Origin of the sequence: Clostridium sp. AM46-21 (assembly GCF_003480025.1) — a bacterium.
Taxonomy (GTDB): Bacteria; Bacillota; Clostridia; order Lachnospirales; family Lachnospiraceae; genus Coprococcus; species Coprococcus ammoniilyticus.
The window spans coordinates 115343-162827 of sequence record NZ_QUIB01000007.1; the positions used below are offsets into that span (position 1 = coordinate 115343).

The 47485-nt window shown below is 40.2% G+C and carries 45 protein-coding genes and 3 tRNA genes (1 of these 48 only partly in view); 2 read left to right on the forward strand and 46 right to left on the reverse strand.

The annotated features are described in order from the left end of the window. On the reverse strand, nucleotides 1-581 hold the 5' portion of the coding sequence (locus tag DW959_RS06595; protein ID WP_118615729.1) for a TetR/AcrR family transcriptional regulator. The gene continues 40 nt to the left of window position 1, outside the view; only the first 581 of its 621 coding nucleotides appear in the window; its start codon is at nucleotides 579-581; its stop codon lies off the left edge, out of view. 317 nt (nucleotides 582-898) lie between these two features. Between DW959_RS06595 and DW959_RS06600 the strand changes: the two genes are divergently transcribed. Then, nucleotides 899-1486 (forward strand): GNAT family N-acetyltransferase, encoded by a 588-nt coding sequence (locus DW959_RS06600; RefSeq protein WP_117822417.1) that lies wholly within the window; start codon nucleotides 899-901, stop codon nucleotides 1484-1486. Here DW959_RS06600 and DW959_RS06605 read toward each other — a convergent pair. The 20 genes from DW959_RS06605 to proS all read right to left on the reverse strand — a co-directional run bounded on the left by DW959_RS06605 (nucleotide 1473) and on the right by proS (nucleotide 18159). Next, on the reverse strand, nucleotides 1473-2027 hold the full coding sequence (locus tag DW959_RS06605) for a thiamine phosphate synthase (RefSeq protein ID WP_242997309.1): 555 nt from the start codon (nucleotides 2025-2027) through the stop codon (nucleotides 1473-1475). The genes DW959_RS06600 and DW959_RS06605 overlap by 14 nt on opposite strands. Before the next feature lie 19 nt (nucleotides 2028-2046). After that, the gene (gene thiH, locus DW959_RS06610) at nucleotides 2047-3306 is read right to left on the reverse strand and encodes a 2-iminoacetate synthase ThiH (RefSeq protein ID WP_117822419.1); all 1260 of its coding nucleotides are present in this window, start codon (nucleotides 3304-3306) and stop codon (nucleotides 2047-2049) included. Between the two features lie 13 nt (nucleotides 3307-3319). Next, complete coding sequence (locus DW959_RS06615; RefSeq protein ID WP_117822420.1) at nucleotides 3320-4084, reverse strand: thiazole synthase; 765 nt, start codon at nucleotides 4082-4084, stop codon at nucleotides 3320-3322. 11 nt (nucleotides 4085-4095) lie between these two features. Continuing rightward, a complete protein-coding gene (gene thiF / locus DW959_RS06620; RefSeq protein WP_117822421.1) occupies nucleotides 4096-4749 on the reverse strand; it encodes a sulfur carrier protein ThiS adenylyltransferase ThiF in 654 nt (217 codons plus the stop codon). A 3-nt stretch (nucleotides 4750-4752) separates the two neighbouring features. Continuing rightward, nucleotides 4753-4947, reverse strand: coding sequence for a sulfur carrier protein ThiS (gene thiS / locus DW959_RS06625; RefSeq protein ID WP_118482982.1), 195 nt, complete (start codon nucleotides 4945-4947; stop codon nucleotides 4753-4755). A 378-nt stretch (nucleotides 4948-5325) separates the two neighbouring features. Next, on the reverse strand, nucleotides 5326-5925 hold the full coding sequence (locus DW959_RS06635; protein ID WP_021944233.1) for a YitT family protein: 600 nt from the start codon (nucleotides 5923-5925) through the stop codon (nucleotides 5326-5328). A 280-nt stretch (nucleotides 5926-6205) separates the two neighbouring features. Beyond that, the gene (locus DW959_RS06645) at nucleotides 6206-7573 is read right to left on the reverse strand and encodes an MATE family efflux transporter (protein ID WP_117822425.1); all 1368 of its coding nucleotides are present in this window, start codon (nucleotides 7571-7573) and stop codon (nucleotides 6206-6208) included. 232 nt (nucleotides 7574-7805) lie between these two features. Further along, a complete protein-coding gene (locus DW959_RS06650; protein ID WP_021944235.1) occupies nucleotides 7806-8447 on the reverse strand; it encodes a helix-turn-helix transcriptional regulator in 642 nt (213 codons plus the stop codon). After that, nucleotides 8422-9102, reverse strand: coding sequence for a DUF3990 domain-containing protein (locus tag DW959_RS06655; protein WP_021944236.1), 681 nt, complete (start codon nucleotides 9100-9102; stop codon nucleotides 8422-8424). The genes DW959_RS06650 and DW959_RS06655 overlap by 26 nt, the downstream gene beginning before the upstream one ends. A 145-nt stretch (nucleotides 9103-9247) precedes the next feature. Next, complete coding sequence (locus tag DW959_RS06660; RefSeq protein ID WP_021944237.1) at nucleotides 9248-9649, reverse strand: HI0074 family nucleotidyltransferase substrate-binding subunit; 402 nt, start codon at nucleotides 9647-9649, stop codon at nucleotides 9248-9250. Beyond that, entirely contained in the window at nucleotides 9633-9902 is a 270-nt protein-coding gene (locus tag DW959_RS06665; protein ID WP_173783762.1) for a nucleotidyltransferase domain-containing protein, read from the reverse strand. Before DW959_RS06665 ends, DW959_RS06660 begins: the two co-directional genes overlap by 17 nt. 72 nt (nucleotides 9903-9974) lie before the next feature. After that, on the reverse strand, nucleotides 9975-10931 hold the full coding sequence (locus tag DW959_RS06670; RefSeq protein WP_021944239.1) for a hypothetical protein: 957 nt from the start codon (nucleotides 10929-10931) through the stop codon (nucleotides 9975-9977). A gap of 111 nt (nucleotides 10932-11042) precedes the next feature. Beyond that, nucleotides 11043-11186 carry a hypothetical protein gene (locus tag DW959_RS14155; protein WP_182430060.1) on the reverse strand — a complete coding sequence of 48 codons (144 nt, stop codon included), beginning with the start codon at nucleotides 11184-11186 and terminating at the stop codon, nucleotides 11043-11045. Continuing rightward, nucleotides 11183-11452 carry a DUF6796 family protein gene (locus tag DW959_RS06675; RefSeq protein ID WP_117822426.1) on the reverse strand — a complete coding sequence of 90 codons (270 nt, stop codon included), beginning with the start codon at nucleotides 11450-11452 and terminating at the stop codon, nucleotides 11183-11185. Before DW959_RS06675 ends, DW959_RS14155 begins: the two co-directional genes overlap by 4 nt. A gap of 112 nt (nucleotides 11453-11564) precedes the next feature. Continuing rightward, nucleotides 11565-12365 (reverse strand): MBL fold metallo-hydrolase, encoded by an 801-nt coding sequence (locus tag DW959_RS06680; RefSeq protein ID WP_021944240.1) that lies wholly within the window; start codon nucleotides 12363-12365, stop codon nucleotides 11565-11567. A gap of 6 nt (nucleotides 12366-12371) precedes the next feature. After that, nucleotides 12372-13019, reverse strand: a complete 648-nt coding sequence (locus DW959_RS06685) for an esterase (protein WP_117822427.1) — start codon at nucleotides 13017-13019, stop codon at nucleotides 12372-12374. A gap of 113 nt (nucleotides 13020-13132) precedes the next feature. Continuing rightward, nucleotides 13133-14278 carry a hypothetical protein gene (locus DW959_RS06690; protein ID WP_117822428.1) on the reverse strand — a complete coding sequence of 382 codons (1146 nt, stop codon included), beginning with the start codon at nucleotides 14276-14278 and terminating at the stop codon, nucleotides 13133-13135. A 130-nt stretch (nucleotides 14279-14408) separates the two neighbouring features. Further along, nucleotides 14409-14771 carry a VOC family protein gene (locus tag DW959_RS06695; RefSeq protein WP_021944243.1) on the reverse strand — a complete coding sequence of 121 codons (363 nt, stop codon included), beginning with the start codon at nucleotides 14769-14771 and terminating at the stop codon, nucleotides 14409-14411. Nucleotides 14772-14953: 182 nt separating this feature from the next. Beyond that, entirely contained in the window at nucleotides 14954-16294 is a 1341-nt protein-coding gene (locus tag DW959_RS06700; RefSeq protein ID WP_117822429.1) for a CCA tRNA nucleotidyltransferase, read from the reverse strand. Between the two features lie 428 nt (nucleotides 16295-16722). Then, nucleotides 16723-18159, reverse strand: a complete 1437-nt coding sequence (gene proS, locus DW959_RS06705) for a proline--tRNA ligase (RefSeq protein ID WP_117784559.1) — start codon at nucleotides 18157-18159, stop codon at nucleotides 16723-16725. Nucleotides 18160-18458: 299 nt separating this feature from the next. Between proS and DW959_RS06710 the strand changes: the two genes are divergently transcribed. Beyond that, nucleotides 18459-19154 (forward strand): hypothetical protein, encoded by a 696-nt coding sequence (locus tag DW959_RS06710; RefSeq protein ID WP_117784560.1) that lies wholly within the window; start codon nucleotides 18459-18461, stop codon nucleotides 19152-19154. A 2-nt stretch (nucleotides 19155-19156) separates the two neighbouring features. Here the strand turns inward: DW959_RS06710 and DW959_RS06715 are convergent, their stop codons facing one another. The 25 genes from DW959_RS06715 to dnaA all read right to left on the reverse strand — a co-directional run bounded on the left by DW959_RS06715 (nucleotide 19157) and on the right by dnaA (nucleotide 47139). Beyond that, nucleotides 19157-19858 carry an RluA family pseudouridine synthase gene (locus tag DW959_RS06715; RefSeq protein WP_021944247.1) on the reverse strand — a complete coding sequence of 234 codons (702 nt, stop codon included), beginning with the start codon at nucleotides 19856-19858 and terminating at the stop codon, nucleotides 19157-19159. A gap of 88 nt (nucleotides 19859-19946) precedes the next feature. After that, nucleotides 19947-20636, reverse strand: a complete 690-nt coding sequence (locus DW959_RS06720) for a response regulator transcription factor (protein ID WP_008399752.1) — start codon at nucleotides 20634-20636, stop codon at nucleotides 19947-19949. Further along, on the reverse strand, nucleotides 20614-22284 hold the full coding sequence (locus tag DW959_RS06725) for a HAMP domain-containing sensor histidine kinase (RefSeq protein WP_243023363.1): 1671 nt from the start codon (nucleotides 22282-22284) through the stop codon (nucleotides 20614-20616). The genes DW959_RS06720 and DW959_RS06725 overlap by 23 nt, the downstream gene beginning before the upstream one ends. 413 nt (nucleotides 22285-22697) lie before the next feature. Next, nucleotides 22698-23273, reverse strand: a complete 576-nt coding sequence (locus DW959_RS06730; RefSeq protein ID WP_243023364.1) for a helix-turn-helix domain-containing protein — start codon at nucleotides 23271-23273, stop codon at nucleotides 22698-22700. 277 nt (nucleotides 23274-23550) lie between these two features. Further along, nucleotides 23551-24405, reverse strand: coding sequence for a hypothetical protein (locus DW959_RS06735; protein ID WP_117807980.1), 855 nt, complete (start codon nucleotides 24403-24405; stop codon nucleotides 23551-23553). 11 nt (nucleotides 24406-24416) lie between these two features. Beyond that, the gene (locus DW959_RS06740) at nucleotides 24417-26351 is read right to left on the reverse strand and encodes a L,D-transpeptidase family protein (RefSeq protein WP_173783760.1); all 1935 of its coding nucleotides are present in this window, start codon (nucleotides 26349-26351) and stop codon (nucleotides 24417-24419) included. Between the two features lie 14 nt (nucleotides 26352-26365). Then, entirely contained in the window at nucleotides 26366-27580 is a 1215-nt protein-coding gene (locus DW959_RS06745; protein WP_118615733.1) for an FtsW/RodA/SpoVE family cell cycle protein, read from the reverse strand. 50 nt (nucleotides 27581-27630) lie between these two features. Then, the gene (locus DW959_RS06750) at nucleotides 27631-28782 is read right to left on the reverse strand and encodes a hypothetical protein (RefSeq protein ID WP_118615735.1); all 1152 of its coding nucleotides are present in this window, start codon (nucleotides 28780-28782) and stop codon (nucleotides 27631-27633) included. After that, a complete protein-coding gene (locus tag DW959_RS06755) occupies nucleotides 28779-29606 on the reverse strand; it encodes a zinc ribbon domain-containing protein (RefSeq protein WP_118615737.1) in 828 nt (275 codons plus the stop codon). Before DW959_RS06755 ends, DW959_RS06750 begins: the two co-directional genes overlap by 4 nt. Before the next feature lie 12 nt (nucleotides 29607-29618). Continuing rightward, nucleotides 29619-31145 (reverse strand): FHA domain-containing protein, encoded by a 1527-nt coding sequence (locus DW959_RS06760; protein WP_021944254.1) that lies wholly within the window; start codon nucleotides 31143-31145, stop codon nucleotides 29619-29621. A 147-nt stretch (nucleotides 31146-31292) separates the two neighbouring features. After that, nucleotides 31293-31363 (reverse strand) — tRNA-Cys (locus tag DW959_RS06765). Nucleotides 31364-31394: 31 nt separating this feature from the next. Further along, nucleotides 31395-31465 (reverse strand) — tRNA-Asn (locus DW959_RS06770). 77 nt (nucleotides 31466-31542) lie between these two features. Beyond that, a tRNA-Ser gene (locus DW959_RS06775) sits at nucleotides 31543-31630 on the reverse strand. A gap of 90 nt (nucleotides 31631-31720) precedes the next feature. Beyond that, nucleotides 31721-32911 carry a fibronectin type III domain-containing protein gene (locus tag DW959_RS06780; RefSeq protein ID WP_118615739.1) on the reverse strand — a complete coding sequence of 397 codons (1191 nt, stop codon included), beginning with the start codon at nucleotides 32909-32911 and terminating at the stop codon, nucleotides 31721-31723. A 294-nt stretch (nucleotides 32912-33205) separates the two neighbouring features. Next, nucleotides 33206-34516 carry a fibronectin type III domain-containing protein gene (locus DW959_RS06785; protein WP_117822432.1) on the reverse strand — a complete coding sequence of 437 codons (1311 nt, stop codon included), beginning with the start codon at nucleotides 34514-34516 and terminating at the stop codon, nucleotides 33206-33208. 243 nt (nucleotides 34517-34759) lie between these two features. Beyond that, nucleotides 34760-36421 (reverse strand): hypothetical protein, encoded by a 1662-nt coding sequence (locus tag DW959_RS06790; RefSeq protein ID WP_117807968.1) that lies wholly within the window; start codon nucleotides 36419-36421, stop codon nucleotides 34760-34762. Nucleotides 36422-36627: 206 nt separating this feature from the next. Beyond that, entirely contained in the window at nucleotides 36628-37197 is a 570-nt protein-coding gene (locus DW959_RS06795; protein WP_117807966.1) for a Fe-S-containing hydro-lyase, read from the reverse strand. Nucleotides 37198-37290: 93 nt separating this feature from the next. Further along, nucleotides 37291-38133, reverse strand: coding sequence for a fumarate hydratase (locus DW959_RS06800; protein WP_118615741.1), 843 nt, complete (start codon nucleotides 38131-38133; stop codon nucleotides 37291-37293). A 17-nt stretch (nucleotides 38134-38150) separates the two neighbouring features. Continuing rightward, the gene (locus tag DW959_RS06805; protein WP_118615750.1) at nucleotides 38151-38456 is read right to left on the reverse strand and encodes a hypothetical protein; all 306 of its coding nucleotides are present in this window, start codon (nucleotides 38454-38456) and stop codon (nucleotides 38151-38153) included. Between the two features lie 78 nt (nucleotides 38457-38534). Continuing rightward, the gene (gyrA, locus tag DW959_RS06810; RefSeq protein ID WP_118482954.1) at nucleotides 38535-41084 is read right to left on the reverse strand and encodes a DNA gyrase subunit A; all 2550 of its coding nucleotides are present in this window, start codon (nucleotides 41082-41084) and stop codon (nucleotides 38535-38537) included. Between the two features lie 17 nt (nucleotides 41085-41101). Continuing rightward, nucleotides 41102-43018: a DNA topoisomerase (ATP-hydrolyzing) subunit B gene (gene gyrB, locus DW959_RS06815; RefSeq protein ID WP_117822436.1), complete on the reverse strand. Its 1917-nt coding sequence runs from the start codon at nucleotides 43016-43018 to the stop codon at nucleotides 41102-41104. A 35-nt stretch (nucleotides 43019-43053) separates the two neighbouring features. Then, nucleotides 43054-44136, reverse strand: a complete 1083-nt coding sequence (gene recF / locus DW959_RS06820) for a DNA replication/repair protein RecF (protein ID WP_118615756.1) — start codon at nucleotides 44134-44136, stop codon at nucleotides 43054-43056. Between the two features lie 26 nt (nucleotides 44137-44162). After that, nucleotides 44163-44372: an RNA-binding S4 domain-containing protein gene (locus DW959_RS06825; protein ID WP_008401671.1), complete on the reverse strand. Its 210-nt coding sequence runs from the start codon at nucleotides 44370-44372 to the stop codon at nucleotides 44163-44165. Between the two features lie 23 nt (nucleotides 44373-44395). After that, nucleotides 44396-45502: a DNA polymerase III subunit beta gene (gene dnaN / locus DW959_RS06830; RefSeq protein WP_118615752.1), complete on the reverse strand. Its 1107-nt coding sequence runs from the start codon at nucleotides 45500-45502 to the stop codon at nucleotides 44396-44398. A 272-nt stretch (nucleotides 45503-45774) separates the two neighbouring features. Continuing rightward, nucleotides 45775-47139: a chromosomal replication initiator protein DnaA gene (gene dnaA, locus DW959_RS06835; protein ID WP_021944265.1), complete on the reverse strand. Its 1365-nt coding sequence runs from the start codon at nucleotides 47137-47139 to the stop codon at nucleotides 45775-45777. Nucleotides 47140-47485: the final 346 nt, after the last annotated feature.

The following is a 47485-nucleotide window of genomic DNA, read 5'->3' on the forward strand; positions in this document are numbered from 1 at the left end:
CAGATCAGATCCGTAAGCTCATCGATGACTTTTTCTTTATCATAGTCATTTTCATAGAAGGTCACCTCATGCACAACGGACTCCAACGCACATTGAAGGATCAGGGATGTGGTCTTTAGATCAGAGATTCTGAGCATTTTTTTATTTGTCTCAAGCAGTGAGAAAAATGTCCGAAATGCACCCGCGCGCGCCCTTGCTTCCAGTTCGTGCAAGTCATCATACTGCAGGGACAAGGCGGATATCTCCTTCTGGAATGCTGTCATGTATTCATGATTATGTAGGATCAGAGCAACGTATTTTCTGACAAATTCTCGCGGAGATGTGAACCCGGACACATCCATGATCGTGATCTCCTGCAAAGATTCATTATAAAGATCCGTGATCAATTCCCCATATAACGACTTCTTATCAACAAAATAACTGTAAAATGTGCCGATCGACACATTTGCTTTCTTTGCAATCTCGTTGCTGCTGGTATTATGAAACCCTTTTGTCGAGAACAGCTCGACCGCCGCTTTCTTCAGTGCTTCCTTTTTCTCAATGCTTCTTTTCTGTTTTGGGATACGAATTTCTTCCGGCATGTGTTACTCCTTTATGTAAAAAACAATTCCGTTCATATAGTTTTACTGTTTCCAGTATAAGCATATAAAAAAATAAAGTCAATAAAACATGAGTATATACTCACATTTATATTGACAATATAATTTCGGCGTGATATTCTACAGCCATACAAATATGAGTTCAAACTCACATTTCAAAAAATGGAATATTCTACGTTGCAGAGATATTATTTTTCAAAATACATTGAATGAACCATATGTGAAACTCATTCAGGTTATGGAAAACCATGCTGACTTTTCAAACATATTGAATAAAAATTGGGGAGGTATAAAAAGATATGATAAAGATTGAAAACCGGTCACCAGAAGACATAGCAAAATACGGAAGACGGATCGGGGAAGCATTTGCCGCATCTCCCGGAATCGCCGAGACGATACCACATGATGACCTCATCAAATCTTTCGAGATCATTACTGAATTCTACTACCGGATGGGTACATTATATGCAACCTCCGAAAAATATGAAGGCTTCCTTGCATACTGGGATAAGAATACCAGACAGCCACTCGGGCCTGCCCTACATATGATCTGGAGAATGCTGTGCGAGATTCCATTTAAATCATTATTAAATATCGCAACCGGATCAAACGAGCAATATAAGAAATTATACCGCAAAGAAAAAGATTATATCGCCGTCTCAATGGTAGTCGTCTTACAGGCTTACCAGGGACAGGGCTTCATGAAGAAGGTTCTGGAGCTGCCATTTGCAGAAGCCGCCAAACGTGGCTGCCCCTGCATTCTTGACACCGACAACATCCAAAAGGTTGTCAAATACGAACATTGCGGCATGACGAAAACTGCCGAGAAGAAGATGGCACATGATATCACGCTGTATACCATGGCATATCTCCCTACATCCGCATAAATCCGGACATCATACAACCGCCTGCCGCACCGGCTTCCATCACCTGCGGCAGGCGTTCTTCATTGATACCACCGATCGCATATACCGGGACCGGACAATTCGCACAGATCTCACGAACAAATTCCAACCCTCTGCCCTTCAGCCCTTTCTTACATTCTGTCTCAAATATCGTTCCAAGCACGATCTGTGTCGCTCCGCTCTTAACTGCAAGCTCGACATCCTCCATGCTGTGACAGGACACACTGATCTCTTTAAAATTCGTTGTCAGTGCATCACGCCAGACATCTGACAAATCCTGCAACACAGGAATCGACAAATGAATATTCTCACAGCCAAGCCGTGCTGCAATCTCCATTCTGGAATGCAGAAAGACAGGTACGCCTGCCGTTCTGTATATTTCTAAAACCTTCGCTGCAAGCTTCTCATATTCTGTATCCGGCAGGTCTTTTTCCCGCAGGATCAATGCATGCGGATGCACCTGAGCGACCTTTTGAAGCTGTTCCAGAAAATCTCCGTTTACCAGCGCGCGATTGGTGATCACAATCGCGTGCTCATAACATTTACACATAGATATAATCGTTTAAGACCGGCTGCAAGCCGCCCTTCTCCATATCCTGATACATGGATGAAAAGGAACGATCATCGTTGATCTCGAACTGCTCATCTCCTACATCCGCATCTTCCTTACCTTCGTATTTCTCCTCATGATCACCGATTCCGGTCGATACTCCGGCAGAAACCTTTGTTGCACAGATCTTTGCGATTCCGTTTCGGAATGTTGCGCTCTCACGGCTCGATACCGTGATTCCGACAAACGGCAGGAACATCCGATATGCACAAAGCACCTGACAAAGCTCCTTCTCTCCTACATCCCTTGGATTGATCTTCTCATTATTCACGATCGGACGCAGGCGCGGACAACTCAATGATAATTCTGCATGTGGATATTTGCGATTGATATAATAGACATGAAGTGCCGTTGCCAGTGCATCCTTTCTGAAATCATCCAGTCCCAGAAGTGCTGAAAATCCGGCTCCACGCATGCCGCCCATCAGCGCACGCTCCTGTGCATCAAAACGATATGGCCAGACGCGCTTGTGTCCCATCAGATGTAAGGTCTCGTATTTGTCCGTGTTGTATGTCTCCTGAAAAACAGTCACATAATCAACACCACATTCATGCAGATATTTGTATTCATCCACATTTACCGGGTAGATCTCGATTCCGATATTCTTAAAATATTTTCTTGCGATCTTCACCGCTTCCCCGATATATGTAACATCCGAATATGCCCGGCTCTCGCCTGTCAGGATCAGAATTTCTTCCATGCCGGTATGCGCAATAACCTGCATCTCATGCTCGATCTCCTCCATCGTCAGCTTCTTCCGGCGAATGTTGTTATAACAGTTGAAACCACAGTAAATGCAGTAGTTCTGGCAATAGTTTGCAATATAAAGCGGTGTGAAGATATAGACCGTATTTCCAAAATGATTCTTCGTGATCTCCTCTGCTTTCCTTGCCATCTGTTCCAGATACGGTGCTGCTGCCGGTGACAGCAATGCCTTAAAGTCCTCGATCGTACAGCTCTCATGTGACAGTGCACGTTCTACATCTGCCGCAGTATAGGAATCATAGTCATATGCATCCATAGCCGCAAGTACTTTGTCCTTGATATCCGAATCGATCACCTGCATGCCTTCCATATATTCCATATGATTTGTCCGGAACGATGCATCCTGTTCCAGACGATGCTTACGCGCTAGCGCTTCCTGTGGAAGCTTGTCACTGTCAACAAAATATACTTGATTTTCTTCGTTCATTTCCGACTGCCTCCTAACGCAAGAAACCTGTCAAAGGATCGGAAGCACTTCCGCCTCTTGCAAGGACACGACCCATTCCGGTCAGGTATGCTTTTCTTCCGGCTTCGATCGCAAGTTTAAATGCTGCTGCCATCTCCGGTATATCACCTGCTGTCGCAATGGCTGTATTTGCCATGATCGCAGCCGCACCCATTTCCATCGCTTCACATGCCTGAGATGGTTTTCCGATGCCGGCATCCACGATGATCGGCAGGTCGATCTCATCGATCAATACCTGGATCATAGCCTTTGTCGCAAGCCCCTTATTACTTCCAATCGGAGCTGCAAGCGGCATAACAGCAGCCGCACCTGCATTCTGAAGATCCCTTGCTACATTTAAATCCGGATTCATATATGGCAGTACCACGAAGCCTTCCTTTGCAAGGATCTCGGTTGCTTTCACAGTCTCATAATTATCCGGAAAAAGGTATTTTGCATCACGCATGATCTCTACCTTTACAAAATTACCACAGCCCATTGCCCGGCTAAGTCTTGCGATGCGGACAGCCTCTTCGGCATTTCTTGCACCGGAAGTATTCGGAAGCAGGGTAACTCCTTCCGGAATATAGTCCAGAATATTCTCACTTTCCTGTGTATTTGCACGTCGTAATGCAAGGGTGATGATCTCTGCCCCTCCCTGTTCGACTGCTGCCTTGATCAGATTCAGGTTGTATTTGCCTGATCCTAAAATGAAACGGCTCTTGAATTCCTTGCCGCCTAAGATGAATTTATCTTCCATGTTGTCTCCTTTTAATTTTCCATAATCAGCTGTAATACTTTGTTTGCTTCATGAGCTGCGCAGGCAGCTACCCGCGGAGCGATGAGTCCTATACCGTCGCCGACATCAGTGCTCTGATCCCCGCACACATACAGGCGGCGCATCATCTGGCGCGTTTTTATCGCATTCGTATCTGCATACCCTGCCATGCCATTTCCTGATACAACAGTTGCATCCGGACACTGCATCAGTAGTTCACGCACCAGCATTGCCTTCTGATCCGGTTTGTCAAATGCTTCGCACACGATCGGATATCCACCGAATAATTCCTTTACATTGTCCGGGGTTACTTTCGTCTGCACTGTCTCATACGTCAGATATGGATTGATCTGATACAGGGTTTCGAGCAGGGCTTCCGTCTTCGGCTTCCTGAGCTGGGATATAAAGTACATCTGACGATTGAGATTCGTCACATCCACCACATCGAAATCCACCAGAAGCAAATGTCCGACGCCGCTTCTTGCAAGCATGACTGCAATATTTGACCCCAGTCCACCGATACCTGCAACAGCCACCTTCGCCGCACGTAACTTCACCTGCATTTCTTTCGGAAATCGTGCATCAAATGCACGATCCAGTTCTTCCTGTGAGATCAGCTCCTGCATTTTTTTCTGCATCTCTGTCATGTCTCAACCTCCGCCAACAAATCGTAATACTTCGATCACATCTTCATCCTGAATGATCGTATTGCCAAGTTCATCTTTTGGAATAATGTCGAGATTCCGTTCTACAACGACACGTTCCGGCTCAAATCCGGCTTCCTTCAAATATTCCAGAAGATTCTTACCGGCAATCTCTTTTTCTTCACCATTGATTTTTACCATGTATCTTCTCCTATCTTTCATAATTACACATTTTCTGCACTACAGGACATATGCCCTGTAACACAAAAAGGCACCGGATCATACAACCATAACGTATGATCCGGCGCCTGTTATCTTCCTTGTGAAAAGTGGTGCCCCCAGTTCACAAATATTCATATGAAATCATTTTACCTTATGCAGGGTGTTTGTGCAAGGACTTATTCATTTCACTATTGCAAACCGGAGTTTATTAAAGACGATTACCACTCATCTACTTCTATAAGTTTTTCCTGCAATGTCTCCTCAAGATCTGTAAAACCTGCAATACTTTCCAGGCAAGTTCAAAAGTCAGATTAACCTGAACGGTAACACCCATTCGATATATAGCATTGCTGTCTGCTAGATCAAAATCTGCTTTGCCTTGCCATTTGTAAATTGTATAACCGGTCCTGAAATTATAACTGTGATGATCGTACATGCTCCAAACTTTCCTCCCAAAAGCACGCCTGTCACGACCATTAAAATATCTAATATCATACGAACGATCTTAACCTGCCAGTTATTTTTCTCTGCCAATGCAAAGGTTACTGCTTCATAAGAACCTCTGCCAAGAGATGCAGATGCATACAAACCTGTTCCAACTGCAAATAAGATCACCCCTGCCAGCATAATGAAGAAATTTATCCACATATATTTGCTGTATATATGGCATTTTGCAAACAAATCCACACACCCACTGTACACAACCTGATACAAAAATGTTCCTATATGAATCTGCGACCTGTCATAAATAGCCGCAAATAAGATCATCACAACAGCTACAACAAACGAAGCCATTCCGATACTTATATGAAATGTTTCTGAAATACCCTGCCACAAAACTGCAAGTGTTGCGCCTCCAAATCCCGCATACAAGGCAAGTGTGATTCCATAAGCTGCAATAACAGAACCTACTATAATTATCACTATTTTTTTCAACCAATTCTTTGATGACATCATGTTCTTCCTCCATCTTCTGTAATTACATAAATAAAAAAGACTATAGAGCATACTGTTGTGTTCAGAAACAGCAAAATCTATAGTCTTCTTTAACGCCGAGACAAGCATTTATATTGTTCTATATATACTGCATTGTATTGTTTTTGTCAATCTTACAAAGCTGAAGGATTAGACTTTTCATTCACCTGTCCTGAGTTCCGCTCATCCATATTGCACAGACACGGAACAAATTCAAAACAGTTTTCCCTCTTACCGAGCTTACAGATACCACATTCATAGTTTAACCTAATTTTTCTACCTTGTTTCTCTGTATTTTCTTCAAAAATACATATCCCGCTAAGCATGAGACAAATTCTGTAATCGGGAACGCCCACCAGATCAACGGAACACCCATCTGGTCATTTCTTACAAAAACAGAAAAAATAGCTTCCAATGGCAATATGATCACAAGCTGTCTGAGAAGTGATATTATCAGCGACTCAAGACCGCCATTCAATGCCTGATAGATGCCCTGATATGCCACATTGATTCCGGCAAATACAAAACTGATCGAGATAATTCTCATTGCACCGATAAAATACGCTCTTGACTGACCTGCATTGAACAGCGAGGCAAAGGCATTTGGAAAAATCTCTGTGATGAGAACGCCCAGGATCATCAATGCTATGGTATAAATAAGACCATAGCGGATTCCATCTTTGATCCTTTTCTTGCTTCCCATGCCATATGCAAAAGCTATGATCGGTGTGATCGCATCTCTCAGTCCAAAGGCAAGGAACAATACAAACTGCTGCACCTTATAGAACAATCCATATGCCGTCTGGGCGGAAGGATTGAATTTTAAAATAAGATTCATCGCATAAACCATAATTGACATAAGTGCCTGTGCAATGATTGCAGGAAGACCAATGGAATAGATTTCTTTCATAGTTCTGGCACTCGGCTTCATATGTTTTATTCCATGTTCAAATTCCTTATTTAACTTCAGATGAAATACCAGAAGCAAACCGGCAGATACGATCTGTCCTATGACGGTAGCATATGCGGCTCCCGCTACTCCCATTTCCGGAACAGGTCCAATACCATAGATCATGATCGGGTCAAGAATAATATTTATAACAGCTCCCGCAACCTGACCGATTGTTGAATAAAGGGAACGTCCTGTTGCCTGTAATAATTTTTCAAATAATGAAAAGAAGATAATGCCAAAGGACAACACACAGCAGATCCGCAAATATGTTGTTCCCATCGAGATAACTTCCGGATCAACGGTCTGAGATGAGATGTAGGCTTTCACTCCAAAGATACCAAATAACAGACATACCACATAAATAATTCCACCAAGAAATAAGCTGTTGCCTGCGACTTTTGCTGCTTTTTTCATATCTCTCTGCCCAAGTGTCATGGCAAGAAGTGCATTTGTTCCTACACCTGTTCCGATTCCTACAGCCACCATAAGCATCTGAACCGGAAATACCAGTGTGAGTGCATTTAATGCCGCTTCACTCCCCACCTCCATATTGCCTACAAATGCACTGTCCACAATATTATAGACCGCCTGCAATGCCATCGATAAGATCATCGGTATTCCCATCTGAACCATCAGCTTATTTACCGGCGTCTCCCTCATCTTATTACTTTCTGCCATCTTAATTTAATCCTCCTTTTTCACACAAAAAAAAGTGTGTACTTATCTTATAAGTTGGACTTACGCTGATAAGCTACACACTTTCTAATGACAATATATAATTAAAAAAACGAGCAGCAAAACTGGATTTACGCATGTTTGCTACTCGTTCAAGACGTTATTATATTTCTCATTTTCGAAAAAGTCAAACGAAAAATTGGTCATACCCCATCACGCTGCGACCTCTCGCGCCTTATATCTGTAATAAATCTTCTACCTTACATCCTAACACACGACTCATTTTTACAACGTCGATCGCCCGTGTATGGTTAATATCTCTCTGCCGCTGTTCAAATAACTGGATCTGTCTCAAAGGAACGCCGGACGCTTCTGCCAGTTCCTTTTGCGATAAACCGGAAATCTTCCGAATCCTCTTGAGATTCGTCTCCTTATAATACTGATCCCATAATTCATTCATAGTATCAACAAAATGTGTAATATCCATCTCATGATATACATCATACATTTGTACAATCCTATGAATAGGCACCGCTTCATTAATCTTCATAAACGGTCGGCAGGTGAACCACTGATAATATGCGAGTGCCCAGCCTGTCCAATACTCCGGCGATTTGTCCAGATACATTTCATCTTCAACAATGACAGGTTGGATTCCCGATTCTTCAACAACTTCTTTTACAATCTCACATCCTGTCTTTCCAGCTATATAGGTTGGATTTCCATTCTGAAACTGCACAGAAATATCCGACACCAGGAACATAGCAAAATACCTGTCTACATCCATATCACAGGTATTCACCGCAAAATCAAGCATATCTCCCATGATCCGCTGTGCCGTTATCAGATAATCATACGAATAAGCGCGCATCTCCATCTTTGATCTCCTCCCTCATGATATCCAATATATACAGATCATTCACATTTGCCTGATCCTGCTTTCTTGCCCTATATTCCTTTCTCGCTTCCTGCTCTCTCGCACGCTTTTTGACATAATACTTTACTGCATCCACATCTTCATAGCCGACAAATGTTATCTGCTCAAATGCGTTTTGACTCTTTAATACAATCTGTTCTCCCAATTTTCCAAAACGCATGGCTTCTGATAATTTCTGTAAAGAAATAACCCCTGCTACAAAATCCTGTGCAAATGAAAAATAAGAATCATCCGCTCTGTAACCAACTATCACATCATATTCTGAAATGTCCGGTAAAAAGTTCTCTTTTATATAATTCTTTGCCTGCTCTGCAATACTGCCATTTTGCCAGTATGTCCTATTATCTGCAAGTATTGCCAGCCAGTTAAGAATATTGTACTCAGGAGCATTTAGGTGCAATACTTTAAGCCCTGTCATATCCAGATCATATATATTGGCATATCCATTTTTCTGTTTTGCACATGCCCACTCTTTTGCAAGTTCTATATCTTCCGTACAATAAAATCCTTTTCCGTAATCATTATGGCGCGCCCCTTTTCCATACTCAGGCTTTTCTATTATATTTTCCGAACCATGATACAATCTAACAGACATCTATTTCATCTCCCTATATTAAATTTCTCCGTTTTCGACTGCATATATTGTATCTCTACAGCGATAGTTTTTCAAGATAATAAAAAATAAAGTGCCAGACAAATATAAATTTTATTTATTTCATCTGGCACTCTTTTTCTATATTTTACCCGATCAACTGCTTTACTACATTTTCAAAATCATAAAACAGATCAATGTATGTCTTTACAATTTTATCACAATGTGTTTTTACAATCTCACAATCATAATCATGCGCAAGCTCGTTTCTCACTTTCAGCATTTCCATCCAGTCATCATCCGAGATCAGATTTGCCTTATAAGCTTCCCTTAGTACCTCCCTTGGTGAACCTGTTACAAATCCTGTGATCGCATAATACTGCACTAATATATCTTTCATGACCTTCCATGCCAGATCAAATGTAATACTAAACTTTGCACTGGTTCCGCTTAACACAAAAGAATCCGAAAGATCTCTCTGCCTTGCCTCCGACAATGCATCCAGTGAATTGCAGAAAGATAAAAACCGTCTGTTAAATTTCTCGTCCATATTGCCTGATATCCTCCAATAATAACTGATTCCTACAGGTATCCATATTCACTAAATCCACACTGAAAAGTGTTGGCAATTCTTCCACTTTTTCAACAAGTGATTCAAAGTTATCCACACCCGAAACAGCAATATCAATATCGCTTCTTTCCATCGCTGTACCTTTTGCCCTTGAACCATATAATATTATTTCTTTTGCATGAAAACTTCTGCACAGCTTTGCAACTTCCTGCATAACTTCTTCTGCTCTCACGAATGTCACCTGCCTTGTCTTACCCATATAGCCTTATATTAACATTACAGGTTCTGATTCGCAATTGCTTCGCTAAAAAAGATCCAGCATATTATCCAGATAGACAGCCTCCCGGACGTGCAGTTGATATTCCGGTTTTGTCATATAATAAAGCAAAAATTCCAGGACCAACGCACTGCCAAGACTCCGCCCCTCAATCTTAAAATGAGAAAATCCCATCGGCAGATATGTTTCTTTTATATCATTGATTCCGATAAATCCCGGATTTGTCATTGCCTTTGAAAAACGATAACCGCCCATGACATCCGAAGCCGTACACTCATGCTCCGGGCAGTCCTCTCCAAGATTCTTGCGACTGACCGTTTCATAACATTTGCGTCTGTCCTTACAGCCAAAGGAACAACATTCATTACACAGGAATTCCACTTTATCCCTCTGCGACTGTGTCAGTGTTTCCCATTTGTCCCATGCCTTATTCAATCGGAAATCCGGCACAACATAACGGAAATCTTCCCGATCTGTCTCCTTTACCAACTCCTCAAAATCTGTCAGAACCTTTGTAGTTGATGATACAAAATAAAAACCCGGATACTGCTTTTTTAGGTAATCTAACAATAGATCCGAATGGACGATCACCCCATTTTCTGCCTTTCCATTTTTCTCAAATAATCTGCAAAGCTCGTTACATCTCTTATCTGCCAGATGCTCCTCGCAAAGCAGCGAGTTACTGAAGGTCAGCCGGGCTGAGATTCCATACTCGTCCATTAATTCCCGAACATCCTCCGGATCACAATCACCATATCCAACACGTCCGCCACCCCACAGGCAGTCCGCCGGAGCACCATAGATCGAACCGATCTCGCACCAGTCATAGAAATATTCTCTGTGCTCACGGAACAATGGCAGAAAGATACGATACAGCTCATAGAATTCGAACAGTCCCGGCAAATGATAATATGCTGTTTTATCTGTATGAATACATGCGTTTTTCGGTGCTTTACTAAATGTAATTGTAAATGGCTTCTGCATATATTACCTCATTTTATACTTTTTTTATATTTTCCTTTATTTTATACTTTTTTACAAGATAATTTCTATAAAGTAAGAACGCCGATAGTTCCCGGCTCTCGAACGTAACCATTATATAAGAAAAAGCAACCCGGCAAACATGATCACCCCGATTACATTTGCTTTTGCCGGAAGTTTTGTTGGCAGGATCACGATTGCAAGCGGCAGCAGATTAAAAATACATGCCCATGCCGGAAGTGAAGTTTTTCCTGTCACAACAGCAATAAAAAATACTGCTGCATCCAGTCACAAAGAGCTATGTATCCGAATATCTCAAGCGTCATTGCACACACGCCCAACAACATCGCAACCGACAGATTCTTCAGTGGCATTCCATGAAAGGCTACCTTGGATTTTTCATAATCCTTAAAATTTGTCAGATCGACTTTTCCATTTGGAGCATATGTCAGAAATCCATCTGAAATCCCACACAATATATGCCCGATCAATGCCATCACCATAAATATTTTCCACTGTAACATAATATCTATTCTCCTTTATAAAAAAATTATGCCAATGCAGTTAGCCTCTGCTAACTATATTAGCATATTCTTCATCAACCATGCAAATGCTTTCGCCGTCCGGAGCACCATATTAAATTATAAACGTTTCCAAATCATCCGGGATCAGAAGATTCCCACTGAAATATTTTCTTCCTTCTTCATAATACAATTCTTTTCGATGTGAAAGATTCCGATCCTCTGTATGATACAGCAGCAGATTTTTCACATGCAATTCTTCTGCAAACTCACAGGCATTTTTCACTGTTGAATGATGCTTCTCGTATGGATGGAATATATCCGCCTGACCATCCAGACAAAATGCTTCGTGCAACAACCATGTACTGTTCTCTGCATACTTCTTTTCACATGGATTGTATGGTTCATCTCCGCAGCAGGTTAATCTCTCTCCATCTCCCAGTTCCATGCAGAAACCGAACTGTTTCGCTTTTGTGGATTGGATATCAAAAAATGTAACCCGTTTATTCAAAATTTCAACAGACTCTCCATTTTTAACTGCTATCAGATGCAGCCGTTTACCGATAAAATCTGTCTCTTTCTTTGGCAGAAGTTTTCTGGCCAGATCAAGCAGCAGATCAATGACTTCATCATGTGCATATATCACAGCTTCGCCTTCATATTCGCCCTGCTTCATATGCTGGCATATCATACGGATCATCCATATGATACCCGTAATGTGATCGATATGTTTATGTGTCACAAAAATAGTTCTAACCTCTTTCCAGTCAATTCCGGCATGCTTTAACTGATGCAGAATGGCACTTCCACCGCCACCATCCACCATAAAATATTCCTCATTTTCCTGCAACACAAAACAGGTGTTATAACATTCCGTAACAAGTGCACTTCCTGTTCCAAGCATCGTAACATTCATAAAGTATCACCTTCCTCTGATCGTTCCTTTTGTTCTTTCCATCACCCATGCAAATGCTTTCGCCGTCCGGATTCCCGGTTCTTTAAAATGATTTCCCTGATTCCATTCCAGTATACTGTCAATCTCCTGCTCCTGTAGCCATCCATACAATTCCCGGATACAATCGCCTACCGCAGCCATAACCTGATTCTTCGTTCTTTCTTCCCGATTGCCAAGACTCAGATAAACAGCAGGGCTTGCAATCCCATATTCTTTCACATACGAAAGAAATCCCGGAAACCAAACCGACGGGGATGCTGCCGCTATCCCGGCAAACCTGTCCGTCCGGCAGGATGCCCAAAGTGCAAACAGCCCCGCAAGGGAATATCCACCAAGATAATAAGTCTTACTTTCATCCTTACACAATTCCAATATCTGTGCCAGTAACGCCGACGCACCCTCGCCAAAGTCTTCATTTCCAAATACAGCAGGTGCTCTCCACGGAGACAGATCCTGATTCCATCTATCCACCTTAACTGCAATCATCCGAAATTCCAGAGAAATCCTCTTCATTATCTCTGAAACCTCATTTTCTATATCATGCACATCATGATCTCCCACTGGCTGGATCAATACAATATTTGCTTCTGGATCACCATATTTATATACAACCATTTTTGCTCTCCAAATTTAAGTATATTATTATAATATCTGAAACATCACCACTCCGCAAACACATAATATACTTCCCTTTCTCCTGAAATACCGGACAAAATAACGCTATCTGATCAAGGCACTTCGATTATATTGCTGACTCTGATATACGTTCCATTTATATATGCCTCAAGCCAGATCGATGTATCCGGATATGTATATTCTGCCGGCAGCTGCAATTCACCTTCTGCTGCTCTGTCCAAAAGAAGCGAACCATCCCGCTCAATATGCCAGCCCAGATTATCATATCCTTCGACCTCATCTCTTGTGATCACGCCATTTTCATAAGTCAGGGTAAATGCTTCAACAACCGGTGTTTCTGCAATTAACTGATATCTGTGTGAAAAATACCGGATACTTCCAAATCTTCCGTTTTCCTTTTTATACACAACCGTCGCATCGCAGTCTCTGAAATTAATACCGGCTTCCCTGCCAACGATCGAGCCGGTTTCAGGTCCGGGTGTTCCAACCATACCTGATACATTTACATTTATCCAGTCTTCAGAACCATAAATTTCTCCGCCTGCAATTCCTACATACGTTCCTCCGGACACATATGCCTTTTCAAAAGTGATATTCTTCATCTGCAAGGAATAAGAATATCCTACAAATCCGCAATGTCCACCGTATTTTGTATCTATATGCATATTTTTTATTATATGATTTTGTCCATCTATAATCCCCACAAATGTAGTGTGCTCAAGATATCTGTCTGGTCTGTACCATCCGCCCATCGGAACCCATTCCAGACCGTCAAGATCTATATCCGCCTCAAGGTAGAGTTCCACGGAATCATTATACCCTTTGACTGCATTGACATAATACACAACTCCAGCCAGTTGTTCCTTTGTTTCTACATGAAACACGGGAGCATTTTCTAATGCCCAGTCCGTGTCCGCAATCTCCATGATCGAGCCGGTATCCCCATAATTTTCCCAGTCTGTTTTTGTCGGATCATAGTCCTTGTTGTTATAGGTTTTCAAGTTACCTCGTCCGGCAGCATATTCCGGATCTGGATACGGATATGGATAATCTTCATAAGAACCGTCTTCCGAATTTACATATGGATATTCTTCATAAGTACTATCTTCTGAATTTACATACGAATCTTCTTCATAAGTACTGTCTTCCAGATCTGCATCTGTATAATTCTCATATATTGATCTTGGCATAAATATGCCGAAAAGCACTCCGAATATAATTATAAATATTTTCCACATAGTAATTTCCCCTTCCCCATTATATAAACCCTATCTTTTTGTTACTGCCGTATCAAGGACATATTTTTCTTTTATCTGCTTTAACATCTCCATATGCGGCATCTGCAAATGCTTCCTTGTCTGTTTCCGGTTACGTCAGCGTCCCAACCTCGATCAGATTTCCATCCAGATCATAGAAACGAACCACCTTCTGTCCCCAACTGTGAACCATAAGTGGATTTACATATTCAATCGATGGATATAACCGCTCCAGCTTTTCAACAAAAGCTTCGATATCCCGCTCCTCAAAATATAGCTCGGCGGAATTATTGTGGGATATCACATCTCTTTTTAGAAAATCTTTCCATATCCTCTCATCCTGCAATACAAGTCCTTCCGTCAGGATCAGATTTCCGTCATTATCTAATATTGGTTCGAGTCCAAACAGATCATGGTAAAATTGCTTTGACCGTTCAATATCTTTCACAACAATTAACACATTCCTCAGTCTCATTCCACACCTCCATATTTTTATCTGTTTTAAATGATTTCCGGTCTTTCACATAAAAAGTCACATTTACCTTCGGACTCAAACAGGCACTTGTATTTACCGGCACTATGCATCTCATTACGAAATCTTTGGTAATGTCAATATATAATTAACCGGATGCAGTTATAACTCCACCTTTATTTTTTCTATTTTCTAATATATGACTCTGCCATAGACAGCAGCGTTTCTCTGTTGTTCAACTCAGGACTGCCAAGCACCTGATTCAGAAGCTCCTGCAGGATATCGCCGATCTCTTTTCCCGGCTTTACGCCAAGTGCGATCAAATCCTTTCCATTGATGGCAAGCTGTTTAATCGTCAGACAATCTTTCGCATCCGTGATCTCCTGATACAATTTCTCCAGATGCTCGATGCTGCCTCTCCGTTCTTCTAACTTATAATCACTCTGTGCCGCCATATCCGCCCGGCGGATCTTGATATAATAAGGGAAGAAATCTGCTCCCATCCTGCTGAGTGCTTTTCGGAAGGTTGTCTTTTTCAACATCTCCCCTAAACCATAATCATGCCACAGCACCATCTTGCATACCAGATCTATCGTTTCATTGTCAAACCGCAGTCTGCGAAGCACCTTACGGGCAATCTCTGCCCCCTTCTCATTATGTCCATAGAAATGGTCGATACCATTTTCATCCACAGTATGACATTCCGGCTTTCCCACATCATGAAGCAGCGCAGCCCATCTGCATACTGTAGTTGGCTCAATAACCTTAACTGCTTCCATCGAATGAACTCCTACGTTATATTTGTGGTATGGATTGTTCTGCGGCTGTTCCATCATTCGGTCAAATTCCGGCAGGATATATGCTGTTATACCTGTCACATATGCTTCCATCAATTTCTCCGGATGCGCTGAAGTCAGCAATTTGTCAATCTCCACGCGGATACGTTCGGCACTGATATCCTGTAAGAACTGTGCCCGCAGGATCATCGCCTTTCTGGTATCCCTCTCGATCGTGAAATCAAGCTGTCCTGCAAACCGGATCGCCCGAAGGATTCTCAGAGCATCTTCATCAAATCGTGCCAGCGGATCACCGACCGCCTTGATGACCTTATTGTCCAGATCATCCATTCCACCAAACAGATCGATCACACCTGCTGAAGGACTGTATGCCATAGCGTTGATCGTAAAATCCCTACGCTTCAAGTCTTCTTCTAAATTCGCAGTAAATTCCACAGAATCCGGTCTTCTGTGATCGGAATATTCTCCATCCACCCGGTAGGTAGTTACTTCATATGCCTCTTTACCAAACATAACCGTAACCGTACCATGCTTAATTCCGGTATCGATCGTCCGTCTGAATAACGCCTTTACCTGTTCCGGTCTTGCTGCTGTCGTAATATCCCAGTCTCCCGGTTCTCTGCCAAGAATACTGTCTCTCACGCATCCACCAACAATATAGGCTTCATACCCGGCAGCTTCCAGTGTCTCTATTACCTTTTTCGCATTCTCCGGCATCCTGATCTCCATATCACAACCTCCTCCTTGGGTATTTCTATGCCTTTCTGTACACAATACCATTACTTTATTTTTTTGATAGGGTATCTCTCATCTTCTCTTCTATTATACCCTATGATCTATCCTTCACTTGGGTATCACTTCTGTTTTCTAGCTGTCATACCCACGCGCCTACCCTTCGGCGGGGTATTAACAAGATTTTTCATCCAATATACCCTTAAGCGCCACCATCTATGCCATATTTCATGATTGCGCCACCATCTATGCCATATATTTCATGATATCAATTGAAAACAGCATATTCCATTCCAAATATATATTACATTAAATAGGTGATAACAATCTATTAATATGTTTGTTATCACCTATTGCAAGTATCATAAATTCCGCAAAATCAAATACACTACTTATCTATCATCTGCTAATAGCCGATGTTCCTCTTAGTATGCCTTGCCAAAGTATACCATAGTCTTTGCTGGCTTACCGCAATGTACACAGACATCGGACAAATGCTCCTGCTCAAACGGCATACATCTGGTTGTTGCACCGGTCTCATCCTTGATCGCTTCCTCACAGGCTCTGTCGCCACACCACATAGCTTTGATGAATCCCTGCTTTCTTGTCAGAATGTCAGTGAATTCTTCCCAGTTATGAGCCTCATGTGTATTGGCATCTCTGTGAGCAGTTGCCTTTGCAAGCATGTCTGCCTGCATCTTCTCAAGGATCTCTCCAACTGCTTCTGTAATATTATCTAATGACACAACTGTCTTTTCTCTGTTATCACGACGTACGATAACTGCCTGACCAGCTTCGATATCCTTTGGTCCGATCTCGATACGAACCGGAATGCCGCGCATCTCCTGCTCAGAGAATTTCCAGCCTGGGTTCTTATTAGAATCATCCAGCTTAACTGTGAACTTCTCAGAAAGAGCTGCCTTGATCTCCTGTGCCTTTTCAAGAACGCCTTCCTTCTTCTGGTTGATCGGAATGATCATAACCTGTGTAGGAGCGATTCTTGGTGGAAGCACCAGGCCGCTGTCATCACCATGAACCATGATGATCGCGCCGATAATTCTGGTTGACATACCCCATGAAGTCTGGTGTACATACTGTAATTTATTATTTGCGTCTGTATACTGAACGCCAAATGCCTTGGCAAATCCATCTCCGAAATTATGGCTTGTACCGGACTGAAGTGCCTTACCATCATGCATCAGAGCTTCGATCGTATAAGTAGCCTCTGCACCCGCAAACTTCTCTTTATCTGTCTTACGTCCCTTGATCATAGGAATAGCCAGAACCTGCTCACAGAAATCAGCATAGACATTTAACATCTGGATGGTTCTTTCCTCTGCTTCTTCTGCTGTAGCATGTGCCGTATGACCTTCCTGCCATAAGAATTCCATCGAACGAAGGAAAGGTCTGGTTGTCTTTTCCCAACGAACAACTGAACACCACTGGTTATAAACCTTTGGAAGATCTCTATATGAATGAATGATATTCGAATACAGATCACAGAACAGAGTCTCTGATGTAGGTCTTACACATAAACGCTCCGGAAGTGGATCCAAACCACCCTGTGTTACCCATGCAACTTCAGGTGCAAATCCTTCTACGTGATCCTTCTCCTTCTGAAGAAGACTTTCAGGAATGAACAATGGCATATATACATTTTCTACGCCTATTTCCTTGAATCTTCTGTCGAGTTCCTTCTGTATATTTTCCCAGATGGCATAACCGGCCGGTCGTAAAATCATGCATCCTCTTACACTTGAATAATCTGTAAGCTCTGCTTTCTTTACAACATCTGTGTACCACTGGGCAAAATCTTCGTCCATGGAAGTAATAGCCTCTACTAATTTCTTTTCATTAGCCATCTCAATTTTCTCCTTTATATACTTATAAAAATAATTCTATCGTGCAGCCTTTTAAATGTGTCTGACATCTATACCTGTCCTTTAAAAAGTTACATACCTTCTGTCATTATATAGATATAACCTGATATTTTCAAGGGATTTTTGCCGGTTCTGCCAGAATGTAAAACATTTTTTCTTGCAATTTGCACTGTTTCTGTATATATTATCCATGATGAAAAGCACTAAACACAGGAATGAAAAATCATTTGTCTGCAACGGATGATCTTTCCATATTCCAAACAAATAATGAGGGTAAAATAATGAATAAACAGGAGTCAAATACATCTTTCCATTTGAAAGGCGAATCAACAAAAACCGGAAAACTTCCGGTCTCTGAACAATATCTGGAAGATAAGGAAATCCAGGATCAGACAGAACAATTAAAAAATCAGACAGATATATCAACAGAAGGTCTGACAGAGACAGCCATTCTTCGTTTAAAAGCGGAGCAAACTTCTGCAAATAAGTCAAATGGTATCTCCGGTGCCACTTACAGCATCAGCACCTCCTACCACGAGGCAGTTGGGGAACAGCAGGCATCTCTGACAAGACAGCGCAAGAACCGCCATACCTTTGCAATCGTCCGGAAAACCATAACACTTGTTGTAATCTTTGCAATCCTGGTTGCAGGTATCTACTTCCTGTCCACACATCTCCGGAATCTGAAGCCACACGATGACAAATCCATGCAGGAGCTTCTCTGTGAATCAAAATGGACAATAGAAGATCTTGGCAGTTTCATATTCACAGAAGACAACAAAGTGATCAAAAAGAAAGGCTCCACCGAAACTGGAACCTATGAAGTAACAGATGACGACATTTTGATCATGCATTTCAAAAAAGAAGATCTGAGTTATCTGTTGGAAACCAGTTCAGATGGAACCGTAAAATGGGTACACAGCTATAATGGCTTTGAAGAAGTCATTATTCCGAATACCATTCCAATTACAAAATAATATTAAAATTCATCCAGCTCGATGATCTCAAAGGCTTTGCCCTCCGGCTCATTCTTAAAGATCATATGCTCACCCGTCACCGGATGTTCGAATTCCAGTCTGGATGCATGCAGACCGATCTGCTTATAAGATTTCTTTGTTTTCTGGAACTTTGGATTATACTTTGTATCGCCCCAGATTCCGGCTTTTTTACCAGCCATCTGTACACGGATCTGATGGGTTCTGCCTGTGATAAGATTGATCAGAACATAACTTAAGATTCCATCATCTGTCTCCATGACATCTAACACTTCATAATCCAGCTCCGCTAATTTGGCTCCCGGCGTATCTTTATCCACAATTCTTGTGACATTTGTCTTGTTATCGTGAATCAGATAATTCGTAATCGTTCCGGCATCATTCGGAAGTTCTCCGGTTAAGATTGCCTGATAATATTTGACCATCTCGCCATCTTCACTCTGCTTTGACAGCTTCGAAGCAGCCTCCTTGTTCTTGGCAAATAACATAATGCCGCCAACCGGACGATCCAGTCTATGGATCGGAGCCAGATATGGTTCCTCTGTCCGATGCTCTTTCTCAAAAATGCGAAGCTTCAACATACTGACCATATTTTCAGAATTCTTCTTGTCCGGCTGGGATGGCAGCCCATACGGCTTCACCGCAACCAATATATCATTATCTTCATATAATACTTCTATCTTCATCTGTTATCTCCTTATCAGAACCTATCAAAATCCAAAGCTCTGATGCACACTCTCCCATCTGTGCAGGCTCTGTCCTCACACTTTTTCACTACATTCTGAATCGGTATCCAACGCCCCATACAGTTTCGATGTACTGTGGCTTAGATGTATCAAATTCGATCTTCTCACGGATCTTCTTGATATGAACCGTAACGGTTGCGATATCTCCGATACTCTCCATATTCCAGATCTTGTTAAACAGTTCATCCTTTGAAAATACCTTATTCGGATTGCTTGCAAGGAAAGTCAGAAGATCGAATTCCTTATTTGTAAATACCTTCTCTTCTCCATCCACATAGACACGACGATCGGTCTTGTCAATCTTTAATCCACGGATCTCAATGACATCATTCTGCAATGCGGTTGAACCAATCAGACGCTCATATCTGGAAATATGTGCCTTTACTCTGGCAACCAGCTCACTTGGACTGAATGGCTTTGTTACATAATCATCAACACCAAGTCCAAGTCCACGGATCTTATCAATATCATTCTTCTTTGCTGTAACCATGATGATCGGAATATCCTTCTTCTCACGAATCTGACGACAGATTTCAAATCCATCCAGATCCGGAAGCATCAGATCAAGCAGGATCAGGCTGTAATCATTCTCTAATGCCTTATCCAGACCCTTTGCTCCATTTGTCTCTATCTCAACCTCAAAATCATTCAACTCCAGATAATCCCGCTCCAGCTCTGCTATGCTAAGTTCATCTTCAATTATCAGTATTCTGCTCATCTTTATTTTCCTCCTTGATGTATTTCTTCAATGTGAAATAGATCGTTGTACCTTCACCTTTCTTACTGGTCGCCCAGATCTTTCCACCATGTTCTTCCACGATCTTCTTGCAGATAGCAAGCCCCAGTCCGCTTCCACCTCTGGAACGTCTTGCACTGTCTGCACGATACGTTCGGTCAAATATATGCGGCAGGCTCTCTTTGTCGATCCCCCGTCCATCATCATTGATCGATACCTTGATCATTTTCTCACTTTCTTCTATAGAAATGTCAATATGACCTTCCTCTTTATCTGTATACTTGATCGCATTTGTCACAATATTGTTGATAACACGCTTCAACTGATCCGGATCAACAACAACCTTTACATCTTCCGCACAATAATTGTTATAGTTCAGTGTCATATTATGTGATAACAGATCTGCCCGAACCTCTTCCATACAGTCATTAAAATAGTCTTTTACCGATACTCTGTGGAATTCATACGGAATCGCATTGTTCGTGATATTGGTATATAGCGACAATTCGTTGATCAGCGCATCCAATTCATTTGCCTTATTATAGATCATCTTCAGATAACGATCCTGCTTCTCCGGTGTGTCTGCCACACCATCCATCAGACCCTCAACGTATCCTTTGATCGTTGTGATCGGAGTTTTCAGATCATGAGAAATGTTACTGATCAGCTCCCTGTTTTCTTCCTCATACTGCATCTTAAGCTCAACCGATTCATTCAGGCGCTCTCTCATGTCGTTAAATGACCGGCATAATTCTCCAATCTCATCTTTTCTTCCATCACTGACCTCTACCGGCTCTCCCAGATTCCCGGTACCAATCTCCTCTGCTGCCTCCTTCAGACGAACCAGCGGACGGATGAACTGTACATATACCAGTGTCGACAAAGCAGTTGTCAGAACCAGCATGATCAAGAACATCATAAGGATAAATCCAACCAGCGCACTCTTAAACTGGCTGACGTAATTACCATAATATGTAACCAGGAAAATACTGATCGATTTGCCATTGATCTGATAATCGATCTCATTACACAGATATGCCTGTGGAGATGTCAGCATATATTCATAAGTTTTTCCATATTTTCCAAATGCATATGAACCCTGATCACCCATTTCCCCGGAACCGGACTCTGATGAACTGTTTTCTACTTCCTCCTGCTTGATTCCCTTCTCACCATTTATATAGATTGCACGTTTGGTAAGTAAAGACGCTTCCAGTTTTTCTACTTCATCTTTTATACCGGAATATGTAAATTCACCATCAATATAGACAAGCACCGATGTCCTGTAATTTCCGGCTTTCTGGTTCAGACTGTCCAGATATTTCTTATCATAGAATTTGCCCGGATCTGTCTGCAGATCCTCCTGCACATCCGACATGATGATCGACAGATTCCGGTATGTTTCCTTAATCGGATCGCTGATCGAATATAATGACTGTATACTGTAACCGTCACCAAACATTTCTGACAAATAACTTCGTCCAATCACAATCGTACCTACCAACATGATCAGCACGATAAAGATCCAGACGGAAACCAACGCCCATTTAACTTTTTTTATGATCTTCATATGTTTTCCTTTATAATTGTTTTTCCTCGCAATGCTCCAGATTTCTCTCGCATCGCTCATCTCGTAATCCTTCGGATTACTCTCGCATCGCTCATCTCGTAATCCTTCGGATTACTCTCGCAATGCTCATCTCGTAATCCTTCGGATTACTCTCGCAATGCTCATCTCGTAATCTTTCGGATTGCTCTCGCAATGCTCATCTCGTAATCCTTCGGATTGCTCTCGCAATGCTCATCTCGTAATCCTTCGGATTACTCTCGCAATGCTCATCTCGTAATCTTTCAGATTACTCGATGTCCGTGCTTCGCACTATCAGATCATAAAAATAAATCAGGTCTTGTGCAAGCACAACCTGGTTTATTTTTATGATCTGGCATTGCTCGGCATACGCTCATTATATCACGGATTCAATTTCTCTTATATGAAGTTTTTATAAAGAAAGACTAGCAGATAGATGAAGCTGGCATATGTTCTTATTTATTCTTCTTACCAAATAATCGTTTTTTCTTTTTCCCTCCGGCTTCTGCTGCCGCGATCTCCCGTCTGGTCTGCTGCATTTCCCGGATCACGGTATCCAGTCTCTGATACCGTTCCTCTGCCCGCTCATCCTGTTCCTTCATAATAACATCCATCTGCTTTGCGATCTGCTCTGTTGCTTCCGCAGTTACTGCCTGACTGATCGGCTTGATATTCTCCTTTATCGAATTTCCGACAATCTTCGTCATCATCGACTGGAACTGTACCAGCTTAAAATCAACAATCCGCTCCTGATCCTCACCCGGCTCCTCCGTGATCTGGGTAACTGTATTGACCAGTTCCGAGGTGAAATCTGTTTCAACCTCCTTCGATGCCGTTTCAACCGGAACTCCATTTTCCAGAATATCATACATTTTCTGCACCAGTTCATGGATCGCCTTTAACTGGATCCCCCGATCCTTCAGCTCCTTTATCTTCTTCAAAATTCTGATATCCTGCTCATCATAGTACCGATGTCCCATATCATTTCGCTTGATCCTCATATCCAGTTCTTCTTCCCAGTAGCGAAGCACATGTGTTCAACATCCACCATTTTTGCCGCCTCTTTTATCAGATATTTATTTCCCATTTGAATAGCACCCTCCTGATATTTTTTGTGAACCTCCCAGAAGGCCTGTCCACTTCACAAAATAATTCTACATTTATCTTCCCCTCTCTACAATTCTTATCGTGAGCATTCTTTTTACAGCTTTCTACATAAAAATACATCCCGGTCAGAACGTTATCCGGATTCCTTTTCAGCTTCCGGGCAACATCTCCAACCGGGATGTAATATCATATATTTGCAGGCTAATTATTGATCTTTACGATCTTATAAACCCCATCCGATGTCATGCGAAAATAAATATTCTTACTTGCTGAACCGATCAGCCATGCATCACCATCCCTGCTCTTCCGCAGGTTATCGATCGCATCGGTTCCTACTGCCTCCAACAGCTTATCTGTGAAGATCTGATCAGCCGGGATTGCCATCAGCTCATCTATATTTGCAATGGACTCTCCGCTTCCAAGTTCCTGCGGATAGTTCAGGATCTCAGACAAGCCATTGACATCCTTATTCTGGAACACCGTTATGATCTGTTGTGCAAATGCTTTACTTTCCGCCTCTGCATGCTCAATTACATCTTCTCTCTCATCATAATGATCCTCAAATGAAAGCAACGGAAGGATACTGTCTACAACTGAATCCTCTGCTGTTACATAGATGTACAGACAATAATGAATATTCGTATCACTCCAGAAAACAACCCTGCCCGGATTCAGCTTATAATACGTTGCATTGTATCCCTGAACCCCTGATACCAGCATATCTCCGGTACCGGTATTCGTTACCCCTGCCAGATCAAAATCACTGTATACCGCAGACGCAAGGAACTGACAATCAATTCCGTTATAAACAAATTTTATACAGGCGATCTCTTTATTTTTGATCTCGTATGAAACATCCTTAACCATATTTGAAGAAGCAACATCAATGATCATGCCAAGCCGCTTAAAATCCTCCGGACCACTGACCGGGCCGTCAGTTACAACCTCTGTTGTCTCTTCTTTTGGCTGACTGTCGGCTTTTCCACAAGCAGTACAGACCGCAAGTAATCCTGTTAAAATGCACAGACTATAAATCCATTTTCTGAACTTCTGCACGTTATTTCCTCCTAATGGCAGCCATTCTGCTTGCACTTATACTGCATATTTGGATCGGTTGGATCCCATGTGTGCCAGGATGGCAGCTTATATGCAGTTGGCTTTGGAAATGGATCACTGCCCTTTTTATTTATGATCGTAACCTTTGTTCCAACCTCACAATTATCATATAACCATTTTGCATCTCCGGCGGTCAGTCGGACACATCCGTGAGAGCAGGTTGTCCCCAGCTTGTTATATGCATATACACTGAGTGCGTTATTATTATTTACATCATTATAATATACGGAATGGAACAGATATCCTTCATAGATACCGGTACACCACTGTCCCCAGCAAGGTCCCATCAGTTCATGCCATCTGTAGTGACTCTGTGTATGGAAGGTTCCAAGCGGTGTGCTCTGACCTGTAGAACAAATAAAGGAACGGACCGGAATGATATAACCCTTATCTCCATCCTTCGCATATACCGTAACAACATTTGAATACTTATTTACAATGATCTCATAAGAATCCTGCTTGCCAATAACATCATCCACTTCTACCGCACGTTTTCCGTTTGAGCAGAAATAGAACTTATAACCATCCACATATGCCCATTTCTTGCGGTACATCACACCATCCGTACCGAAATAATAATAGGCATCCTTGATCTTCTTATAACCTGTCTGCGGATGTCCGTTATTATCGCAATAGTATGTATTTCCATCTATAGTGACAAGCCCTGTCGCATTTGCAAGTTTTCCATCTGTCCGGAAAATATAGATCTTACCGCTGATCGTATGTGAACCTGTATATGCCGTTCCATTCTTATCAAAATAATACTTATTCTTGTCAACGGTCTTCCATGCTTCCTTCACAGCCGCACCATCAGATTCAAAATAATAATACTTGCCATTGATCTGTTTCAGTCCGGTTGCCGCATATCCAGTATCCTCCATATAATAAAGCTTTCCATTATATGTTATGAACTGATTCCTGTAGAGCACACCATTCTTATTGAAATAACAGGTATGTCCATCGACAGTTGCAAGTCCGGTTGTTGCCTTTCCGTTACTGCCAAAATAAAACTTCTTGCCATTGATCGTGCGCCATTCATTCTGGATCATTCTTCCATATTTTGTGAAATAATAATACGTTCCCTTTACCTTTTTCAGACCGGAAAATGTATATCCCTTATATCCAACAAAATAAATATTTCCATTTACTGTAAAGAACTTGCTTTTCTGAAGTACGCCATTCTTATTAAAGAAATAACGATGTCCGTCAATCGTACAGAAACCTGTCTTTGCCTTTCCATCATAGCCAAAGTAGAACTTTTTGCCGTTGATCGTTTTCCAGGTCTTAACTGCCATTCTGCCCTTTTTGCTGAAGTAATAATAAGTTCCCTTTACCTTCTTCAGGCCGGAAAACGTATGTCCCTTATATCCAACAAAAAAAGTCTTACCATTTACCTTGAAAAATTTGCTCTTCTGCAGCTCACCCTTATCATTAAAGTAATACCGGTTGCCATTAATCGTACAGAATCCCGTTTTTGCCTGTCCGTTATAGCCAAAGAAGAATTTCTTACCATTGACTACTTTCCAGACCTTCTTCTGCATTCTGCCATACTTATCAAAGAAATATCTGGCATCACCGATCTTCTTTTTACCGGTAACTGCCTGACCATTTTTCTTACTGAAATAATAGGTCTTTCCGGAAAGAACCTTCCAGCCCTTTACTGCCTTTCCATTCTCGTAATACTTCCGTCCGCCTTTTACATTTACCCAGCCGTTTTTCACTGTTGCCAGTTCTGCACCGGCTGTTGTCTGTAATTCTGCATCCGTAGCCTCTGCCTCATTTTCAGATGTATAAGCCTCTTCCGCTCTGGATGGTATTGATATTGCTCCTGCCATACATACGGCAAATGCCATCACCGCCAGTAAACCTCTAAGTATCTTTTTCATTGTTCTCTCCTCATCTAAGATATTCTTGAATATTTTCGATTCACCTGCTGTCTCCGTATTCCGATCACAAGTCCAATCTCCATTAATGTACATATGATGGCAGAACCACCTGCACTGATAAATGGCAGCGATACACCTGTATTCGGAAAGAAATTCACAGCCACACAGACATTGACTATAATCTGGAAAATGATATGTAAGATCACCCCGATCACAACCACACTTGCATATATATTTCTGGACTCTTTCACAACAATAACCATCTGATACAAAAGATATCCAAACATCAAAAACATAATAATAACACCGATCAGTCCAAGCTCCTCACAGATGATAGCAAAAATCATATCATTCTGTGCTTCCGGAATGTTGCTCAGCTTCTGTGTACCATTTCCAAGTCCCTTGCCAAGCAATCCGCCGCTTCCGATCGCATACAGAGACTGTAATGGCTGATAGCCAAGCGTACCTGCATACCGTTCCGGATCCAGCCATCCGAAGAATCTCCGAATCTGATATGGGTATTTGTCCATCTCACTGTCAAGCGGCATATTCGCCTTTAACCACATGATAAAGATAACAATCATTACAATACCAACCGCTGCAATGATCAGATGCATTTTTGGATGTTTTCCAACAATAAATGTCAGAATAAATACCATGAGCATAAGGATCAGGCAACTGCTCAGATTGGATGATATCTTCAATATCAGTCCCGCCTGAAGTGCAACTAACAGCCATAAGATCAAGGTATATCTGAATTTATCAAATTCCTTCCAGAAACGGTTCACATACCAGCCCATAAAAACGATCATACAGACCTTTGTTGCATCCGCAACCTGAAGCTGCATAAATCCCAGATTCAGCCATCTGGTCGCACCACCGGAATTAATACCAAGTGGTGTCTTTAACATAACGATCAAAACCAGAGATATAACATACGCCAGGATTCCACATTTCTTGATCAGCTTATACGGAACCCAGTTAAGGAATGCAGCAATAATAACTCCAAGTGCCATTACCTTCAACTGCTTTTTAAAGTAATATGCCGAATCGTAATTCGTGACGCGGCTGATCGACGATGTATAACTGGACGCACTGAAGATCATAATAAGTCCAAATGCCATAAGGAACACAACTGCAACTATGATCTTGATCTCTACTCCTGGGGTATAGGTATATCCTTTTTTCTCTGTCTGTCCGTTCTGTTCCACTTTTCCCCGAACACTCATATCCTGTCCGTTTGAACCATGGTTACCCCTTTCTCACTTTAACGAATTTTTTATTTAATAGTAAATGTAAATTTCTCAACCAGCTTATCGGTATCATCATATACATATAAGGTTGCATCTCCCTTGATCGCAGATGACGGATCAATGCTCATCCATGTTGTATAACGATCTTTTACCTCTCCAAATGTAATGTCATTGCTCTTTGTACCATCTGAATATATTACATACCCTTTCAGACTCATAGATGCATCATTTTCATTCAGATACATCGTATGTACATAGATCGTCTTGCTGGAATCCGCAGATGTCTTCTTATTTTTGTAATCATCCAGTTTATCATTTACAAATGATTCTACTGTCCATCCGATCAACTTTGTATAATCATCTTCTGCCGAACCATAATCTGCATAACGAAGATCACAGAGATAACTCATCGTTGTCTCATCACTGCGATCCTTATGATCCTTTACATAAGCTGCTTTTGCCTTGTTGATCTTATCCGTTACATCTTTCTTTGTAACCTGCTCGTATTTCTCAACAGCACCCTTGTAATCCTTGCTCTTGTAAAGAGAGCTTCCCCATTTTGTATAAGCACTGTCAATCTTCTTTGTGCAATCTTTATACTTGGAATCCACCTCACCGTAAGTCTTGATCGCATCCTCAAACTTCTCATCTGCCAGATATGTCTCTGCCTGCTTGATCAGACACTCATTTGCCTTATCGGAATAATCGGAATATTCTGATTTCAGGAACAGCTCTTTTGCTGCCGCATACTCTTTAGCTTCCATTTTGTCAGATGCATTATTGTAGTAACATTCCTTGATCTTATCTGCGGCATCCTTATAATCTCCGGCTGTCTCGTATGCCTTGACTGCCTCATCATATTTCTTCTGCTCTGCAAGTGTCTCACCATTCATGTAAGAACACTCTTTTACTTTTTCTGCCGCTCCGGTATAATCTCCTGCCTTTGTATAATACTCAGCAGCTTCTGTATATTTCTTCTCACCGTAGAGCTTCTCTGCCTGATTGAAATAACACTCTTTTGCCTTATCTGCTGCATCCTTATATTCATCTGCAACTGTTTCCAATGCAATTACTTTCTCATAAGATGCCGCCGCATCAATATAATTGCCTTCTTCTGCAAGACTTGCTGCATACTCATAATATACGCCGCCATTTACCTTAGTCTCTGCATCCTTCATCCAGCCGGCTTCTTATACAGTTCAACTGCATCATCGATCCGTCCATCCTTATAAGCCTCTTCTGCCTTGTTATAATTCAGATACTTTGGAACAACATAAGCAGCTCCACCGCCAAGAGCAAGAACAACTACGATCAGAATAATGATCAGTGCTACTTTTCCACCCTTGCCTTTTTTCTCTTTTGGCTGCTTTGGTGTCTTTGGTTCTTTTGAAGCCTTTGGAGCTTTCGGCTGTTTCGGAGTCTTTTCCTTTTTTGACTTTTTATTTTTCTTTTTCTCATCCTTTTCGTTTACAGGCATACCACCCATAACACCTGGCTGGCCAGGGATTGGTCTTGGCTGAAATGGCGGGATCCCATTCTGTGGTGCTGCACCCGGCTGACCCTGCATTGGTCTTGGCTGGAATGGCGGAACCATCCCATTTGGTCCCGGCATTGGGCGGCCGTTTGGTCCCGGCATCGGCATTCCGTTCGGATTCGGCATTGGCATTCCCTGATTCTTCAGCATATCGGCTGACAGAACCGTTGTACCTTCTTCATCCTCATTTTCTTCAACCTTCTTATCCAGATCAACTGCCTTTAATACAGTCGTCCCTTCTTCTTCCATTTCATCTGTATCAACAACAGCAGCATTTGCCTCTTTGCTGATGTCCGGCAATTCCTTTCCTATATCCTCATTTTTTGATACATCTGCTACCTGGGAAGCTACATCCTCCATTCTGACACTGTTACCATTGTCAGCTGCCATATCCTCAACTTTTTTCCCGCAAACAGGACAAACCTTCATATCCGGTCCAAGTTCGCAACCACAATTATCACAATACATGACAGTTCCTCCTTATTTAATCTTGAAGAAAAATTCTTCATTTGAAAGCTGTATCGTACTATTATCCGGGATCACAACCTCAATATTGCTGTAAAGCATCTCCCCATTCAGGTATGTGTGATTGGTTGAATTATTATCCCTTAAATAATAAACACCATTTATATTTGTGATATAAGCATGTCTTCTGCTGACAGATTTATTGTCTGTAATCTTGAAATCAACACCCTGGTCTGCCTTACCCATACAGAATACCTGCTTATTAATATAAATCTTCTCTCCGGTTCTTTTTCTGACAAGAATTGGACGCTTCAGACCATCACTTAATGATTTCGACAATACTGTTGTCTCATCCTCGCTGTCATCCGGCTTTCTGGTTTGTCTGTCCTCGGACAGTCTGCCAATCTCTTCGTTTCTTCTTCGAACCTCCATCGCCAGTTTTCTGGCTTCTTCATTGTTCTTTCTGGCTTCATATTCTGCACGCATTCTGGCTTCCTCTGCGCGCATCTCTTCTTCCCGTGCCAACCGAACTTCTTCTGCCAGTCTTTCTGCTTCTGCCGAAGCTCTCCGGAATTCTTCTTCCGCCTGACTTGCCTGTTCCTCTGCCAGTAATCTGGCTGTATTTATCTCTTTTTTAGAATTCTCATCCTCCGCTTCCCGCATCTTACATGCATATAAAACTGCGGTCTGTGATTTGTTATTATATTCTTTTTCTGCGGCCTGTTTGTCAATCTCTGCCTGTATTCTGGCAGCTTCAGCGAGCATCCGCATCTCCTCTGCAGATCTGGCAACATTTGCCTGCTGTTTTGCATACTCTGCCAGCCGTTTTGCCTCACTCTCGGCGTGGAGCCTTGCGATCTCGGCATTTCTGGCAGCTTCCTCGGCACGAAGAATATTAATCTCCATCTTCGCATGATTTGCTGCAATCTCTTTGGTCTTTGATGATGTTTTCTCCGTATTTACCAGCAACTGGCTCTGCGCCCGTAACTCCCGGATAAACAGATTGAACTGGATCGCATTGAATTCCTTGTGTCCATTCAGATACTCTATGATCTGATTTGCACATTCGATCGCCGGTGTATGTGCATAGACAAGCACTGACAGAAAACTTCTGATAAACTCTTCTACACCTGTCATATCTGATGGATTATCAAATGGGAGAAATATCAACTGTACACTGAAATCATTCAATCTTACATACATATATTTCAGGTCAAATACGATCTTTCCCAATTTCAGACCGTTATGTACCATAGACACCATCTGTCTGCTGATACTGTACAAATACTCTACCAGTTCATCCCGGAATATCGGCTTCCCGATCAACTGTTCCATCGTCAGATCACCTTCGATACAGTATTCCAGTATTCTTTCACCTTTTACAAATGTTTCTTTACAGGTATTTGTATTTCCCGCAAAAGGCACATTATATATCTTTATCTCTTCCTGGTTCAGTGTCATTGATTCATCTAATTTGTAACGAACTCTCTGTTCCCTGCTCTTTTGCGTCATAAAGCCCTCCTCCACAAAGGAATCTTTCATTTATATGTCTCCTGAACGCCCCTTTTCTGTTACTCAAAAATAGTTTCAGAAAATGGGACAAACTCCCAGAGTTATTATAACAAACCACTTTGTAAAAGTAAATGCACAACAAAAAAGAGACTGGAAACATTCCAATCTCTTTTCAAGAGGCGCGAGCCGGATTTGAACCGGCGATGACGGTGTTGCAGACCGGGGCCTTACCACTTGGCTATCGCGCCATTTATTAAGTTTTAAAGCTTTCGCTTTAAGCTCCCCGAGTAGGCTCGAACCTACAACCCCTCGGTTAACAGCCGAGTGCTCTACCATTGAGCTATCGAGGAATATCCTTCGTCAAAATCCATCCAGCAGGGCTCCTGCAATGCCATCTCCCTACGAATTCTATCATTTAGATAAAATACGCAGAAGGAGGGATTTGAACCCTCGCGCCGCGCGAACGGCCTACACCCTTAGCAGGGGCGCCTCTTCAGCCACTTGAGTACTTCTGCAAAATGCCTAAATGAAATGTTCCCACCAGGGATATTAAATTTTGACGCTAGTACATGATAACAAAGGATATATTGTTTGTCAAGTTTTTTTTACTCAATATTCATATATAAATGCCATGTATAGGATGCCTTATATGTGTTCCTGCCAACCTGAACCTCTGGAATAACATACATTGCTGTATATTTTCCCTCAATACAATTATTATATTCATAGGAATTTGTTCCGGCACCAACCGTTGCAACCTCATACCATTCCGGCTTTTCTGCCTTGATATCATTACATGCATATACATGATATTTTGTTACATTCTTTACACTTTCCCAGTTGATCTCTACAGAATTTCTTCCGGTACGCTTCATACTGATCTTTGCCTGTGGGATCACAGTCTGCATATCTGTCCATTTACCAAAATACTTCTTGCCATTGATCTTGACATAAGCTCTGACACGAACCTTGAAGCCTTTATTTTCAACGGAAGGAATGTTGATACTGAGCTTTGTTTTTGTAGAATAATACAAATTCAATCTTCTTCCTTCCAGTGAATATACTTCCATCTGATATCCGGTTGGATCATACTTATCACCAGCCGCTTTTGTCCATCCAATTGTTACAATATTGCTTTCTGTTGGCTGCCACAATAAATTGTTATACCGGAATGCCGCCACTCTCTTTGGTCTTTTTGGTGATGAATAGAAATCATATGCTTCGATATTTCCACCCTTTGCCATAAAACCGGAACCGGAACGCTTTACAGGTACAACACGGACATTATTAACAGATCCGGTTCTGACACGGATCGATACCGCATTTTTCTTTACAACCGCTTTTTTCTTATCATTTACATATACAATATAACGGTTTGCACCTCTCACCTTATCCCACTTAAATCTGATATAATGAGGAGTCGCCTTGATCTGCTTGATCGTAGATTTTGCTGTCTTAGATGGCGAAGTTACTACTTCTAATCTCTTTCCTGCAGGTCCGATCTTATATTTTCCATTTTCTTTTTTATAAACAGCCTTTACAACTACATAATATGTTCTGCTTGACGTAAGGTTACTAATTTTTTTCTTTGTATTTTTACTTCCTACAACATCACATGTTTTATTTGTCAGGCGCTTATATTTTCCATTTCCTGATGAAATAAACACATCATAACCATATGCATTTTTCAGGCTCTTCCAGCTCACCGTAACCGAATCCTCTTCTGACCGGGTCTGTGTGAGTCCCTTTACTTCGCTTGCTGCAGATGCCTTCAATGTTCCGTTTGAAAAAAACATACTGCCATCATAACAAATATAAATGCCTTTAATATTGATAAGTTTCTGTTTTTCATGCCAATCATTTCCTTTTTGTTAAAATTATATTACAAAAATATCAAATTTCTGATACATAGTCAATATTTATTTCATTTTAGTCTTTTTTATGGTCTTTATTATATATCATTCTGGTCTTGAATCCTAGTCCCTGATTATAAGATTGAAATTATAAAAAACACTGGAAAAACCATCAAAACTTATGATTTCTCCAGTGTTTTTTCAACTAAATACTTTTATGATTATTAAAGTAAAATTTTAATAATACTTGCTCATGTACATACTCATATACCATGTGGCATCTGCCTTATATGACTTCTTACCGATCTTTACAGTTGGTATAACATAAAATCCTGCATACTTACCGGTTTTCAGCTTTTTAACAGTATATGATGTTGTTTTCTTTCCTACTTTTGCAACCTTATACCATTTTTTATTGCTGGTAAATGAACCTGCATTCTTGCATGCATAGATAGTATAGCCTGTAGCATTTGAAACTTTCTTCCATGATAATTTTACAGAAGTCTTTGACTTTCTTGTAAGTTTAACATCTGCCTGAGGAATTACAACCTTAGTTTTTGACCATTTGCTGTAACACTTCTTACCATTTACTACAACATAACTTGAAACCTTTACTCTGAATCCTTTATTCTTTATTGCCTTCAAGCTAAATGTCTTGCTCCTTGTATATGAATTGGTAATATTATATGTTTTCAGCTTTTTCTTACCATCAACTGAATAAACAGCAATTCTATATCCCTGTTCATAGAACTCATTATTATCATTTCTATCCCAACCAACTGTTACTTTAGTTTTGCTATATTTATCCCAACTTATATTATGATAGGCTAAACTTGCAACTTTAACAGGAGCCTTAGGTGCAGTTTTAACACCAGATATCGATTCATAATTATAACTATAGATTGCTTCATATCCTGTTGAAGATACTCTTACAGGATATACATAGTATGTGCTTTGTGTTCCTGCTTCGGCTTTAAGCTTTACAGAAGTCTGTGAGCCCTTAACTTCTGCTACTTTTACACCATTTGTCATATTATTATCACGATATATAACATATTTTGTAGTACCATAAGAAGGTGACCACTGTATTGTTACTGAATTATATGTTGCACCAATCTGTTTAACTGTGCCCAGTGCGTCTGATGACGGTGCTGTAACAATTTCACCTGTAGCTGCCAAATTCTCTTTTGCATTATAAACATAACCAGTGCCACTTACATATGTTTCATATACAGGCACGGCTTTTACTTTATATGTACATCCCACACTTAAGCCAGTATAAGTATACTCTGGTTTATAACTATCTGGATAAATATCATCATCTACTCTTTTCCATTTAGCACCATTATTTGATGAATAATAGATGTAATATCCTTTTGCGCCATCAGCACCATTAAATTCTATCTTGGCTCTATTCTGCCCTACTTCTGTCTGCCTGATATTTGTAACATTTGTCGCTGCCATAGATGTAATACTCATCGCAAACAGCATAATACTTGTAATTGCCAGTAAAAGTAATGATTTACTGAATACTCTTTTCTTTTCCATAGAACTCTCCTTTACTTTTTAAAACTTTTTGCTCTGGCTGATTCAGCCCAAGAATCAGCCTATAATAATAATTTACGATATATTTGATCTCGTGTCAACTTGATGTAATTAGTGAATACTGCCAATTTTATTTATGCAGTTTGTACACATTTACACAGATTTTAAATACATCTTGCATATACTTTATATAAGTGTACGCATTCAAAGCATTTCCTTTTTATACAGTATTTTTTTCTAAATGATTTATTTGTCGTACGAGATCAACTGATTGATTGCATCCTCTCCTTCCTGATAAAATACTTTGATAGAATCTCCCGGCTGAATGAGGATCAGACTTTCATTTTCAGCAAAATCCTGCTTGTAGACATTTCGTTTTTCATCTGTAATATACACATAGGTACTATCCTCTAACTGGATGAACTGAATGTCTTTGACCGTGATCTGCTTGTTTGGAAGATTGTCGGACAGATCTTTGCCCGTCTTTAATCCATTCTGTGCCAGCAGTTTATTATAAGATATCAGTGTTTCCTTCTGTGTATTTCCGGTTGCTACGATGTTGTATTTCTCGACATCAACCAGTGCATACATTTTGACAAGACCACCGTTATCCTTTAATACCATGATATAAGTAGGAATACCACCAATATTTATTAATGAAGGGAAGGATGCTTTATATCCAAGGTGCTGTACCTGTCCTTCTGCTGATGCCATGGCAGAATGCTCTTCCGCTCCTGCGATTGAATAATATTTACTCTCTCCGGTACGAAGATTGATCATAACAAAACCGATATTGGATTCATCTCCATTTACGGAAGTTACGCCGGTGTATACCCACACATCTCCGTTCATGACCTTATAACCATAATCATCTGTTGTCGTTTTGCATCCCTTATTTCCAAATACACTGTTCCAGTAGCCACCAGATAATTTTCCGTACCAGTCATATTTTCTGCATGCAAGATCTCCGTCATAGACACGGTCTACCCATTTTGGTACATCACCGACTGCATGATATTCAGTATCACCGGTACATGGATCACAGATTACGATGCCCTTTACATCCTTTGCTCCGAACAGACCTGCATTTGCTGTCAGTACCGGACAGATATAATATGGATTTCCGTTATCATCCAATTCCAGATAAAAGCCTTCAAACATAGCCGTCGGATATGCCATTTGCACATGACGGTACAGATTCTGATTAAAATATGCAGAAGGTGAATAGATCATTGGTTTTTCAAGCTTTACATATTTTGCTTCATTCTTTACCGGATCGACGAGTACATATCCCGGTATACCGCTCTTTTTATTATTCATATATTTGATGAATCCGGCATATTCCAGAGCTGCTACCTTCATCGGACTTCCATTATAATCGATCGTACTGTAGTCACTGCTTACTTCGTACTGGCTGACTACATCAGATAAAGAACCGATCGCACGTTCACCGATAATAACTGCGGTATCTGTATCCATCAGTGCTATATCATTGATCTCTTTGCTTTCTACGATATCAGTCTCAAAATCACCATCTTCGATCTGTATCAGTCCGGCATATTTGGAAGATGCAAATAATTTGGATGATCCGATCCATCCAACAAGTGCTGCCAGAATCATGATTCCGATCACAATACCAAATATCTTCGTCAGTTTTGGTGATACAGGCATATCATCCATCTGTTCTGCCTTTAAATTCAATGTACAAATAAAAAGTGCAACAACTGTTACGATCATCCATATCCAGAATTCAACACTGTGAAGATTGATTGTCGGCGTTAATACATAATATAATACTGCTTCTATTACGATGATTACTGCCAGCATGATAAAATTCCATTTACCAAATTTTCTGCCGGATTGGTCTGCATCATAATAACTTTCTTTTTTCTTTTTGTTCTTACCCATATCCATCACTCTCCTTTTTTACGGAAAAAATGCGCCAGGAACATCCCAGCGCATCTCTCTTAAACATTTACTATTTAAATGGCTTTGAACATCACAATGCTATTGTAACCTGATGCACATAATTATGTATAGCTGTGAATATCCCTATTATAATTCTTTAATATATCAATTTTGATATAATAGAACGAAAACAGCCTTATTCTATATTATTCCTGCTGTTTCAGATAATCTGCAACCGCTGTTTCGTACAGATTATTTCCTTTGCTGTCAATTACTACAATAACAGGCAGATTTTCAACTGTCATCTTACGGATGGCTTCTGTTCCCAGATCATCATATGCAACGACCTCTGATTTCTTGATACATTTGGAAAGGAGTGCACCTGCACCTCCTACCGCAGCAAAATATACTGCCTTATTTTCTACGATGGCATCGATAACTGCCTGACTTCTCTTTCCTTTTCCGATCATTCCATTCAAACCTTTTGAAAGAATGAGTGGTGTATATTTGTCCATACGACTGCTGGTTGTTGGTCCTGCCGATCCGATGACCTGACCTTCTCTTGCAGGTGTTGGTCCCAGATAATAGATCACATTTCCATCCAACTGGATTGGAAGCTTTGATTCATCATTTCCATTCTCGATCAATGTATCATACATTCTCTTATGTGCAGCATCTCTGGCACTGTAGATCACACCTGATATATATACATAATCTCCTGCATGAAGTTCTTCTACCTGTTTTTTATCAAATGGTGCTGTAATATGCTTATCCATTTTTCTCATCTCTCTCTTTTTATTCTTCTATAAAATAAATTCTGTAATTCATATCTGCCATGTATTGACCTTAATGACAGCTTTTGAGATTCATTACAGAATCCTCGTTACATGTCTGTTGACATGACAGCACATATTTACTGCAAGCGGCATACCTGCGATATGTGTTGCATAAGTCTCGATATTAACTGCAAGTGCTGTTGTCTTACCGCCCAGGCCACCCGGTCCGATTCCTGTATGATTAACGGCATCCAGAATCTCACTCTCAATTCTTGCAATATGATCATATGGTGAATGTTCTCCGGCTTTTCTGGTAAGAGCTTTCTTTGCAAGCTTTGCGGCCATTTCAAAATCTCCACCCAGACCTACTCCTACAAACATCGGAGGACATGCATTGGGACCTGCATCCTTGACTGCCTGAAGAACGGCTGCTTTTACGCCTTCTTCTCCATCAGCAGGCTTTAACATGAACACACGGCTCATATTCTCGCTTCCGAATCCCTTTGGTGCAATCGTAATCTCTATATTTTCGCCCGGTACAATATCATAATGTATGATTGCCGGTGTATTGTCCTTTGTATTTTCACGGATCAGCGGATCTCTTACAACAGATTTACGAAGATATCCTTCTGTATATCCCTGTCTGACTCCTTCGTTCACTGCATCAGTCAGATTCATGCCTTCTACATGAACATCCTGTCCGACATTAATGAAAAATACCGCCATTCCTGTATCCTGACAGATCGGTATCTGATCCTCTGCTGCTATATCCAAATTTTCACATAACTGCGAAAGAATCTGTCTTCCAAGTACACTGTCCTCTTCTTCTGCAGCATTTCTGACTGCCTGTTCCATATCCTCTGACAGCTTCAGATTTGCCTCAATACACATTTCTTTTACAGTCTGAATAATCTCATCTGTATTAATTGTACGCATTTTCTTATCCTCTTTTTTTAGTTATCCAGAAAATCATCATCATTCTTTTTGTAATATGGATCTTTTCTTCGTTTCATATATCTGTATATATGAGCCATCAGTGTCAAAAATGCCAGTGCAATGACCAGTACGATCATTATATACAGGATATCCATAATATAACTGGAAAGACCTGCCGTATTATTGGATGATTCCAAAAATTTACTTAATCTGTCATTTTTGGTAATAATATTCTGTGCTTCCGTTGTTGCCTCTGTTGTTGCTGTTTTAAATACAATGCCGTTGATAGCATTATATAACCCCAAATATATTTTAACTGGCATATCCCACCTCCAATTTTTAGTAACTTTTTACCTTCTTTATGAATACCGGCTGATCTTATTCAGCCGGTATCCTTTATATTATTCTTCTGTTGAATCTTCTTCCGATGACTGTTCTTCTGATACTTCTGTATCTTCTGTTTCTTCCGGATTTTCTCCTTCCGGATCCTCATCGTCAAATTCTTCTTTTTGTACTTCTGTCATGGATGCTACCTTGACATTATTATCATAGTTCAGGTTGATAATCTTTACACCGGAGGTTACTCGTCCAAGTGTGGATATTCCATCACAGCTTGTACGAATAATGATTCCTTCTGTGGTAATGATCATAACATCATTTTCATCGGTAACGATCTTCGCTCCTACAAGATCACCTGTTTTTTCAGTGATCTTATAACATTTAACACCTTTACCTCCACGGTTCTGTACGTTAAATTCTGAGATTAATGTCCTCTTACCCATACCATTTTCGGTAACAAGCAGGATCTTTTCTCCCTGTGAACTCATCTGCATGGAAATTACGATATCATCTTTTCCAAGATGGATACCCTTTACACCCATGGAAGTTCTTCCGGTCTGTCTGACGTCTTTTTCATTAAAACGAATCGACATACCCTTCTTTGTAATCAGGAAGATATCATCATCTCCATTTGTTGCTTTCACTTCGATCAATTCATCATTATCACGCAAAACAATAGCTGTAAGTCCTGTCTTTCTCACATTCTGATATTCTAAGATATCTGTTTTCTTTACCATACCATTTCTGGTTGCCATGAACAGATATTTACCATCCTCGTAGCTCTTTAACGGAATGACTGCTGTGATCTTCTCACCTGCCTGAAGCTGAAGAAGGTTTACGATTGCAACACCTCTGGCTGTTCTTCCTGCTTCCGGTATCTCATATCCCTTCAGACGGTATACTCTACCGGTATTTGTAAAGAACATCAAATAATTATGTGTCGTTGTTACGATCAGATTCTCAATGTAATCTTCATCGATCGTCTGCATACCACGGATACCCTTACCACCACGATTCTGTGCCTTGAAGAGGTCTTCCGGCATACGCTTGATATAACCGAGCTTTGTCATGGCTATAACGATATTTTCTCTCTCGATCAGTTCTTCGTCTGTTACTTCATCGACATCTCTGCCGAGAGCTGTTCTTCTCTCATCACCATATTTCTGAGAAATAACAAGAAGTTCATCTTTGATAACTCCGAGTAATTTTTTCTCATCTGCAAGAATTGCTTTCAAATAACTGATCTTATCCATCAGTTCTTTATACTCTGCCTCTAACTTCTCGCGTTCCAGACCTGTCAGAGCACGAAGTCTCATATCTACGATTGCCTGTGCCTGAATCTCTGTCAGTCCGAATCTTTCGATCAATGAATTCTTCGCATCCTGTACACTCTTAGAACTACGGATAATGTTGATAACTTCATCGATATTATCGAGTGCAATCAACAATCCCTTTAAAATATGTGCCCGTTCCTCTGCCTTATTCAGGTCATACTTTGTACGTCTGGTTACTACATCCTCCTGATGCTTCAGATAATATCCAAGCATCTGGCTAATATTTAAGATCTTTGGAACACCATCTACAAGTGCCAGCATATTAACACCAAATGTATCCTGAAGCTGTGTATGCTTATATAACTGATTCAAAAGTACATTTGCATTTGTATCTTTCTTTAATTCGATGACAACACGGATACCTTCTCTGGAGGATTCATCTCTTACATCCGTGATTCCTTCTACACGCTTGGTCTTTACCAGCTCTACGATCTTCTGGATCAGTAAAGCTTTATTTACCATGTATGGAAGCTCCGTTACTACAATCTTATGCTTGCCATTTGGCATTGCTTCAATATCTGTAACGGCACGAACCTTGATCTTACCACGACCGGTTCTGTATGCTTCTTCAATTCCACGACGTCCAAGGATTTCTGCTCCCATAGGAAAATCAGGTCCTTTTATAATCTGCATGATCTCATCAATGGAGGTTTCTCTGTCTTCTTCTATACGATTATCAATGATTTTTACGGTTGCACCGATTACTTCCTTTAAATTATGTGGTGGAATATTGGTAGCCATACCAACCGCAATACCGGTTGTACCATTTACCAATAGATTAGGAAAACGTGATGGAAGTACCGTTGGCTCTTTTTCTGTCTCATCAAAGTTTGGTACAAAATCTACTGTATCTTTATTGATATCAGCTAACATTTCCATACTTATCTTTGATAACCTTGCCTCTGTGTATCGCATCGCAGCAGCGCCATCACCATCTTCTGAACCGAAGTTACCATGACCATCTACCAATGGATATCTTGTATTCCAGTCCTGAGCCAGTTTTACGAGAGCATCATAGATGGAACTATCTCCATGTGGATGATATTTACCCATGGTATCACCGACGATACGGGCACATTTACGATGTGGCTTATCCGGACCGTTGTTCAGTTCTATCATTGAGTGAAGGATTCTTCTCTGAACAGGCTTCAAACCATCTCTTACATCAGGAAGTGCTCGTGCTGCAATAACACTCATGGCATAATCTATATAAGACCGCTCCATGGTCTTCTTGAGCCCGACTTCACTTATTTTGTCAAAAATCTTATCGTCATCCATGTTCTTCTCCCTTTCGTTTAAATGTCAAGATTCTTAACGAACTTGGCATTTGTCTCTATGAACTGTCTTCTAGGTTCAACTTTATCTCCCATCAGTACATTGAAGGTCATATCAATCTCTGATTCATCATCATCATCAATCGCAACTTTTAATAAAATTCTCTTTTCCGGATCCATGGTTGTCTCCCATAACTGTTCTGCATCCATTTCACCAAGACCTTTGTATCGCTGGATCTTATTTGACTGATCTCGTCCAACTTCATTCAAGATACTGTTCAGTTCATCATCACTGTAGGCATACCAGATTTTTTTATTCTTCTCCAACTTATAAAGTGGTGGCTGTGCCAAATATACATGTCCTTTTCGGATCAGATCCGGCATGAACCGATAGAAAAATGTCAGAAGCAGGGTTGCGATATGAGCACCATCTACATCGGCATCCGTCATAATAATGATCTTATTATATCTGAGCTTATCAATATCAAAATTCTCATGAATACCTGTACCAAATGCTGTGATCATTGCTTTGATCTCGGCATTCTCAAGGATTCTGTCGATTCTTGCTTTTTCTACGTTTAATATCTTACCACGGAGTGGAAGGATAGCCTGTGTTGCACGGGATCTTGCTTTCTTTGCAGAACCACCGGCGGAATCTCCCTCTACGATGTAGATCTCACAATTCTTCGGATCTTTATCGGAACAATCTGCAAGCTTTCCGGGAAGTGCCATATTATCTGCAAGATTTGCTTTTCTTGCTACATCTCTGGCTCTTCTTGCTGCAATTCTCGCACGCTGAGCCATTACAGATTTATTTATAATTATTTTTGCTATATTCGGATTCTGCTCTAAGAAATAAGTAAGCTGTTCACTTACGATACTTTCTACAACAGGTCTTACTTCTGAATTTCCAAGCTTCTGCTTTGTCTGACCTTCAAACTGAGGTTCACCGATCTTTACAGATACGATCGCAGACATACCTTCCCTCAGATCTTCACCGGACAGATTATCCTCTTTTTCTTTTAACAGATTATTCCTTCTTGCGTAGTCATTGAAAATCTTGGTAATGGCTGCCTTAAAACCTGTTAAATGTGTACCACCTTCCGGTGTATTAATATTATTTACATAACTGTGTATCATTTCGTTATAGGAATCATTATGCTGCATAGCAACTTCTACATATACACCATCCTTGATTCCCTCACAGTAGATTACCTTGTCATAGAGCGCTTCTCTGTGTCTGTTCATGTATTCAACAAACTCTTTGATACCGCCCTCATAATGAAAATGTCTCTCCTTTGGAGGATCTACACGAAGATCTGTTAATGTAATCTTCAGACCCTTTGTAAGGAATGCTGTCTCACGAAGTCTTGTCCGTAATGTATCATAATCATAGATCCAGTCATCAAATATCGTCTTATCCGGAAGAAATGTTACCTTTGTTCCTGATTTATCTTCCGGTGCATCGGCAATGATCTGCAATGCACTGTCTACATTACCACGCTTATAAGTCTGCTTATATATATGACCATCTCTTGTAACTTCGACCTCTAACCATTCAGAAAGAGCATTTACAACAGAAGCACCTACACCATGAAGACCACCGGATACCTTATATCCTCCACCGCCAAACTTACCACCGGCATGAAGAACGGTAAATACTACTTCCAGTGCTGATTTTCCTGTCTTCTCCTGAATACCTACAGGTATACCACGTCCATTATCAACAACCGTTATGGAATTATCAGAGTTAATAAAAACTTCTATGTGATTACAATAACCAGCCAGAGCTTCATCTACAGAATTATCAACAATCTCATAAACAAGATGATGCAATCCTCTTGTAGACGTACTTCCTATGTACATTCCCGGTCTTTTTCTGACAGCTTCAAGTCCTTCCAGAACCTGTATCTGTTCAGCATCATAATTATTTGACATTTTTTTCCTCCTTAATATTCCATAACAAACAAAACTTATATCTTCGTAACGGTTCCGTTTGTAACATGATACACATTATTGATCACTACTTGTTCTTTTATAAAATCATCATAACCTGTACAGGTTATAATTGTTTGTATATCTTTGATCTCATCTAACAACGCTTCTCTTCTGCTGCTGTCAAGCTCTGACATAACATCATCCAGGAGAAGTATCGGATTATCATTTATAATATTTTTTACTAGCTTTATCTCTGCGATCTTCAAAGAAAGAGCGACTGTTCTCTGCTGTCCCTGTGATCCAAATCTTCTTGCATCGATTCCGTTTATCATAAACATGATGTCATCTCTGTGAGGTCCTGTCTGGGTGCTCATATAATTCAGATCTACATGAACCTTATCTGACAACACCTGTTCAAATTCATCTTCACCAACATTCTTATCATAGATGATCTCCAGCTTTTCTTTTCCGGAAGTCAGCTTCAAATGGATTTCTCCGATCAGATCATTTAACATCGTTATAAAATTCTGTCTTTCTTTTATAACCTTTCTTCCGTAATCCACAAGCTGCATGTTCCATACATCTAAAGTATCCATCAGACTTTTATTATAAGCAATCTGCTTTAACAGATTATTTCTCTGATTCAATATCTTGGAATAGGAAGACAGATTCTGATAATACAATCTGCTTAACTGACACAACTCCAGATCCAGAAATCTTCTTCTCTCAGAAGGACCGTTTTTTATGATAGATAAATCCTCCGGCGAAAAAAATATCACATTTAATAAACCAAAAAGTTCAGTTGTACGTCTGATAGGCAGTCCATCTATAGCAACTCCTTTATTCTTGCTTTTACGCAAATGCATATCAATTCGATGACTTATATCACTTTTTTTGATGCAAAGACAAATATGTGACTCTTCTTCACCTATTTTTATGATTTCCCGATCCTTACTTCCACGGTGGGACTTGGTTGTAGCTGCCATATAGATAGATTCCAGTATATTTGTTTTTCCCTGTGCATTATCACCATATAAAATATTGGTATTCTTATCAAACATAATGAATAACTCATCATAATTTCTATAGTTGTTAATATTCAGTGATTCAACATACATACTATCTACCAGCCACATGTGTAGAATTATTTCTGGATACTAATCTTATCTCCATCAAATTCTACTTCATCTCCATCATACAGTTTTTTTCCTCTTCTAGTCTCAATCTCACCATTTACGATAACAAGACCCTGAGATATAACCTCTTTTGCTTCTACTCCTGACTCTACAAAACCGGCTGCCTTTAATGCCTGACCTAGTTTTATAAATTCATCTCTCAGCTTGATTATTTCCATTTTTTCTTATCTCCAATCCTGGATTATCTGCTTCCGATACCCATTGGAAGGATCAGATAAATATAATTCTCTTCTTCATCCTTGATTACACAAGGTGATTTTGTATTATTCATGTATATAGTAATATCATCATCGTCAATTGCACGGATCGCATCCATTAAGAATTTTGGATTGAATCCAATGATGATATTGCTTCCCTCTTTATGAATCTCTATCTCTTCATTCATTGAACCGATCAGAGAATCTATCTTCAGATATAACATGTTATCTTCTATCGTGAGCTTGATTGGTTTCTTATCTGATTCTTTGATTAGAAGAGATGAACGATCCAGACAGTCAAGAAATTCTCTCTTGTTGATAGTGAACTTGATCTGATAATCAACATTTAACATATTATCAATTCTGAAGAATTCACCTTCTACCAGACGAGATACAACCTTTGTTCTGTCAAATTCAAATAATATATTATTATCTGCAAAGTAGATATTTACATCATCATCTACTCCACCATTTACAATCTTACTAATATAACTGAGTGCCTTACCAGGAACGATAACCTTCACATCCTGACTCTCATCCTTTAATTCTACATTACGGATAGCGATACGATGTCCGTCAATAGCTACAACACGAAGTCTGTTATTAGAAACCTCAAATAATTCACCTGTCATAACGTTATTGTATTCGCTGTCTGAAATTGAAAAGATCGTCTGGTTGATAATCTCTCTTAATGTAAACTGTGAAATTGTAATATATTTGGATTTTTCAACAACCGGAAGACTGGAGAAATCCTCTCCTGATTTTCCTGCAATGGTAAATAATGATTTCTCACATTTGATAGTTGTCTTGAAATCTTCATTTTTTTCCATATGTATCTCACTATCCGGAAGCTTTCTTACGATGTCCGATAAAAGCTTTGCTTCGATCGCAACCTTTCCTTCTTCGATAACAGTTCCTTCAACATAAGATTCTATTCCAATTTCCATATCATTTGCTGTGAGTTTTATATTTCCATTTTCAGCTTCAATGAAAATACATGAGAGAATTGGATGTGTGGTTTTTGTAGATACAGCTTTTGATACATTACTAATTCCCTGCATCAATTTTCCCTTCATACACGAAATCTTCATTTTGTTTATAAACTCCTTTCCCGGTTGTTTGTAGATATATATTTAATAATAAAAGTAGTAATAACAGTAGTAGTAGGTGTGGATTTGTTGAAACTTCAAAATATCCTTATAAATTCTTATGAAATCAATTATGTGTCTATGTTAATTTTCCTGATATTCAATGTTATTGTAAGTGGATTTATAAACATTTGAAAATCGTCTGAATTGATTGAATTGTCAGATACTAACATTTCATAACAATAGTACAGACATTCATCCACATATAAATAACATTAGCTGTGAGGACTGAGCTTCTTGATAATGACATCAATCGTCTCTGCATATTCAGGATCACTTTCAATCCTCTTATCTACTTTGTTGATATTACTTAAAACAGTCGAATGGTCTTTACCGCCAAATACATCTCCGATGCTTTTTAATCCCTTTGTTGTAAATTTACGGCATAGATACATGGATATCTGTCTTGCATTGGCTACATCCTGACTACGTTTTGAAGATTTGATATCATCAACACTGATATTTAAGTGTTCGGAAACGGTATTAATGATAAGATCAGGTGTGATCGTAACGTTGGTTTCCTTGGATATCATATCTTTTAATATGTTCTTTGCAAGATCCTCTGTGATCGTAACATTTCCAAGTTCGGCATATACACTGATCTTGTTTAATGCTCCTTCCAGTTCTCTTACATTATAGGTAACGTTATTTGCAATATATTCCAGAATGTTGTCACTGATATTCTTGTATCCGTTCATCTCAACTTTATTTTTGAGAATTGCCATTCTGGTTTCATAATCAGGAGCATGAATATCGATCGGTACTCCCCATTCAAATCTGGAACGGAAACGCTCTTCCAGAGTTTTAATTTCTTTAGGAGGCTTATCCGATGACAGAATGATCTGCTTTCCTTCATCGTGAAGTGCATTGAAGGTATCAAAGAACTCCTGCTGGGTACTCTCTTTACCGATAAGATATTGAATATCATCGATCAGTAATACATCAACGGTTCTGTACTTTTCCCGGAACTCGTCGGTTTTGTTTTTCTTGATCGCTTCTACGATTTCATTTGTAAATTTATTGGAAGGTACATAGAGAACCTTCATATTCTTATTATGTTGTAAAATATAATGTGCGATCGACTGCATCAGATGTGTTTTGCCAAGACCTGCTCCACCATATAAAAACAGTGGGTTGAATTTGTCCAGTCCCGGTGAATCTGCGACAGCAAGACATGTTGCATGAGCGAGCTTGTTGCTCTCACCTACAACGAATGTATCAAATGTATATTTTGGATAGAGATTGCTCTTGGTGATCGCTTCGTTGTATTCTTCTTTGGTAACCTCTTCTTTGGAGGTTTTGTTCAGATTACTTTCTACGTCAATTACAATCTCGATAGAATCGTCATCCAGCACTTCTTTTATAGAAGTAACCAGGAACATATCGTACATTTTTTTATTAATAAAATCGATGGCTCTTGAACCCATACTATCATCAACTGCAAAATACAGTTTTTTTCCTTCGACAGAATATAACTTCAAAGGTTTGATCCATGTTTTAACAACAATAGGGGATAATCCATGTTCTGTCTCGAGAAGAGAGAGTATCTCGTCCCATTTTGATAAAATTAATTCTTCCATTCTTCCGAAAATCCTTTCCGTCCAGTCGTTGTGTCTATGGAGTTATAGGCATAGAACCACGTATTTATATCTTATAACAAAATGACCATTTTTTCAAGTTTTATTACCCTCTGACAGACATATGAGAAAAATTTTTTATATAATAGGAAGAAACTCATTTTGATATATGTTAAAAAACTGTTTTGAAAAAAGAAGGTGTAGGAAGAAACTCATTTTGATATATGTTAAAAAACTGTTTTGAAAAAAGAAGGTGTATAAGTTACATAATAATTATGAAAAAGTATTGAAAAAACTGTTTTGAAAAAAGAAGGTGTATAAGTTACATAATAATTATGAAAAAGTATTG

What these genes read in the sequence shown, in the direction of transcription:
- DW959_RS06600 (WP_117822417.1), top strand. Translation starts at nt 899, where the DNA reads ATGATAAAGATTGAAAACCGGTCACCAGAAGACATAGCAAAATACGGA.
- thiH (WP_117822419.1), bottom strand. Translation starts at nt 3,306, where the DNA reads ATGAACGAAGAAAATCAAGTATATTTTGTTGACAGTGACAAGCTTCCA.
- DW959_RS06615 (WP_117822420.1), bottom strand. Translation starts at nt 4,084, where the DNA reads ATGGAAGATAAATTCATCTTAGGCGGCAAGGAATTCAAGAGCCGTTTC.
- thiF (WP_117822421.1), bottom strand. Translation starts at nt 4,749, where the DNA reads ATGACAGAGATGCAGAAAAAAATGCAGGAGCTGATCTCACAGGAAGAA.
- thiS (WP_118482982.1), bottom strand. Translation starts at nt 4,947, where the DNA reads ATGGTAAAAATCAATGGTGAAGAAAAAGAGATTGCCGGTAAGAATCTT.
- DW959_RS06635 (WP_021944233.1), bottom strand. Translation starts at nt 5,925, where the DNA reads ATGATGTCATCAAAGAATTGGTTGAAAAAAATAGTGATAATTATAGTA.
- DW959_RS06645 (WP_117822425.1), bottom strand. Translation starts at nt 7,573, where the DNA reads ATGGCAGAAAGTAATAAGATGAGGGAGACGCCGGTAAATAAGCTGATG.
- DW959_RS06650 (WP_021944235.1), bottom strand. Translation starts at nt 8,447, where the DNA reads ATGGAGATGCGCGCTTATTCGTATGATTATCTGATAACGGCACAGCGG.
- DW959_RS06655 (WP_021944236.1), bottom strand. Translation starts at nt 9,102, where the DNA reads ATGTCTGTTAGATTGTATCATGGTTCGGAAAATATAATAGAAAAGCCT.
- DW959_RS06660 (WP_021944237.1), bottom strand. Translation starts at nt 9,649, where the DNA reads ATGGACGAGAAATTTAACAGACGGTTTTTATCTTTCTGCAATTCACTG.
- DW959_RS06670 (WP_021944239.1), bottom strand. Translation starts at nt 10,931, where the DNA reads ATGCAGAAGCCATTTACAATTACATTTAGTAAAGCACCGAAAAACGCA.
- DW959_RS06675 (WP_117822426.1), bottom strand. Translation starts at nt 11,452, where the DNA reads ATGTTACAGTGGAAAATATTTATGGTGATGGCATTGATCGGGCATATA.
- DW959_RS06680 (WP_021944240.1), bottom strand. Translation starts at nt 12,365, where the DNA reads ATGAATGTTACGATGCTTGGAACAGGAAGTGCACTTGTTACGGAATGT.
- DW959_RS06685 (WP_117822427.1), bottom strand. Translation starts at nt 13,019, where the DNA reads ATGGTTGTATATAAATATGGTGATCCAGAAGCAAATATTGTATTGATC.
- DW959_RS06690 (WP_117822428.1), bottom strand. Translation starts at nt 14,278, where the DNA reads ATGTGGAAAATATTTATAATTATATTCGGAGTGCTTTTCGGCATATTT.
- DW959_RS06695 (WP_021944243.1), bottom strand. Translation starts at nt 14,771, where the DNA reads ATGAGACTGAGGAATGTGTTAATTGTTGTGAAAGATATTGAACGGTCA.
- DW959_RS06700 (WP_117822429.1), bottom strand. Translation starts at nt 16,294, where the DNA reads ATGGAGATCAGGATGCCGGAGAATGCGAAAAAGGTAATAGAGACACTG.
- proS (WP_117784559.1), bottom strand. Translation starts at nt 18,159, where the DNA reads ATGGCTAATGAAAAGAAATTAGTAGAGGCTATTACTTCCATGGACGAA.
- DW959_RS06710 (WP_117784560.1), top strand. Translation starts at nt 18,459, where the DNA reads ATGAATAAACAGGAGTCAAATACATCTTTCCATTTGAAAGGCGAATCA.
- DW959_RS06715 (WP_021944247.1), bottom strand. Translation starts at nt 19,858, where the DNA reads ATGAAGATAGAAGTATTATATGAAGATAATGATATATTGGTTGCGGTG.
- DW959_RS06720 (WP_008399752.1), bottom strand. Translation starts at nt 20,636, where the DNA reads ATGAGCAGAATACTGATAATTGAAGATGAACTTAGCATAGCAGAGCTG.
- DW959_RS06725 (WP_243023363.1), bottom strand. Translation starts at nt 22,284, where the DNA reads ATGAGCGATGCGAGAGAAATCTGGAGCATTGCGAGGAAAAACAATTAT.
- DW959_RS06740 (WP_173783760.1), bottom strand. Translation starts at nt 26,351, where the DNA reads ATGAAAAAGATACTTAGAGGTTTACTGGCGGTGATGGCATTTGCCGTA.
- DW959_RS06745 (WP_118615733.1), bottom strand. Translation starts at nt 27,580, where the DNA reads ATGAGTGTTCGGGGAAAAGTGGAACAGAACGGACAGACAGAGAAAAAA.
- DW959_RS06750 (WP_118615735.1), bottom strand. Translation starts at nt 28,782, where the DNA reads ATGAAGGATGCAGAGACTAAGGTAAATGGCGGCGTATATTATGAGTAT.
- DW959_RS06755 (WP_118615737.1), bottom strand. Translation starts at nt 29,606, where the DNA reads ATGTATTGTGATAATTGTGGTTGCGAACTTGGACCGGATATGAAGGTT.
- DW959_RS06760 (WP_021944254.1), bottom strand. Translation starts at nt 31,145, where the DNA reads ATGAAAGATTCCTTTGTGGAGGAGGGCTTTATGACGCAAAAGAGCAGG.
- DW959_RS06780 (WP_118615739.1), bottom strand. Translation starts at nt 32,911, where the DNA reads ATGTTTTTTTCAAACGGAACATTGAAGGCATCTGCAGCAAGCGAAGTA.
- DW959_RS06785 (WP_117822432.1), bottom strand. Translation starts at nt 34,516, where the DNA reads ATGGAAAAGAAAAGAGTATTCAGTAAATCATTACTTTTACTGGCAATT.
- DW959_RS06790 (WP_117807968.1), bottom strand. Translation starts at nt 36,421, where the DNA reads ATGGGTAAGAACAAAAAGAAAAAAGAAAGTTATTATGATGCAGACCAA.
- DW959_RS06795 (WP_117807966.1), bottom strand. Translation starts at nt 37,197, where the DNA reads ATGGATAAGCATATTACAGCACCATTTGATAAAAAACAGGTAGAAGAA.
- DW959_RS06800 (WP_118615741.1), bottom strand. Translation starts at nt 38,133, where the DNA reads ATGCGTACAATTAATACAGATGAGATTATTCAGACTGTAAAAGAAATG.
- DW959_RS06805 (WP_118615750.1), bottom strand. Translation starts at nt 38,456, where the DNA reads ATGCCAGTTAAAATATATTTGGGGTTATATAATGCTATCAACGGCATT.
- gyrA (WP_118482954.1), bottom strand. Translation starts at nt 41,084, where the DNA reads ATGGATGACGATAAGATTTTTGACAAAATAAGTGAAGTCGGGCTCAAG.
- gyrB (WP_117822436.1), bottom strand. Translation starts at nt 43,018, where the DNA reads ATGTCAAATAATTATGATGCTGAACAGATACAGGTTCTGGAAGGACTT.
- recF (WP_118615756.1), bottom strand. Translation starts at nt 44,136, where the DNA reads ATGTATGTTGAATCACTGAATATTAACAACTATAGAAATTATGATGAG.
- DW959_RS06825 (WP_008401671.1), bottom strand. Translation starts at nt 44,372, where the DNA reads ATGGAAATAATCAAGCTGAGAGATGAATTTATAAAACTAGGTCAGGCA.
- dnaN (WP_118615752.1), bottom strand. Translation starts at nt 45,502, where the DNA reads ATGAAGATTTCGTGTATGAAGGGAAAATTGATGCAGGGAATTAGTAAT.
- dnaA (WP_021944265.1), bottom strand. Translation starts at nt 47,139, where the DNA reads ATGGAAGAATTAATTTTATCAAAATGGGACGAGATACTCTCTCTTCTC.